This is a genomic window from Salinibacter altiplanensis, from assembly GCF_002894645.1.
In the GTDB taxonomy this organism is placed as follows: domain Bacteria; phylum Bacteroidota; class Rhodothermia; order Rhodothermales; family Salinibacteraceae; genus Salinibacter; species Salinibacter altiplanensis.
In genome coordinates this window covers 1-57,671 of the sequence record NZ_NCQY01000002.1, presented here as the reverse complement: position 1 = coordinate 57,671, position 57,671 = coordinate 1, and the positions used below count along the sequence as shown (strand labels likewise).

At 65.4% G+C, this 57,671-nt stretch carries 38 protein-coding genes, 1 tRNA gene, 1 pseudogene and 1 riboswitch (1 of these 41 running past the window's edge); of the genes and pseudogenes, 25 read left to right on the top strand and 15 right to left on the bottom strand.

The window, feature by feature from the left end; all coding sequences use genetic code 11:
• From B7R93_RS00375 to B7R93_RS00325, 11 genes are all read left to right on the top strand, one after another.
• Nucleotides 1–476, top strand: the 3' portion of a protein-coding gene (locus B7R93_RS00375; protein WP_103018877.1) for a helix-turn-helix transcriptional regulator. 484 nt of this gene lie to the left of the window's left edge; the window shows 476 of its 960 coding nt (coding positions 485–960); its start codon lies beyond the left edge, outside the window; the stop codon is at nt 474–476.
• Between the two features lie 148 nt (nt 477–624).
• Nucleotides 625–1,014, top strand: a complete 390-nt coding sequence (locus B7R93_RS00370; protein WP_103018876.1) for a hypothetical protein — start codon at nt 625–627, stop codon at nt 1,012–1,014.
• 98 nt (nt 1,015–1,112) lie between these two features.
• A riboswitch (cobalamin riboswitch) is annotated at nt 1,113–1,460 on the top strand.
• A gap of 218 nt (nt 1,461–1,678) precedes the next feature.
• Entirely contained in the window at nt 1,679–3,655 is a 1,977-nt protein-coding gene (locus B7R93_RS00365) for a TonB-dependent receptor plug domain-containing protein (protein ID WP_103018875.1), read from the top strand.
• Nucleotides 3,656–3,736: 81 nt separating this feature from the next.
• Nucleotides 3,737–4,840, top strand: coding sequence for a YncE family protein (locus B7R93_RS00360; protein WP_232797858.1), 1,104 nt, complete (start codon nt 3,737–3,739; stop codon nt 4,838–4,840).
• Between the two features lie 46 nt (nt 4,841–4,886).
• Nucleotides 4,887–5,429 carry a DUF6580 family putative transport protein gene (locus tag B7R93_RS00355; RefSeq protein ID WP_103018874.1) on the top strand — a complete coding sequence of 181 codons (543 nt, stop codon included), beginning with the start codon at nt 4,887–4,889 and terminating at the stop codon, nt 5,427–5,429.
• 21 nt (nt 5,430–5,450) lie between these two features.
• On the top strand, nt 5,451–6,395 hold the full coding sequence (locus B7R93_RS00350; protein ID WP_103018873.1) for a cobalamin-binding protein: 945 nt from the start codon (nt 5,451–5,453) through the stop codon (nt 6,393–6,395).
• A 26-nt stretch (nt 6,396–6,421) separates the two neighbouring features.
• A complete protein-coding gene (locus B7R93_RS00345) occupies nt 6,422–6,652 on the top strand; it encodes a (2Fe-2S)-binding protein (RefSeq protein ID WP_103018872.1) in 231 nt (76 codons plus the stop codon).
• A gap of 323 nt (nt 6,653–6,975) precedes the next feature.
• Nucleotides 6,976–7,725, top strand: coding sequence for a PIG-L deacetylase family protein (locus B7R93_RS00340; protein WP_103018871.1), 750 nt, complete (start codon nt 6,976–6,978; stop codon nt 7,723–7,725).
• A gap of 127 nt (nt 7,726–7,852) precedes the next feature.
• Nucleotides 7,853–8,911 carry a sensor histidine kinase gene (locus tag B7R93_RS00335; protein WP_103018870.1) on the top strand — a complete coding sequence of 353 codons (1,059 nt, stop codon included), beginning with the start codon at nt 7,853–7,855 and terminating at the stop codon, nt 8,909–8,911.
• Nucleotides 8,912–9,007: 96 nt separating this feature from the next.
• Entirely contained in the window at nt 9,008–9,754 is a 747-nt protein-coding gene (pgl, locus tag B7R93_RS00330) for a 6-phosphogluconolactonase (RefSeq protein WP_103018869.1), read from the top strand.
• A 459-nt stretch (nt 9,755–10,213) separates the two neighbouring features.
• Complete coding sequence (locus B7R93_RS00325) at nt 10,214–10,630, top strand: co-chaperone GroES (RefSeq protein WP_103018868.1); 417 nt, start codon at nt 10,214–10,216, stop codon at nt 10,628–10,630.
• Between the two features lie 33 nt (nt 10,631–10,663).
• Here the strand turns inward: B7R93_RS00325 and B7R93_RS00320 are convergent, their stop codons facing one another.
• The 5 genes from B7R93_RS00320 to B7R93_RS00300 all read right to left on the bottom strand — a co-directional run bounded on the left by B7R93_RS00320 (nt 10,664) and on the right by B7R93_RS00300 (nt 16,397).
• On the bottom strand, nt 10,664–12,493 hold the full coding sequence (locus B7R93_RS00320) for a protein kinase family protein (RefSeq protein ID WP_103018867.1): 1,830 nt from the start codon (nt 12,491–12,493) through the stop codon (nt 10,664–10,666).
• Nucleotides 12,494–12,510: 17 nt separating this feature from the next.
• Complete coding sequence (locus tag B7R93_RS00315) at nt 12,511–13,224, bottom strand: protein phosphatase 2C domain-containing protein (protein ID WP_232797857.1); 714 nt, start codon at nt 13,222–13,224, stop codon at nt 12,511–12,513.
• Nucleotides 13,225–13,359: 135 nt separating this feature from the next.
• Complete coding sequence (locus B7R93_RS00310) at nt 13,360–14,226, bottom strand: vWA domain-containing protein (RefSeq protein WP_103018865.1); 867 nt, start codon at nt 14,224–14,226, stop codon at nt 13,360–13,362.
• Nucleotides 14,227–14,328: 102 nt separating this feature from the next.
• Nucleotides 14,329–15,147: a tetratricopeptide repeat protein gene (locus tag B7R93_RS00305; protein ID WP_232797856.1), complete on the bottom strand. Its 819-nt coding sequence runs from the start codon at nt 15,145–15,147 to the stop codon at nt 14,329–14,331.
• Nucleotides 15,148–15,209: 62 nt separating this feature from the next.
• Nucleotides 15,210–16,397 carry a DNA polymerase III subunit gene (locus tag B7R93_RS00300; RefSeq protein WP_103018864.1) on the bottom strand — a complete coding sequence of 396 codons (1,188 nt, stop codon included), beginning with the start codon at nt 16,395–16,397 and terminating at the stop codon, nt 15,210–15,212.
• A 182-nt stretch (nt 16,398–16,579) separates the two neighbouring features.
• Here B7R93_RS00300 and B7R93_RS00295 point away from each other — a divergent pair, with 182 nt between their 5' ends.
• The 3 genes from B7R93_RS00295 (at nt 16,580) to B7R93_RS00285 (ending at nt 17,993) form a co-directional block, all read left to right on the top strand.
• Nucleotides 16,580–16,798, top strand: coding sequence for a hypothetical protein (locus B7R93_RS00295; RefSeq protein WP_157942137.1), 219 nt, complete (start codon nt 16,580–16,582; stop codon nt 16,796–16,798).
• Nucleotides 16,799–16,886: 88 nt separating this feature from the next.
• Nucleotides 16,887–16,960, top strand: a tRNA-Met gene (locus tag B7R93_RS00290).
• Nucleotides 16,961–17,609: 649 nt separating this feature from the next.
• A complete protein-coding gene (locus tag B7R93_RS00285) occupies nt 17,610–17,993 on the top strand; it encodes a response regulator (RefSeq protein ID WP_103018862.1) in 384 nt (127 codons plus the stop codon).
• A gap of 389 nt (nt 17,994–18,382) precedes the next feature.
• Here the strand turns inward: B7R93_RS00285 and B7R93_RS00280 are convergent, their stop codons facing one another.
• The 3 genes from B7R93_RS00280 to glgX form a co-directional block, all read right to left on the bottom strand.
• Nucleotides 18,383–21,040, bottom strand: coding sequence for a M14 family zinc carboxypeptidase (locus tag B7R93_RS00280; protein WP_232797855.1), 2,658 nt, complete (start codon nt 21,038–21,040; stop codon nt 18,383–18,385).
• A 152-nt stretch (nt 21,041–21,192) separates the two neighbouring features.
• The gene (locus tag B7R93_RS00275) at nt 21,193–22,998 is read right to left on the bottom strand and encodes a transthyretin-like family protein (RefSeq protein ID WP_232797854.1); all 1,806 of its coding nucleotides are present in this window, start codon (nt 22,996–22,998) and stop codon (nt 21,193–21,195) included.
• 883 nt (nt 22,999–23,881) lie between these two features.
• Nucleotides 23,882–26,068, bottom strand: coding sequence for a glycogen debranching protein GlgX (gene glgX / locus B7R93_RS00270; protein WP_232797853.1), 2,187 nt, complete (start codon nt 26,066–26,068; stop codon nt 23,882–23,884).
• A gap of 228 nt (nt 26,069–26,296) precedes the next feature.
• On the opposite strand from glgX, the gene B7R93_RS00265 reads away from it, so the two are divergent.
• The 8 genes from B7R93_RS00265 (at nt 26,297) to B7R93_RS00230 (ending at nt 41,276) form a co-directional block, all read left to right on the top strand.
• Nucleotides 26,297–28,333: an alpha-1,4-glucan--maltose-1-phosphate maltosyltransferase gene (locus B7R93_RS00265; protein WP_232797852.1), complete on the top strand. Its 2,037-nt coding sequence runs from the start codon at nt 26,297–26,299 to the stop codon at nt 28,331–28,333.
• Between the two features lie 108 nt (nt 28,334–28,441).
• Nucleotides 28,442–31,822 (top strand): maltose alpha-D-glucosyltransferase, encoded by a 3,381-nt coding sequence (gene treS, locus B7R93_RS00260; protein WP_103018860.1) that lies wholly within the window; start codon nt 28,442–28,444, stop codon nt 31,820–31,822.
• A 47-nt stretch (nt 31,823–31,869) separates the two neighbouring features.
• A complete protein-coding gene (gene glgB / locus B7R93_RS00255; protein ID WP_103018859.1) occupies nt 31,870–33,738 on the top strand; it encodes a 1,4-alpha-glucan branching protein GlgB in 1,869 nt (622 codons plus the stop codon).
• A gap of 162 nt (nt 33,739–33,900) precedes the next feature.
• Nucleotides 33,901–34,146, top strand: coding sequence for a hypothetical protein (locus B7R93_RS00250; RefSeq protein WP_103018858.1), 246 nt, complete (start codon nt 33,901–33,903; stop codon nt 34,144–34,146).
• A gap of 318 nt (nt 34,147–34,464) precedes the next feature.
• Nucleotides 34,465–36,903: a TonB-dependent receptor domain-containing protein gene (locus B7R93_RS00245; protein ID WP_232797851.1), complete on the top strand. Its 2,439-nt coding sequence runs from the start codon at nt 34,465–34,467 to the stop codon at nt 36,901–36,903.
• Between the two features lie 95 nt (nt 36,904–36,998).
• On the top strand, nt 36,999–38,288 hold the full coding sequence (locus tag B7R93_RS00240; RefSeq protein WP_103018856.1) for a hypothetical protein: 1,290 nt from the start codon (nt 36,999–37,001) through the stop codon (nt 38,286–38,288).
• 188 nt (nt 38,289–38,476) lie between these two features.
• Nucleotides 38,477–39,931: a hypothetical protein gene (locus tag B7R93_RS00235; protein WP_232797850.1), complete on the top strand. Its 1,455-nt coding sequence runs from the start codon at nt 38,477–38,479 to the stop codon at nt 39,929–39,931.
• Nucleotides 39,921–41,276 (top strand): protoporphyrinogen/coproporphyrinogen oxidase, encoded by a 1,356-nt coding sequence (locus B7R93_RS00230; protein ID WP_232797849.1) that lies wholly within the window; start codon nt 39,921–39,923, stop codon nt 41,274–41,276. The genes B7R93_RS00235 and B7R93_RS00230 overlap by 11 nt, the downstream gene beginning before the upstream one ends.
• Nucleotides 41,277–41,294: 18 nt before the next feature.
• Here B7R93_RS00230 and B7R93_RS00225 read toward each other — a convergent pair whose 3' ends face one another.
• From B7R93_RS00225 to B7R93_RS00205, 5 genes are all read right to left on the bottom strand, one after another.
• Nucleotides 41,295–42,236, bottom strand: coding sequence for an NAD-dependent epimerase/dehydratase family protein (locus B7R93_RS00225; protein ID WP_103018854.1), 942 nt, complete (start codon nt 42,234–42,236; stop codon nt 41,295–41,297).
• Between the two features lie 52 nt (nt 42,237–42,288).
• Nucleotides 42,289–42,717, bottom strand: a complete 429-nt coding sequence (locus B7R93_RS00220) for a secondary thiamine-phosphate synthase enzyme YjbQ (protein WP_103018853.1) — start codon at nt 42,715–42,717, stop codon at nt 42,289–42,291.
• A gap of 43 nt (nt 42,718–42,760) precedes the next feature.
• Nucleotides 42,761–43,996: an endonuclease/exonuclease/phosphatase family protein gene (locus tag B7R93_RS00215; protein ID WP_232797848.1), complete on the bottom strand. Its 1,236-nt coding sequence runs from the start codon at nt 43,994–43,996 to the stop codon at nt 42,761–42,763.
• Nucleotides 43,997–44,052: 56 nt separating this feature from the next.
• Nucleotides 44,053–45,360, bottom strand: a complete 1,308-nt coding sequence (gene hisS, locus B7R93_RS00210; RefSeq protein ID WP_232797846.1) for a histidine--tRNA ligase — start codon at nt 45,358–45,360, stop codon at nt 44,053–44,055.
• A gap of 63 nt (nt 45,361–45,423) precedes the next feature.
• Nucleotides 45,424–45,909 carry a PTS sugar transporter subunit IIA gene (locus B7R93_RS00205; protein ID WP_103018851.1) on the bottom strand — a complete coding sequence of 162 codons (486 nt, stop codon included), beginning with the start codon at nt 45,907–45,909 and terminating at the stop codon, nt 45,424–45,426.
• 272 nt (nt 45,910–46,181) lie between these two features.
• Between B7R93_RS00205 and B7R93_RS00200 the strand changes: the two genes are divergently transcribed.
• On the top strand, nt 46,182–48,467 hold the full coding sequence (locus B7R93_RS00200; protein WP_232797845.1) for an APC family permease: 2,286 nt from the start codon (nt 46,182–46,184) through the stop codon (nt 48,465–48,467).
• A gap of 91 nt (nt 48,468–48,558) precedes the next feature.
• The gene (locus tag B7R93_RS00195) at nt 48,559–51,036 is read left to right on the top strand and encodes a pyridoxal phosphate-dependent decarboxylase family protein (protein WP_103018850.1); all 2,478 of its coding nucleotides are present in this window, start codon (nt 48,559–48,561) and stop codon (nt 51,034–51,036) included.
• 52 nt (nt 51,037–51,088) lie between these two features.
• Here the strand turns inward: B7R93_RS00195 and B7R93_RS00190 are convergent, their stop codons facing one another.
• Complete coding sequence (locus B7R93_RS00190; protein WP_103018849.1) at nt 51,089–53,173, bottom strand: HDOD domain-containing protein; 2,085 nt, start codon at nt 53,171–53,173, stop codon at nt 51,089–51,091.
• Nucleotides 53,174–53,429: 256 nt separating this feature from the next.
• Complete coding sequence (locus B7R93_RS00185; protein ID WP_103018848.1) at nt 53,430–56,207, bottom strand: PAS domain-containing sensor histidine kinase; 2,778 nt, start codon at nt 56,205–56,207, stop codon at nt 53,430–53,432.
• 517 nt (nt 56,208–56,724) lie between these two features.
• Here B7R93_RS00185 and B7R93_RS00180 point away from each other — a divergent pair.
• A pseudogene (locus B7R93_RS00180) lies at nt 56,725–57,671 on the top strand (methyl-accepting chemotaxis protein); the annotation flags it as partial.

Genomic DNA, 57,671 nt, shown 5'->3' with positions numbered 1-57,671 from the left:
CCGGCAACGGCACCATCACGCGGCAGATCGACCCGTACGGCCTGGTGCGGCAGGGCGGCGCGTGGCACCTCGTGGGGTACGGGCACGACCGCGACCGCGTGGTCCACCTCCGGCTCCAGCGGATCCGCGAGCTCGAGATGACGAACGCCGCCTTCAAGCGCCCGGCCAGCTACGGGGCGCGTTCTCAGGGCCCCGCCGCCCCGCCCCAGCGACGCGTCCGGGCGGTCTTCGCGGAGCCGGTGGCCGCGGACGTGCAGGTGCCTCCCTCCGTCGAGGTGGAGGCGCGGGAGTCCCTCTCCGACGACCGGCTACTGGTCACGCTGAACGTCGACCACATGCTCGAAGTGATGCCGTGGCTTTTGAGCTGGGGACGCCACGCACGCGTGCTGGAGCCACGGGCCCTTCAGGAGCGGCTGGCCGCGGAGGCCCACGCCGTGGCCGACCAGTACGAGTCGGTGCCCACACTGCTCGACTAGCCCCACCGGTTCTCTCCTTTTCTACAACCCTGGACTTCAAAAGCCTCCCTTGGTCCACCACCAATCTCGTCCACCGCTTTGTGCAACAGGAGTGAAGTCGTCGACATACAATTCGACGTATTGATGCCTTACCCCCGGACCGACGCCCATGTCCCTCGTCCCCCTGGTTGCAGTCGTCATGGTCTTTGCGATTCCCATCCTGGGCATTGCCCTGGCCGGGTACAAGGAATGGCTCACGTTCAAGACCAAGCACCGGGAACTGGGCAGCTCCACGCGGGTGGTCGAGGACCGGATCGACGGGCTGGAGGATCGCCTCGCCCGCCTGGAGGAGGAACGGGAGGCTCTTCAGGAGCGCGTGCAGAATCTGGAGACGATTGTCACCAGCGAGGCCTGGATCGCCGAGCACGACGAGTCCACCGACCTTTCGCCCCTGAGCGACGCGGCGGACGGCCGTCTTGAGCCCCCCAACGGGGACGGCACGATGCCGAGCGACGCGGAGCACACCGCCGAACTGGCCCGGCGCCTCCGTGGACGATGAGGCCGTCGGCCCCTCAGACGAGACCACGAAAGATCTCGTGAAGGGATTGTGCTTGACCACGCCGAGCGTCTACATTAAAACTGTACTTGAAGCCTGTTCTTTTACACACGTCACAGGTTCTCGCCCAGTGCTTGCCGGGCGAGATGAAAAGGGAACCCCAGTGCCGCCACGGTACACCCTGAGGGACTGACATCGTTTTGCCGCTCCACTCAGTCATCCGCCGGGGCCAGTCTGGGGCTGTACCCGCAACTGTGACTCGAACAATGGACGTGCGCTGGAGGCGATTCGCCACTGCCCGACCGAGTGCTCCCGGCAACGGCCGTCGGGACAGCTCGTCGTGGCGGGAAGGAGGATCGCCACGCATGTGCGTCGACCACGCGATGCCGCGTTCTCTGCGGCCCGTGGGTTCGAGGAGCCAGGAGACCTGCCTGTGTGCGTGACGGGAATCCCGACCGCCATCGTGGATTCTCTCACCGCCAACAACCTCCGGGATCTGAGGCTTGTGGCGTGCCTGCCCTGATGATGGCCCTCGTCGCTCGACGCGTCTCCCCCGTGGCGGACGCCGACACAGCCCCGTCTATCCCTTCTGTAGTGGACACCGGGGTGCATTTCGTGGGTCCCGTGCAGCCGCCCGAGCCTCTCTGCGGAGGTAAGGGCTTTTTCTATGGTTGCACGCGTCGTACTTCTCGCTTCGGTCCTCCTTCTGCCCCTCTCTGCGTGGGGCCAGGGGTCCGCCCCCGCCGACACGACGTGGCGCCCGCCGGTCGTTTCGGGGACGCCGGACTCGTCCATCGCGATGTCCGTAACCCTTCCCGAAGTGACTGTAGAGGGCATTCTGGATCGCGCCTCCTCCATCCCCGCGGCCGCCCACGTCACGACCCTCGACGCGGACGCCGTGGCCGAGAGCGGCGCGCAGTCGGTGGCCGACCTGCTATCGATGCGCTCCGGGGCCTTTGTAAAGCAGTACGGAAGCACGGGTCTCGCCAGCCTCTCGATGCGGGGCATGGGCGGCACGCAGACGCAGGTGCTGCTCGACGGCCTTCGCGTTGCCAACCCGCAAACGGGCCAGGTAGACCTGTCGCTGCTCCCCACCCTCCTCATCGAGTCGGTCGAGGTGCAGCACGGGGCCGGATCGGCCCGGCACGGCTCCGGGAGTCTGGGCGGCACCGTGCACCTCCGCACGCTGCGCCCACAGACCGATCCGCTCCTCCGCGTGGCGGGGGGCGGGGGCGCGTACGACGAACGGCACGTGTCGGCCCTCGCAACGGGCGGGCGGGGCTCCTGGTCCGGGCTGGTCGCGGGGCGCTACTACCGCACGGACGGCGACTTTCAGTACCAAAACTCGTTCCTGGTCCCCTCACAGACGCTGCGACGGGACGGGGCCGGGGCGCGCACGCTGAGCCTCTTCGGGCGGGGCATGTGGCGGGGCGAGGACCGGCAGTGGCGCCTGTCCGGGTGGTGGACAAAGGCGCGGCGCGGCCTTCCGGGTCCGGCCAGCGCACGCAGCGGCGGGGCCCGTCAGTGGGACGAGCTGGGGCGGATCTGGACCGAAGGCACCTTGCCATTGGGCAGGGGCACCCTCGACCTCTCGGCACGGGGCCAGCGCTCCCGCCTCCGCTACCACAATCCCCCGACCCAAACCGACCGCACGACCGTCACGACGGCCACGGAGGCGAACGCCGAGTTGCGCTATCCCCTTTCGTCCCTCGGGTCAATCACGGCGGGCACCACGGTCGGCTACGACCAGGCCTCCCTGAACGAGGGCGTCGACCGCCTGTCGGGGGCCACGTTCGTGGATGCCACGCTCTCATTCGCACCGTTTGAGCTCCAGCCGGCGGTGCGGCTCGACGCCATTGGCGCGAACGGGGAGCCGACCGTCGTGCCGAGCCCCCGCCTCGGCGTTCGTTGGCGGCCGCTCGACGGAGACCGTCTCACCCTCCGCGGCCTCGTGGGGCGCGCCTTTCGCTATCCCACCTTCAACGAGCGCTACTACGAGCCGGGGGGCACCCCTGGCCTCCAGCCCGAGGATGGGTGGACCACAGAGGGCGGCGTGTCTTTCCGCCTCACCCGCGCCGACGCCCTGCTCACCGCGGAGGCCACGGCGTTTGCCACGCGCCTCACCGACAAGATTGTGTGGCGGCCCAGCTACGAGATCAACGGCGTGCAGGTGTGGAGCCCGTCCAATGTGTCCCGCGTCTACAGCCGGGGCCTGGAGCTGAGCGTGCGGGCCCGGCGCCAGTTCCGGCCCAACCTTACGGTGTCCGGCGGCAGCCACTTCACACACACCCGGGCCGAAAACCGGGCGAATCCCAACTCGCCGGCCTACGGCGCTCAACTGCCCTACGTCCCCCAGCAGACGTGGAAGCTCTGGTCCCGCATGGAATGGCGAGGACTATCGGTCTCCGCCACGGGTCGGCTCGTGGGGACCCGCTTTTATTCAAGCGACGAGTCCAAGTCTCTCGCGCCGTACCAGACGGTCGACGTCCGGGCCGCCTACGAGTGGTCGTTCAATACAGGGCGGCTCGCCCTGGAGGCGCAGGTCAAAAACGTGCTCGACCGCCGCTACGAGATTATACGGCTCTATCCCATGCCCCCCCGCCACGCAACCCTCCGACTTCGGTTTTCTCTTCCTTCTTCTTGAACTCAATCGATGATGCGCTTCTCTTCCTCCTCCGCTCCTACATCTCGTCTGAACGTGCGGTGGCGCCGGCCAGCTGTGTGGATGGCCCTCCTGGCCGTCGCTACGCTGTCGCTGACGGGCTGCGACCTCTTCGGCTCGAATGATGACACACGCCAGATAACCACGGACGTGGTAATTGCCAACTCGGGCAACTTCAGTGCCCAGGACGGCTCCCTCACGCTCTACAGCCCATCAGACTCCACGGCCACACTTAATGACATCAACGTGGCGTTCATCAATAGCCTCGCCCTGCACAACGACCGCCTCTTCGTGGTCGACAACACGCAGGCCGACAATGCCGGCCGAATCACAACCTTCGACACCGATCAGTTCGGGCCAATTGGGCAAATCTCGAACCCGCGCCCCCCACGGTATATCGCGTTTCCGTCGGCGGACAAGGGATACGTCTCCAACCTCAGCCGTTTCGACGAAAACTTCAATCCCAAGCCGAGCACTGTGTCGGTGGTCGACCTGAACAACAACTCGGTCACGGAACGAATCGACGTGGGACGGTCGCCACAGGGCATCGGCGTTGCCGCCGGAAAGGCGTTCGTGGCAAATGCCGCGGACGGGACCCTCTCGGTGCTCGATGCGGACGCCGACACCGTAAATACGACCTTGTCTTTCTCCGGCTGTGCCGGTCCGAAGAGCGTATTTGTGGATGCCGAAAACGACGTGGCCGTGGTGTGCCAGGGTGGGGCCGAACAGTCGTCTACGGTGCTGTTCTTGAACCCGATCGAGGAGACGATCAGGGACCGCGTGGCGCTCGGCGCCCCCATTGGCTCGGCGAACGGGTCGCAGTCAGCGTACTATTCGCAGGGAGCCGAGGAGCTGTACGCCATCAGCGGCAGCGGGGCATTTGGCAGCGGAACCGGCGAGATCTTCCGGGTCAATACCGACGCGAACGCGCTGGACGGTAGCTTCACAGTTCCACAGGACGACGGGCTGATTGGCATTACGGCGGTCGGCTACGACGACGTAACGCAAGACCTGTACGTGACACGCCTTCCCATTGGCGACGCTGGCGGACCGCTCTTTTCGGCAGACGGGACCGCGCTCGTCCTCGACCGAAGTGGAAACGAAGTCACACGCTTCGAAACGGGGAATAGCCCGGGCCACATTTCCTTCTTGCGCGATGAGCAGTAGGCCCTCTGCGCCTCCGTTTCCACCCGCACACGTCCCCAACGCTTCCATGATGTCTCGCGATCGTCTTGTCCGCTTCGCCGTTCTCACCGGCATCGTCCTGCTCGCCGCGGCCGCCCGCCTAGTGCCCCACCCGCCCAACGTCACGCCCATCGCCGCCCTGGCGCTGTTCGGCGGGGCGCACTTTGCGAACCGATGGGTGGGCCTCGGCGTGGCCCTCGTGGCCCTGCTGCTGGGCGACCTCGTGATCGGCTTCCACGCGCTCGTGCCGTTCGTCTACGGCGGCTTTGCGGCCATTGGATTGCTCGGCTTCGGGCTGCGGTCGACCCGGAGCGTGGGGCGCGTCGCCGGGGCCACCGTGGCCGGGTCGCTGCTCTTCTTCCTGATCACCAATTTCGGAATGTGGTGGCTGTTCCACACCTACCCGCCGACGGCCGCCGGCCTCTGGGCCTGCTACGTCGCCGGCCTGCCGTACCTCGCCAACAGCCTCGCGGGGAACGCCGTATACGTGACCGTGCTGTTCGGCGGGGTCGCCCTGCTGAAGCGGGCGGTGCCCGCTCTTCGATCGGCCCCGGCGTCCGCCTCGGCGTAATGCGCATCGCGTTCCTCTCCCATGCCCCGCATTGTGTCCCTCATCCCCAGCGCCACCGAGATCGTGGTCGCCCTCGGCCACGGGGACGACCTGGTGGGCCGCTCGCACGAATGCGACCACCCGCCCGGCGTAGAGGCGCTGCCTGCCCTCACCGCCCCGAAGGTGCCGCTCGAGGGATCAAGCCGCGAGATTGACGACCGGGTGCGGACCCTACTCGACGAGGCGATGTCGGTCTACGACGTGGACGTGGAGCGGCTGAGTGACCTGCGGCCCGACCTCATCCTCACCCAATCGCAGTGCGAGGTGTGCGCCGTGTCCCTGTCAACGGTGGAGCAGGCGGTGGCCGACCGCATCGAGGGCAATCCGGCGGTCATGGCCCTGGAGCCACGGTCCCTCGCGGACGTGCGCAGTGACATTCGGCGCGTGGCCGTGGCCCTCGGCTGCCCCGACCGCGGCGACCGGTGTGTCCAGCAGATGCGAACCCACATGCGGGCGGTGTCGCGCGTAGTGGCCCCCGCCCACTCGTCCGACCGCCCCACCGTTGCGGCCCTGGAGTGGATCGATCCGCTGATGGGGGCCGGGGGCTGGGTCCCAACGCTCCTGGAGGCGGCGGGCGGAACGCCGGTCTTCACCCGACGGCGCGCCGACCTCGACGCCCTGCACGACGCCGACCCGGACCGCATCGTCGTCATGGCGTGTGGGTTTGGCCTGTCGCGGACGGACGCAGAGATGGACGGTCTCCGGACCGACCCACGGTGGACCGCCCTGCGGGCCGTGCAGACCGGCCACGTGTACCGGACCGACGGGAATCACTTCTTTAACCGGCCCGGGCCCCGGCTGGCAACCTCCCTCGACATTCTGGCCGAGATTCTCCACCCGGACCGCTTCCACGCCGCGTTCGATCGCTCTCATCGAAAAACGGCCTGGCGGCGCGACCCGGCCCCGGCTCCCGCCTCGACTCGGTAATCGCTCTTCATCCCGAGCCTTCAACAATGACCATCGATCGCTGCTACTGCTACGCGCAGACCTTCACGGCCCTGAAGACAGTGGCGGGAGACACGGGAGCGGACTCGATTGAGGAGCTCCAGGCCCACGTCACCTTCGGCGAAAACTGTGAGCTCTGCCATCCCTACGTGGACCGGATGCTAGAAACGGGGCAGACCGTCTTCCACGAGGTGATCGAGGCGGACGAGGAGTCCGATGCAGGGCCTGCCTCATCCTAAGTAGCCCCGAAGACATACGGTTGCGCAAGAGTCGTTCTGAGCGACCGCCGAACAGTGAGAGGAGGGCGTTGAAAAATCTCTTTGAATCAAGCGGAAGCTGCTCATAGGGGTCGCTCCCCCTTCTTCCGAGAGATTCACTCCAGGAGCACCCGGTCACTGCGCCCCCAGCGCCTCGACTCCGCTTCGCTCTGCTCGGAATGACGGGTTTCAAAGTTGTTTTGCCGACCTACGTAGTGCCCCTTGCATCACCGTCGCGGCGACCAAGCGGGCGACTCGTGCATAAGAGAACGCGCGTCGTCTTTCAAAACGTGTCTCTTGCCCCGATGGCATCCCTATTGTATATCTTTCCCCATCCCGACGACGAGTGCTTCGGGCCAGTGCCCGCCCTCGCCCGGCAGCGCCGCGCGGGCCACGAGGTGCACCTGCTGACCCTCACCCGAGGGGAGGCAACGTCGCAGCGGGAGCGCCTCGGGTACTCGAAGGACGAAATGGCGGCGGCGCGCTACCAGGAGATGCAGGACGTGGCGGACACCCTGGACCTCAACTCCCTGACGGTGTTGGAGTACCCGGACGGGGGGCTTGCCGAGCTTAACCCACTGGTCCTGGAGGACGAGATCGTGTCGTACATTCACACCTACGAGCCGGACGTGGTCGTCACGTATCCCGTCCACGGCATCAGCGGGCACCCCGACCACCTCGTCGCCCACGCCGTCGTGAAGCGTGCGGTGTGTGCCCTCCGCAGGGACGGAGCGGCCGCGCCGCGTCGCCTTGCGTTTTATGCGCTTTCTCCCGCTCCCGACGACGCAGACCGGCCGGCCCACCTTTCGCACTCGCCCCCAGCGCTCATCGACTGCCAGCTCCCAATTCGGGACGAGGACCTGGAGACGGGGCGCGAGGCCCTCCACTGCTACGAGACGTACCGCCCGGTCATCGAGGAGCACCGTCCCCTCGACACCATCGGCGACCACGTGTCGTTTGAGGTATTCGCCGAAAGGCACGACCCCCCCCTGTCGTCACTCCTCGACCGCCTGCCCACCCTCGACGACAAGAAGGGCCTCCCGGGGGCCCCATAAGGGGACTCCCGAGACGGATTTCAGTTTGTTAATGCCGCTCGTCCCCAGATCGAGGAACGCAGGACTGGGCCAAGGAAGTATGAATTGACCCCCCTCGCCACACACTTCCGACAGCCGTGCACAGCCTGTGTCACTTGTTCCTCGGCTTCCCCCATTCGTAAGTCGCCTGGGCCTCAAAATTGGGGGCACCGCGGGTGCCGTCGCTGGGCTCGGCGTGGGGCTGGTGTCGAGCGTCTCGGTCGGCGTCGCCGTTCTCTTCGGGCTGGGGACCGCAGCTCTCACCTACGCCGCGAGCCACGTCTGGCTCCACCGTCGCCTCCGCCACCTTCAGTCCGTACTGCACGAGATCCGCACCCACCAGTTCGACGCCCAGACGCCCCCCTCCGGCCCCCACGACGACGAGCTGAGCACGCTCCTCTGGGAGGTCTACCGCACGGGCCAGAGCCTAGAGACCGAGATCCGGAAGCTGAAGGAGATGGAAAGCTACCGGCGCGAGTTTATCGGGAACGTGTCCCACGAGCTTAAGACCCCGATCTTCTCCGTCCAGGGCTTCGCCGAGACCCTGCTCGACGGCGCCCTCACCGACGACTCGGTGAACCGCACATTCCTCAAGAAAATTCTCCACCACGCCAACCGCCTCGACAACCTGGCCCGGGACCTCTCCACTATTACAAAAATCGAAACGGAGGAACTGGACATGTCGAGCGAGGCGTTCGACGTCACGGAGCTGTTCGACACCGCCGTCGAGTCGGTCGAATTTCGGGCCGAGGAGACGGGAATCATGCCCCGACAGAAGGTCGCGCCGGACCTTCCCCAGGTTTACGGCGACTTCGACCGTCTCCGCCGAGTGCTCGTAAACCTGGTGGACAACGCCATCAAGTACAACGCGGAGGGCGGCACTGTGCAACTGGAGGCCGAACCCGAAAACGACGAGGTCGTGATCCGCGTGATGGACGATGGCATTGGCATTTCGCCGGACCACTTTCCCCGCCTTACCGAGCGCTTCTACCGGGTCGACAAGAGCCGGTCCCGCAACCAGGGCGGAACCGGGCTGGGCCTCGCCATCGTGAAGCACATTCTGGGGGCCCACGACCGCGAACTCCACGTTGAAAGCGCGCCCGGCGAGGGCTCTACCTTCTCTTTCACCCTGCCAACTTCGCCCCAGTCCAGCCTGAAGCCGGCTTGAACCGTTCATAACGCCCTGCTCATCCGGGACGATGCAGGGCGTTCCCGACTGGCGGACGGTCCCGGACACTTCGCTTCCCAACCCCACACATCCAACATGGGCTCCTCCTCTTCCATCCTCAACCGATTTCCGGACCTGGAGGCCCTGAGCCGGGCGGCGGCCCAAGACTTGACCACCGACATCCACGAGGCCCTCCGCACTCAGGACCGCTACACTCTTGCCCTGGCCGGGGGCAGCACGCCACGCCGTCTCTACGAACTCCTTGCGGCGGAGGCCGAGGGCACACTGCCCTGGTCCCGCATCCACTTGTTTTGGGGCGACGAACGGTTCGTTCCCTTCGACCATCCGAACAGCAACGCCCGCATGGCAACCGATGCCCTCGTCGATGCGGTTCCCATTCCGCCCGATCAGGTGCACCCCATCCCCACCCACCTGACATCCCCCGACGCGGCCGCCAGGGCCTACGCGGAGACCCTCCAACGCTATTTTCCCGACCGCTCCGCAACGTTCGACACCGTTCTTCTCGGGCTCGGGGGCGACGGCCATACCGCCTCCCTCTTTCCTGAAACCGGCACGGCCGAACAGCGTCGCACCGACGAGGCGTGGGCCCGAGCCGTGACCGCTCCTCCTCGTCACGAGGTTTCTACTCGCCTGACGTGCACCCTGCCGGTGCTCAACGGCGCCCGGCGTGCCCTTTTCCTCGTGGCCGGTGAGGGGAAGCAGGACGCCCTCGCCCGCGTGCTCGACCAGACTGATTCTTCTCTTCCGGCCGCGCAGGTGCACCCCCGCGGCACACTGCTCTGGTACGTGGACGCGGCGGCCCGCCCCCGCTCGTCGGAATAAACAAGGGCACGTGAGCCGCTCTTTTGGCCCCCGTGGACTCGCCCACGTGCCCCCACAAACCCGTCGACACTGGGGCGGGGCTCGGGGCAAGTTCAACAAAAAATTGTTAACCCCGAGTGCACCCAGTTTGAACAAACCGTACGTTCTCGTACACTTGAAGCCAAGAGATTCACCTTTTTTCTGACTTCTGGTCCCTCCACTCCCCCACCATGGAGAACTCGGTTGACCGCACGATCCGGCTGATGACCATCGCTGCGGGCATTGTGGGCCTTCTCGTCTACGTCATTTTCCAGTTTGTCTAACTCAGGACATCTCGGTCCGTCCAGGCTCGGCACCGAGGAGACGTATGGTTTTTGTGCAAACCTTGGGGGAGCATGAACCTGCGCCCAACGGCCTCGTTAGGACTGTCGCCTTTTTTGTTCTGCTCCCCGTTCTCTCTAGGAGTCCACGCTTCCGTTTATGGCGGACCTGATTGTCGTTGGCGATCGCGTTCTCATTGAGCCACAGACTGGCGAAGACAAGACGGACACCGGCCTCGTGCTTCCCGCGTCGGTGTCGCAGCAAGGCGAGGTTCTGAGCGGTCGGGTCGTAAAAACCGGCCCGGGGTACCTGACCCAAAACCCCGAGTACAGCGAGAGCGAAACCTGGAAGGAGTCCGAAACGCCCGTCCGGTACCTGCCGCTCCAGGCCAACTCGGGCGACTACGCCTTCTTCATGGGCAACGAGGCAATCGACCTGCGCTACGAGGAGACAAACTACATGATCGTTCAGCACAACGCCATTCTGGCCCTCGTGCGCGGCGACGATACGCCCGAGGAAGAGCCGTCGGATACGACGATCGACGACCTGGAGGACCTTTGGGACGAAGACGAGTAGTGTGAGGCAGCCGTCAAGTGAGGGGACACTTGTCTACCCTTGTGTCCACCACGAACGGTCGTCCTCAACCGGCTCGGGCACCGGTGCACGGTCATCAGACGTCCCCACTTCGTGTGGGCGCGACGGTTCGGGAGGCGCTCCCGTCCGGTCCGGGAGCGCGGCGAGCCGGAGCAGGAAACACACGTAGTGCCCAACGCTCAGGTTCGGCATCTCATCGAGCCGTTCCTCGATGCGCTCGAGCTCCGTCCGCTGCGTCTGGATCTTTTCGCGGGTGCGGCCGATCTGATCACCGAGGTCGTCAATCCGGTGCTCGATGTAGCGCTGAAGACGTCGCTCCTGGGCCGGCGATAACGCATCCGGAATCTCGTCGGCGTACCGTTCCTCCAGGGCCGCCCGCCACATCTTGAGCCGGGCACGGGCCCGATCGCTGATGCGCCGCACAGCGTCGACGGCCGCCGGCGTAAGCTCCGAGGCAGTGCGTAGATTGGCGGCCTTCAGCCGCACGACGTGTTTGTGGGTGAGTCCCTCGACGTCCCGCACCTCCTCGACAAAGTGGTGCTTGAGACGATCGTGTAGCACCTGCTCTTGAATCTCCCGCAGCCGCTCCTGCCGCCGCTCGGCCATGGACGTGCGCAGCTCGTCGCGCTTCTCTTGCAGGCTGGCCACTTCGCGTTCGAGCTCTTGGATCGTGGACCGGAAGCGGTCGGCCTCCTGCTCCAATCGGCGTCGGCGTCGGACGAGGGAGAGGCGGCGGTACCGCGTCGCGACGACTCCCGCCCCCACGCTCGCTCCTGCCAAAAGCACCCCGGCGGCGACGAGTCCCCTTCCCACCCCAGCCAGCCCAAGCGCCATCCCCACCCCCCCAATTGTTACGGGAAGGAAGACGCGGGCAGCCGTGCTTCGCTCCCCCGTGTCGCGCCCCCGCTGGGCGTTGGACCGAGACACCGAAACCTGACTCGGCTCCAGGCGGCCGTCCCGCACGGCCGGCAGGGGCGGCACGTCGGCGGGCTCCACGTAACAGGCCGTCCGCAGCGCGTCCGACAGCGCGCGAAGGGGCTCGATCTCCCCTAGGGCACCGAAGAGAGGCGACTCCTCCGGGGCGTAGAAGTCAGCATCCCGAAAGAGCAGGTTTTCCCCGGTGTCGTACTCGTCCCACAGCTCCGGCCGCACGGCGCAGGCTCGCAGGGCGGTGTAGATGACGAGCCCGGAAAAGCAGTCGAGGGCGGGCCCGAAGTCAGCGTCGGTGCGGTCGGGATGCTGGTAGTTGCGGTGCCCCACCTCTGCGCTCGCCCGTCCCTTCAGCGCCGGCACGTACATCGTGTCGTAGTCCACGAGCCGAAGCCGCAGCGCCTCGCCCGCCGTCTCCACCAATACATTTCCGTGCTGAAGGTCACCGTGGGCCAGGTCCATGGACTCCAGGTCCGCCATGAGGCCGGCCCAGGCCTCCGCCAGGCGGTCCAGCACGCCGGGCCGGTCGAGGTGCTTCTCGGCAAACCGGTTCAAGGGAATGCCTTCCGCCCACTTCATCTTGAGCAGTGGATATGCCTCGCCCCGCACCGAAATGCCCTCCGGCTGGTAGGCAAACTCGACAAACGCATCGTGGTCGATCCCCTCCAGCACTTCAGCGACGGCCTCGTACCGGGCCTGCTGGTCGGGCATTTCCGCCAGGAAGCACTTGACGGCGTAGCGCCTCCCCGCGTCCGTCGTCATCGGAAAGACCGCGGCAAACGATCCGGTGACGGGCTGCGGCAGGCCGAGCGCGTTCGTCCGGGGCGTGCCGTTTTGGAGCTCGGAATCCGCGAACGCCACGGCGGGGGCCTGGAGGGCCTCTTGGTACTCACTCGGGGGGGGATAGCTCGGCATAACGGCGCGTCTCGTCGCTACGATCGGTTCGGCGGGGCCGGCGAGGCCTCCGACCCTGCGTCCGGCGTCTCGGCAATACGCATGATGAGAAGCGTGGCGTCGTCGTTGCGGAGCATCTCCTCGGTGCGCCCCTGCTCTACGGCTCGTCGAAACTGTGTCTCGTCCCACGCTGCCGCGGCCGCCGGTCCGACAGACGACTCCGGGGCCAGAAGCCAAGCGGCAACGGCGTCGGTGGCGAGCACAAAGACGTCGCCCGCGCTCCATGATCCGGAGGTCGCCTCGGGCGTGGGCAGCGTCTGGCCCGGGCGACTGGGCACGAGGGCGGGCCGGTTCGTAAACGCATCGGCCGCTCCGAACGGCCAGCTCTGCACAGGGGCTCCGTCTCGTACCCGAAAGAGGCAACCGTCGCCGACCGACACGGCGCGCCACCGCCCGTCGGCCCGCAGTGATAGCCCCAGCAGCGTGGCAAAGGCGCCCTCCGCCGCCTTCGCCCCCACGTACCAGGGGCCCTCTTCAGCACGCGCACGGACCGCCGCCCGCCACTGCGCCTGCCAGTCCGGCACCGCCCGGCGCAGGGACTCGGGGGTGGAGGCGCCCTGCTCCACCACGCCGCGCGTCAGGCGCTCCGCCCACTCCTTGGCGAAAGCCGACTCCGTTGCCCCGTCGGCCACGGCGAGCCGAGCCGGCCACGCCTCGGCCCGAACGGACGCCGCGTCTTCGTAGGCGTCCATGCGTCCGCCCCCTTTCGGCACGGCCAACACACAGGCCTCCCCCGTCGCAGGGGCTCCGTGGGAAGAGTCGGGCCGTGGGGGCGCACTCATTGACGCTTTCGGCCAGTTCACATGCCGGACGAGATCACCATCTCCCTACCGCAGATTGCTCGGCCGCGTGCCAATCTCCAGGAACGTGACGAGCGAGACCGGGTCGGCGTTGAAAATAAACCCCCGCGTGTCGAGCGTGACGCTGTAGCCTTCCTGCTCCGCGGCCGATCGCATGGAGAACGGCAGCCGGCTCGACATCTGGAAGAGCACCTCGGCGTACTCGTCGTCGTTCGGCACCCCGTCGGTGGCGGACGGCAGTTCCACGGGCGGTTCTTCCGACGCGGACAGGTGGATGTTGAAGAGCAACACCTCTCCGTCGTCGGTCGCGAACGAGCGCAGCTCTTGGGCGTAGCGGAGCGGGTCCCCGTCCGTGGCCTCGCCGTCGGTCACGTTCAGGACGATGGGGGGAAAGCTGTGCGGGTGCTGGTCGATCCAGTCGCGCACGGACTGGGCCGCCAGGTCGAGCGCCTGACACATGGGCGTTCCGTTCTTGGCCTGCGGATCGAACCAGATCGGTGTTTTGACCCGCGTCTCCGTCGTGCCGCCCTCCCCATCGTCCACCTCCGTCACCCGCTGCTCCATGCGCTGGGGCCGGTCGGCAAGGTGACTGATGGGGACGAGACCGGTGCCAGGGGCGTACTCCTCCGTCGGCTGAACGAGGCGCTGCACACGCTGCCCGTAGCCAACGACGCCGACGTGGAAGTAGTCGCGCACGCCCTCCTCTTTGGCGCACCGTAGCACCAGGTTCTGCAGAAGGTCGTTCACCGTGTCCGCCAGCACACGGGCGCGGCTCGGGGCCGCGTCGCCCGTCTTCTCGGCCCCGCCGAAGGGCTCTTGCATCGACGCCGACTGGTCGAGCAGGAACAGGATTGCAGTGGGCTGCTGACGACTAATTGCGGCGGAATACGGCATGCAAGCAAGGAATTGCGGGACGCAAACGACGGCTCAGAAATGGCATCGACCGCCCCGGTCGACGTTCCAGACACGCTGTTAAAAACGATCGATGCCTTCTCCTCAAAGGTCCTCAAGCAGCCGGCGCGCTTCGTCCTTGTAGTCCGGATCGAACGGCTCTTCGACCGGCCGGTCGAGGACCGCCTGCAGTTCGCGCCGCGCCGCGTCCGGCCGATCCATTTGCAGATACGTCTTGCCCAGCTCAAGGTGATGAAGAATCCGGTCGTGCAGCTCAAGGGCCCGCTGAAAGTCCCGAACGGCCTGGTCGATCGAGGACTCGGGGAGCCCGCCGTAGACGGTCTTCACGAGGGCCCGCTGAAAGAAGCCGATGTTTTCCACCTCGCGGTGCCAGCGTCCCCGCGTGTGGTAGGCCCCATCGAGCGTCGAGTCGATCGCGAGGGCCCGGTCCGCGTGGCGCTTCACCGCACGGGACCGCTCGATGCGTTCCCGGGTGCCGGCGTCCAGGGCCGCCCGCCCCTGCGCCACCGCCATCGCTAGGTGGGCCCGAGCACTGGTCGAGTCCGTCGCAAGGCCAGCCTCCGCCACGGCAAGCGCATTCTCGTAGTACTGCGTCCGTACGTCTTCGTCCTCGGTGGACTGTCCGATGTCGGCGTATGTGTAGGCGAGGCGCCACAGCACCGCAACCCGGTCGGGGGCGTGCTGGCGCAGGGCTTGAAGGCGCTTCTGCGCGGCCTGGAAGGCCCCTGCCCGACGCAGACTGTCGACCGCCACAAGAGTGTTCTCGGGAGCTGAGTCGGCCGCACCGGTGGACTGCGCCAGTGCCGATGACGTCCCCCCATGCCCCCCCACCAGACTCACCAGGAGGAGCCCGACCACCGGCCCCAGGCGCCCAAACGAAGACACGCAAAACAGACGACTCACGGCGCAAGAGGGCGTGCTACGACTGGGTCAATGAGATCCGCCCGGGACGTCGGAGGGAGTCCTTAGGCGGGCGTTGGTCGTTCTGCCTCGGAGAGGGGAACGTAGAGGGTCTCGACCGCCTGCCCGCGCATCGCCCGGGCCAGGCCGTGAGCGAGGGCGGTGAGGACCAGCGCAACACGCACGTTGCGTTCCGCCAGCTCCATCGCCTCTTCTACGAGGGTCACCATCCCCTCCAGGTCGGCGTCTGGAAGGTTGTTGCAGAAGCGAGCCACGGCCTCCTTCTGATCCACATTTACCAGGGGAGCCTCCTCCCCCATCGTACGGTACAGGAGCAGGTCGCGCATCCAGCGCAGCATGAGCCGGAGCACGCTTTTCACCCGCTCACGGCCCTGGCTTTTGAGTTCTTGGATGCACGAGTCGAGCGACTCCACCTGTTGCGTGTAGGCCGCCCGGAAGTAGTCGAGCACCAGCTCACGGCTGGTCATCAGGGCATCGTTCTCTGCCAGTTCGAGGGCCCGGCTGTAGGAGCCGTCCGCCATTCGTGACAGCATCGAGGCCGCGTCCGGCTCCATGCCGTCGCGATCCACGAGGGCCTGTTCGATCGTTTCTGGCAGAAGCGGGTCGAACCGCAATTGCTGGCACCGCGACAGAATGGTGGGCAGCAGCTGCTCGGGCCGATTCGTGGTGAGCAAAAAGACCGTCTGCGGGGGCGGCTCCTCCAGCAGTTTTAGGAACGTGTTGGCCGCCTCCTCCCGCATCTTTTCCGCGTCAATTAGGATGTTGACCTTGTATTGCCCCTCCCCTCGCGCCAGGCTCATGGGCTGGATGATGTCCTGCCGCACCTGGCCAATGCGGTAGTACACCTGCTGGTTCGACGTCTCGGAGGGATCGGAGAGAGAGGGGCGACGCACGTAGTCGATGGCCGCGTACGGATTGTCGCCAAGCCGCCGGATCCGTTTTCCCATGTCCTCCTCGTCACGGTCCTTCTCCTGGCTCCACGGATGAGGGAGGTTGACGTGCACGTCCGGGTGCACCATACGCCGGGTCTTGCGGCAGGTGGGACACGCGTCACAGGCCTCGTCGGCACACTCGGGGCACTGCAGGGCGCGGGCCATCTCGTAGGCCACGGTCCGCTTGCCAACCCCATCGGGGCCGTGCAACAGATACGCGTGGGCCACCCGCTCTTGGGCAAGGGCCCGACGCAGCGTGTGGACCACCCGATCCTGATCGAGAACGGAACTCCAGGCCATCGGACGTGCGTGTGGGGTCATGCAGAAATTAAGGGAGGAGGGCAACGTACGACTCAAAGCCTACGAGGACAACCCTACACCGAAGCAAGACCTGTGTGATGGGCCCCGAACACCGCCGCCCAGGCCGCGTGAGACAGGACGACATCCTCGCATCTCCAACGGCGCACTTTCCCCTCTGTCCTGTGGACTCCCACCGCGGTTTCCAGTTTCGTGCGTACCGCCCCGACGCTCCCCACACCGAAAAGCGGGCCCTCCAAGCCACCCGGGGACGCATCACCCTTTTCGTGGAGGTCTCGGACGGCGAGCTGCCCAGTGGCTGGCACCTACGCGATGTGCTGCGCCACGAGATCAACCGCCTGATGGACCCGGCGACGCTCCGGCACGTTGATCATCTCAACTAGTGAGGCTTTGGCCGTCCACCACTTCTTCACCACGTCCAGGAAACACCAGGCGTGCGTGTGATCATACAAACGTCTGTCATTCGACCACGGCGCGGTAGCTCAGCTGGTGAGAGCGTCGGATTCATAACCCGGAGGTCGAGGGTTCAAATCCCTCCCGCGCTACCCTTCCCCCTGCTTGGCACACGCCGAGTGGGGGTTTCGATTATACATCACCGGTGGTTCTGCAGACGTTCCCATCCGACTCTTGTTGCGAACGGGCGTTGTCTGAGGTGACCGCCCGGCCTGGGGCTGCTGATCGGCATCGGAAGCCTTCTCACCGAAGTCGCTCTTGGGCGTCCGTCAAGCCTGCCCCAACTGGATGCGGTTGGGAGACTTGCCATCGGGGAACCTACCGTTGGCAACACATCCGGAAAAGTGTAGGGGTCTATCGGTCTCGTCTGTTGACCCTGTCTCTCCCTGCGTGGGGACGGTGCCTCCCCCCGAGTCTCTATCCCCACGTACCTGACAACAGCCGCCCATCGGGGTCTCCTCGGACACATCGGGCGGCCTCTGCTCACGAACCACGCGGCGAGCCTCCAGACTGCCCAACAGGAGTCTCCCCAACAGGAACTCAGAACCTGTTTCATTTCGCGCCTCGGGGCGCCGACCGCAGCATGAGGCATCGTCCTGCTGGCTTTGGTGTTGTTTCTGACATTGTTTGCCAAAAGCGCGTTTTGAGACAGTAAGTTTGCAAGGAATGGAACGATCCCCGCAAATCATATATTTCGCCCTGTAGATTTCATGTCTTCTGTGGCTAAACCGTAGCCCCTTTATGGGTGCATCCGACCCCCCTCGGATTCTGTCGGTCGAGGACAACCCGGACACACGCCTGCTCCTGGAGCACACGCTGCAGGGCGACTATGACATCACCCTTGCCTCCAGCGTGGAGGAGGCCCTAGACCACATGGCGGCGGAGTCATTCGACCTTCTCCTGCTGGACATCAACCTCAGCGAAAAGGATGGGGGCGTGGAACTCCTCCGCACAATTCGTGATCGGGAGTCCCTCGACGACACTCCGGCCGTCGCGGTTACGGCCTTTGCCATGCCCGGCGACCGGGATGACTTTCTTCAGAAGGGGTTCGATGAGTACCTTGGCAAGCCGTTCACCCGCGACAGGCTGGTGGACACCATCGAAGACGCCCTGTCGGCCACGTAAGCAGTCTTGAGTTTCGACCGGACGATCTGGCCCGGTTCAGAAGCTGTTTGGTGGATTGATGTTCAGCCGACACGAGCGTAGCGACTGACGAGGCCCAGCCGAGTACACACAGTGGGCGAAGCTGCAAAATGGTGCCCAAATGAGTCTCTGTAATGAGTCTCTGTAGCGGGGGCCGAGCAGGAGTGAGGTCATGCCCGTGGTGAGCTACCGGGCGAATGCAGAAGCCATCTTGCGCTGGGAGCATAGCGACCAAGTACTCTCCGGGGTGCGCCAGGAACGCAGTGACCAAGTAGTTCCCAGGCTGCACGAGATCCACAAAGTCGCAGCGCTGGGAGCGCAGCGACCAAGTACTCGTCGGGGTGGCCACAGAGCGTCCGCCAAACAGCTTCTCAATCCATCAGTCCGGGCACAAGCATCGCGGCGTTCTGCATCATGCGGCTGGGGCCGCGCCAGAACATGCGGTACTGCGTGTTGTCGACGAGGAATACGACCTGCCCCTCGCCCATCTCGACGGTCCCGGCGAAGGACGTGCCGGCCATCTGACCAAGGTTTTCCTGCGAGGCGTAGCCGCTCACGAGCAGGTCGTCAACGTCCTTGGCGTAGTAGCCGGCCGTCTGGAGCTCTGCGCTCGGCTCCAGGCCGGACACGCCGTACTTCAGCGAATACACCTCGCGCCCGATTCCGTACGTCAGTGGGTGAGTGGTGTCGAGGCGACCGGTGAGCGCAGCCCCGGGCACGTAGTCGAGCCCGCTCGAGTCGTCGCGGGCCGCGTACGACGTGTACGGCCCGATGGGACTGTCGGTGGTGTCCTGCATCGCCTCCACGTCCGTGAGGCCGGACCCGTCCGCCGTCAGGAAGCGGGCACTCTCCTCGGTGCCCACGAGCGTGCCGCCGTCGCGCACCCACTCGCGGAGGGTTTCCAAGCGGGCCGAGTCGAAGACGGCATCGATGCCATACCCACCGGGCAGGATGAGCACGTCGAGCGCGTCGAGCGACGCCTTGCCGTACCGGGCGTAGCGGCCGTCTCCAGTGGCCGACTCTTCTAGATTGGACGCGCGAATCCGGGTAATGGGAAGCTCGGTCTCCTGGTCGAACAGGTACCAAATCTGTCCGCTCGTGTACGTGGAGAAGGGCTGGTCGACAAGCATGCTCACCTCGGGCGCTTGCACCGGGGCGTTGTCGGCCGAGCCGAGATCCGGCCCGTCCGCCACACGACCGGTGTCGAAACCGACGATCTCGACCCCGGCCTCCGACGCGATGCGCTGCATGTCGGCCGCCGGGGCGTCGTGGGCGGGATTGCGCCCGAGCAGCACGATGAGGGAGCCCGCCCCGAACGACCGCGATCCGGTGTCGAACGACTCGTGGGCCGCCCGCACCCGGTAGCCCGCGTCCCAGAGTGCCGACAGGGCGCGGGGCGCGTGGCGCTGATCCCACTCTACGACGAACGCGTACTGCGCGCCGGAATTCGTGACACCGGCCGCGGGCGTTGGGGCCGTCTCCACAGACGCCGTTCCCGCCCCGACCGACTCGCGGGTGCTGTACGCCTCCAGGTTGTACGCCAGCGGCGCCGACCACGTGGACATGTCGTACATCACCGAGTCCTCGAACGCCACCTGGCGCCGCAGGAGCGTATTGACGAAGAGGTGACGTGGCTGGTCGGTGGGCACGACGTACGCTCCGGCCCCCACACGACGATCGGTTCGCTCGCCGGTGCGGTAGTCGAGCGCGTTGTCGAGCCGTGCGGTCTCCGTCGTCCGCTCCACCTCCACGCCGTGGTGGCGAAGCATGTCGAGCAGGTCGTACAGGTATCCGGTGCCCTGATCGTCGGGAAAGACGTAGGCGGCCGTCTCGATCGTGTTGCTCGCCTGCGAGTGGGCGTCGAGGTCGTATTCCAGAAGGGCCCGCCGGTTCTCGACAGACGCCTCGATCGTCGCCAGCGAGGTGGCGTAGTGGTCGTGGACGCGCTGGCGGAAGGTGAGCGTATAGCCGTCGTTGTTCTCGACGGCCCGGCCCGCCCCAATGCCCGCCTGCTCGGTCAGCATGCCGATGCCGCCCATCACGCTGGGGTAGGACGATCCGTAGCTGGGGTAGAAGAAGTCGAACGCTTCACGAGTAAAGTAGGCAACCTGGTTCTGGTCGAATGCCTCGATGTTGGCCCGCCCGAAGGTATCGGCCCAGGCCACGTAGCGGTCCGGCAGAATCGGGTTGCGCGGGGTGGTCCCCGGCATGGTGAAGTAGTGGTCGTTGTACCCCTGCTCGTGGTAGTCGGCGTGCACCTGCGGCATGAACTCCTGATAGACACCGGTCAGGCCTTCCATCTCGGGGTGCACGTTCCACACCCAGTCCCGGTTGAGGTCGAACCAGTAGTGGTTGGTCCGTCCCTGCGGCCATGGCTCATCGTGGACGATGTCGGCCGGCTCGGTGGCCACCTGTGCGCGCTGCATCGAGCGGGCCCAATAGGCGTAGCGGTCGCGGCCGTCGGGATTCACTGTGGGGTACATGACCACGACCGCCTCTTGCAAGAGGGCCCCGGTGCGGTCGTTCTGCGCCGCGGCGAGGCGGTAGGCCACCTGCAGGGCCGCCTCCGTCGACGCCGGCTCGTTGCCGTGGATGTTGTAGCTGTAGGAGACGAACACCGGCTGGTTCTGGAGGAGCCGATCCCGAGCGCCGTCCGACAGGCTGGCCGGATCGGAGAGACGCCGGCTGTTTTGCTTGAGTTGGTCGAGGCGCCCTTGATTCTGGGCGCTCGTGACGACGAGGTAGGGCAGCGTGCGCCCCTCGTAGGTCTCGCCGTACGTGCCCATCGTCACCCAGTCGGACGCGTCGGCCAGCGTGCGCAGGTAGTCCACCGCGTCGGCGTGGAGGGTAAACTGGGTGCCCATCGCGTAGCCGAGCGCCTCCTCGGGGGACGGGATGCTGCTGTCGTAGGCCAGGTCCGGCTCAAACGAGAAGCGCTCCGGCGTCAGGTCAGTGGGCTGGGCCCCGGCGGGACCCACCACAAACAAGACAGCCAAGACAATCGGGAGGAGACGGGATGGGGACAGCATGGTGGGGGGCACTCATCAGGAACGGGAACGACCGCACACAAAGTGAGAAGGAGCGCCCCCAGTCGCAAGGCGCCGAGGCCGACAGGCCGTCCGGCCCCCCTCCCGCTCGTGTCGTCCTTTGAGTGGTCGTCGCCTCCTCCGCCGCACCGCGCCTACCCTTTGCAGAAGGCGATCTGGTCGTGACGGGTGCTCGGCACAGTGTCGCCATTCGTGAGCAACACCTCAGCAGAGAGGGTCACGGTGTAGGCACAGTTTTTCAACTCTTCGGCCTTTGTGCCCCCGGAGATCTTTTGGAAGTCGATGGACCCGTACAAGTTCTCATCTCCATTCCCGTTCACATTTGGATCGGCGGGGGTGGGGGTCGTCCGGTACGGACCGCCCGGTCCGTCCACCTTGATACGAACAGTTCCCAGGTTCGGGTGGCTCGCAGTAAAGCGCACGTTCAGGGTGTCCTGAATGCCCTCACACCCGCTGCTTCCCAGCTCTTCGAGATTGACCATCGCCACGGCAAGCCCGTCGTTGACCTGTTCGCTCATCCAGTTGGGGTGGCGGAGGTAGTCGTAGAGCCGATTGTTGACCGCAATCTTCTCAAGGTGACCCACCTCCGTAGACGCGCTGGGAGTCGAGTTGAGGGGATGCTCTCGCACGAGCATCCGGATCTCGAACTGTCTATTCTGAACAAGCGACACTCCGGAGGGCGCCTCGGCACTGTCTCCCGCGTCGATGCCGGTCAGGTCGACCGCGGGCGCAAACGTTGCCAGCGTTCGGGAGTCCAGCTGAATCTGGTCGTGATTCGGCACGAACGATCCATCCCCACTGAAGACCCCCGACTTTTGGGGCATCGGGATCCAGTTTCCATTGGGGGTGACGGCCACTTCATCGGAATCAGGCGTGCCCCCCACGACGTAATCTTTGGTGCTGATGCGCGGGGGCGAGACAGAAGTGTCCACCTTTTCGAGCGTCCCGATCTTCGTCTTGCGGATTTGAGAAGGAGTCACGTCCGTCCAGGAGGACGCCCCCCGTTCTCGATACTGGAATTTGTACTCCAGGGGATTTCCGTTCAACGTCTTCGACATGATCCCATTCAGCCGAAGTGCGTGGTAGAAGGCCCTCCCGCGGCGTACCGTCTCCCCCGTGCCCGCCGGGCCACTGTCGATGTCGGTCTGAAAGTCATACCCCCCTACGCTAGTGAAGGCCGGGTAGACCTCGGGATCCGGGTCGTCCGGCTCTTCGTCGATGCAGAGGTGCACGCAAAAGCAGGGCCCCGCGTTCTCTCGGCTTCTCGTTCGCCCCTCTGAGGAATCTTCGGCGAGGAGCGGTTGGCCGCCCGGGGTTTCCACCCGAAAGTACAGGTCGGGGCCGCCCACGAGCTCAACGTCGATGACAGTGCCGGGCTCGAAGTCCTGCCGCAGATAGTCGATGCGAAACCGGCCGTTTCCGTCGGTGGTCGCAACCCCCAGTTCATCGTCTTGGATCCAGTCCCGGTCGAAGGCAACCACCGTCACCCCCTCGACCGGTTCGTCGGTGGCACAGAGGGTCACATCGCCACAGATTGTCCAGGCCCTAAACTGCCCACGCACCTGGCACCAGAAGCGCTCGGGGATGCAGTGCTCCCACCCAAATCGAGCCCCCTCCTCTCCCTTGCGCCACTGCGGCTGAAGGGTGGTGATGCTTACCTGTAGAGGATCCGCTTCTACGTCCTCGGGCATTCCGGGCACCGACTCGAAGTACACGTCGACCTCGATGGCCTCCCCATCGTAGTCGATTTCCTCACCGAGCACGACCTCGAAGCGCCCCTCGGAATCGAGCTCCGTCTCGGCCAGGAGACGATCCGCTCTGGCCTCCGCCTCCCCCCGGTCGAGAATTTGGTGCGTGCGCTTGGTCTCCGCAGCCGCGCGGGCCACAATTTGGGAATTCTCGCCCTCGGGTCGGTACAGCCGAAGGGTTGCGTTTGCCAAGTCTTCTTGGTAATCAGAACAGAGTTGTCCGCATAGATGTCCGAAAAGCGTGTATCGCATGGCGACTAGACGACCGTTGACGTGGATGTTAGAGGAGAAGTGCGACCCAACCAATCATGAGTCGTTTGTGTGTTAGGCACGAGAACGTGGGCAGTCATAACCTACCCGCCTTCAGTTAAATAAATATTCATATTTTGGGGCAAAGGGATCGGAGCTCGGACGTGCACGACGCGGCGCGACCCTCCATGGGCAGGCCTCGGCCGTTCAGCACAGGACGGGGCCTCCCGGCATGGGACGCTGGCTGTGTGGGGACACTGGCTGTGTGACCGCACTGGGGGGAGGGGGGACGGCACGACCAGAAGGCCGAAGCGCCCGTACCGGACAGACGTGCGGCTCTCTTGGTGCAGTTTCAGGCAATCCCTTTTGCAATGGAGTCATCTTGAGCGGAGCGAAGCGGAGTCGAAAGATCTCTCCGAATGCGGCGAAAACGCCGGAGTCGACGAGATTCTTCAGTCGCTTGGCAGCCCCCTCAGAGTGACGAGTCCCTCGCGTCCCGAGAAGCCCCCCTTGAACCTGCCCTAGGGAGTAGACCAACGCCGGTCCATCCGGAGTTCCCCGAAGAGCTGTTTGGGGGATGAATAGGCCGAAACCAAGAGGACGACGCTCCAGAAGGGCGCTCACATGATCCCTTGGAGCGGCACTACTGGGGGCGTACAGAAGCCATTTTGCGTGAGCTCCCCGAGGTCACAGCGCTGGGAGCAGAGCGACCGAGTGCTTTCAGAGTGCGCTGGGAGCACAGTGCCGGGAGCGCAGCGACCGAATGCAGAGTGCAACGCGCACTCGCCGGGGGCACAGACCGTCCGCCGGACAGCTTCTCAGGCCTCTACTCTGGCTCTGCCTGGAGGGCCAGCAGTCGGTGGGGCCGCAGGGTCAGCACGCCCCCCGGCTCGATGGCGCCCGGATCATCCAGAAAATCCGCCAGCTCCGGCACCACGTGCCAGGCCTTGCAGTGCAGGTCAATGAGTTCGTTGGTCTCCGCCGGCATCGCAAATTCGACCGGCGCCCCGCCCTGGTTCATGAGCACCAGAAACGAGTCGTCGGTTCGGGGATGGCCCTTGGAGTCGGGCGCCAGGTTGTGACCGCGGAGCAGGTATCCGAAGGCGTGCAGGCCCTCGTCGTGCCAGTCCCCCTCCGTAATCTCACGTCCCTCCGGGTGCCACCAGAGCACGTCGCCGGAGCCATCCGACTCGTCGGCCGGGTCCAGAAAGTGCCGCCGTCGAAAGCTTGGATGGTCCTTCCGAAAAGCCGCGAGCCGCTGCACGAACTCGAGGAACCTCTGCTCACGCTCGTCGAGGTCCCAGTTGTACCAGCTGATCTCGTTGTCTTGGCAGTAGGGGTTGTTGTTGCCCCGGCGCGTATGGGACAGCTCGTCTCCGCCCAAAATCATGGGCACGCCCTGCGACAACAGGAGCGTGGCCATGATGCTGCGCTTGCGCCGCTCACGACGCTCGATCACCTCCGGATCGTTGGTGGGGCCTTCCACCCCACAGTTTGTCGAGTGGTTGTCGTCGTGGCCGTCCTCGTTGCCCTCTTTGTTTTCCTCGTTGTGCTTCTCGTCGTAGCTGACGAGGTCCTGCAGCGTAAAGCCGTCGTGGGCGGTCACGAAGTTGATGGACGCAAACGGGCGGCGGCCCGACCGCTCGTAGAGGTCGCTGGAGCCGGTCACCCGGGTCGCCACGTCCCCCGTCATCCCGCGGTCGCCCCGCCAGAAGCGACGGATGGTGTCGCGGTAGCGGCCGTTCCACTCGGCCCACTGCCACGGGAACGACCCAACCTGGTAGCCGCCGGGCCCCACGTCCCAGGGCTCCGCGATGAGCTTGACCTGGCTCAGCACCGGGTCCTGCTGCACCACCTTGAAGAAGGAGCCGAGCATATCGACGTCGTACAGCTCGCGCGCCAGGGCCGACGCAAGGTCGAATCGGAAGCCGTCCACGTGCATCTCCGTCACCCAGTAGCGCAGGCTGTCCATAATCATCTGCAGGACGTACGCGTCGCCGGGGTCGAGCGTGTTGCCCGTCCCAGTGTAGTCCATGTAGTGCCGCTCGTCATCGGGGTTGAGCTTGTAGTAGGTCCGGTTGTCGACCCCCCGCCACGAGAGCGTGGGGCCCAGCTGATTGCCCTCACAGGTGTGGTTGTAGACGACATCGATGATCACTTCGAGCCCGGCGTCGTGAAGGGCGCGAACCATCATCTTGAAGTCGCGCACCGCGCTGGTCGGCCCGTTGGCGGCGTACTCGGGCTCCGGCGCGAAGTAGGAAAGCGTGTTGTAGCCCCAGTACTCCCGCAGCCCCTTGCGGAGCAGCTCGCGGCGATGCAGCTTGGCGTGCACCGGCAGAAGCTGTACCGTGGTGACGCCGAGGGTCTTGAGGTGATCAAGAACCGGTTTGCAGGCCATGCCCAGATACGTCCCCCGCAGGCGTTCGGGCACGTCCGGGTGCTTCTGAGTCATCCCCTTTACGTGCGTCTCGTAGATGAGGGTGTCCTGCCACGGGATTTCGGGCGACTGGTCGTCGCCCCAGGCAAACGTCTCTTCGACCACCGCCGCGAGGGGCGCATGGGGGGCGCTGTCCTGGGAGTTGAACGAGCGGTCCGCCGCGTCCGCGTCCACGTCGTAGCCAAAGAGGCTGTCGTTCCAGCGGAGGGGGCGCCCGATGGCCTTCGCGTAGGGGTCGAGCAGGACCTTGTTGGGGTTAAACCGGTGCCCATTCGCGGGGTCGTAGGGGCCGTAGACGCGGTATCCGTAGAGCTGTCCGGGCCGTACGTTCGTGACGTAGCCGTGCCAGATGGGGCCGGTGTGCTCCGGCAGCTCGAACGTGACCGCCGGCTCCCGGTCGTCGGCGTCCTCAAACAGCAGCAGCTCAACCCGGTCGGCGTGGGCACTGTGCAGGGCAAAGTTAACGCCGATGCCGTCCCACGTCGCTCCTCGTGGGTAGGGCCTGCCGGGTTGGATATGACGATCATTCCGGTCTTGCGTATTCGAATCGATCGATGAGGGAAAAGACGCGTCCATACAACAGGAGAACAACTCAAAAGCACGGAGCGACCTGCGGCGTCCAACTTGAGCCACAAAAATTGGACCGCAGACTGCACCCTCCAATGAGCCCGCCCCTTCACAGTTGCATTCCGACTTTCACGCTGGGATTTCTGTTTCCCAATGCGTAGCGTGTATGCCCGTTGTCGTCCGGTGCTCCTGCCCACCGGAGCCCCCGTCGCATTTTGCGTTTGCCCCTCCCCCAGCATGTCTTCCCCTGCCCCACCGCCGCCCGCGTCTCCCGACTCGACCCTGCCTACGTCCTGGTCGCGGATTGTCATTTCGTCGGTGGCCCCCGCCATTAACGAGGGACAATGGCCGATCAAACGGGCCGTGGGGGAACAGGTGGAGGTGACCGCCGGGGTCCTCGTAGACAGCCACGAAGCCCTGGCCGTGGAGCTCGTGGTCCGCCACGCGAGTGAGGAGACGGAGCACATCATCCGCATGCCCCACGTCGAGAACGACGAGTACACCGGCGCCTTCGAGGTATCGTCTCCGGGCCACTACCTCTACCGCGTGCGGGCCTGGATCGACCGCTTCGCCACGTGGCAGGACCAGTTTCGGCGCCGGGTGGAGGGCGGCGAGCCACCCGCCGAGATCGAGAGCGAACTGACCGCCGGGGTATCGCTGCTCAACGCGGCCGCCGCGGACGCCCCAGACGACGACCGGGAGAGGCTCGAGGCTCACATCGACGCCTTCGAAAACCGCAACGTGGAGGTGGCCCTCGGGGGCGAGGTTGCCGAACTCGTGCGTCGCAACGCCCCCCACGACCAGCAAACGACCAGCGCCACCTACGAGGTGCTCGTGGACCCCGAGCGGGCCCGGACCGGCGCCTGGTACGAGTTCTTTCCCCGGTCGGCCCGGGAGGACGACCAGCACGCCACGCTCGACGACGCCGCCGAGCGGCTGCCGCGCATCAAGGAGATGGGCTTCGACGTCGTGTACCTCCCGCCCATCCACCCCATCGGGGAGACGAACCGAAAGGGCCCGGGCGACGCCCCCGAGGCCGCCCCCGAAGACCCCGGCAGCCCGTGGGCCATCGGCGGCTTTCTCGACGACGGAGCGAGGGGGGGGCACAAGAGCGTCCACCCCGAGCTGGGCGGCATCGAGGCGTTCGACCGCTTCGTGGAGCGGGCCCAGGACCTGGGCCTGGAGGTCGCCCTCGACATTGCGTTTCAGTGCTCGCCCGATCACCCCTACGTCGAGGACCACCCCGAGTGGTTCTACCACCGCCCCGACGGCTCCCTGCGCTACGCCGAAAACCCGCCGAAGAAATACAAGGATGTCCACCCCATCAATTTCGAAACGGAGGCGTGGCCCGCGCTCTGGACGGAGCTGAAGAGCATCTTTGAACACTGGATCGACCACGGCGTCACCACCTTCCGCGTCGACAATCCTCACACCAAGCCGTTCGCCTTCTGGCAGTGGTGCCTGCGCGAGTTGCGCGAGGAGACGCCCGGGCTCGTCGTGTTGTCGGAGGCCTTCACCCGGCCCAAGACGATGTACCACCTCGCCAAGCTCGGCTTCAACACCTCCTACACCTACTTCACCTGGCGCAACACGCCGGAGGCCCTCGAGGAGTACGGCAAGGAGCTCTTCCAGACCGAGGTGGCCGAATACTTCCGCCCCAACTTCTGGCCCAACACGCCCGACATTCTGCACGACGAGCTGGTCGACGGCGGGCGTCCCGCCCACAAGAGCCGGTTCGTGCTCGCGGCCACGATGTCCAGCACCTATGGCGTCTACGGCCCGCCCTTCGAGCACGTCGACAATCAGCAGCGCGCCCACAAGGAGGAGTATGCTCGCAACGAAAAGTATGAGATCCGGACCTGGGACTGGAACGATCCCACGTCGCTCCAGCCCTTCATGGCACGGGTGAACCGCCTCCGAAACGAGAACCCGGCCCTGCAGCAGATGCGGTCCATCCGGTTTCTGGAGACGCAACACCCGGACCTGATCGCCTACAGCAAGACCGCCGGGGACAACCGGATCGTCGTGGTCGTCAGCCTCAATCCCCACAACGAGTGCGAGGGGCAGCTCGTGCTTCCAGTCCACGACCTCGGCCTGCCGGCCGACGAGGCCTTCTCGGCCCACGACCTCCTCCACGACGCCCACTACACCTGGCGGGGCACCCATCACTACCTCCATCTCTCCCCCGACCGCCCCGCACACATTTTCCGGCTCGAACCCGCCGGCACGAGTGAGCACACGCACGCCGCCTACGACCGCCTCGTGCACGCATGACTCGGCGTTCGGGTGCTGCTGTGCTCAGGGACTCGAAACGCCCCCCAACCCTCGAACCCCCCAACCCTGGAACACCTCAACACCCAAATACCAAACACCTCCTGCTGCATGCCCGACGACTTCCTCGACGATCCCCGCTGGTACAAAGACGCCGTCATCTACGAGCTGCACGTCCGCAGCTTCTACGACGCAAACAACGACGGCTTCGGGGATTTTCAGGGACTCCGCGAAAAGCTGCCCTACCTCGAATCGCTGGGCGTGAATACCCTCTGGCTGCTTCCCTTCCTGGAGAGCCCGCTCAAGGACGACGGCTACGACACCGCCGACTACTTTAAGGTCCTGCCGATTCACGGCAGCCTCGACGACTTCCAGGCATTTCTTGATGACGCCCACGCCCGTGGCATGCGGGTCATCACGGAGCTGGTGCTGAACCACACCTCCGACCAACACCCGTGGTTTCAGGAGGCCCGTGACCCCACTTCCGACAAGCACAACTGGTACGTCTGGAGCGAAACGGACGAGAAGTACGAGGATGTGCGGGTGATCTTCACCGATACGGAGGACTCGAACTGGGAATGGGACCCGAAGGCGGAGAAGTACTACTGGCACCGCTTCTTCTCTCATCAGCCCGACCTCAACTTCGACAACCCCGAGGTGCGGGAGAAGATGAAGGAGGTCATGTTCTTTTGGCTCGACATGGGGGTGGACGGCCTCCGGCTCGACGCGGTGCCCTATCTCTTTGAGAGGGAACGCACTGGCAGCGAAAACCTGCCCGAGACGATCGCCTACGTGAAGGAGCTTCGCGCCGCCGTAGAGGAGCGCTACGGCCCCGGCAAGGTGCTCCTGGCCGAGGCCAACCAGTGGCCCGAGGACACGCTTCCCTACTTCGGCGAGGATGCGGACGGGAACAGCACGGGCGTGCAGATGGCGTTCAACTTCCCCGTCATGCCGCGGCTCTACATGGCCCTGCGGCGCGAAAACCGACGGCCGATCGTGGAGATGCTCACCCTCACGAGTGGCATCCCCGACGACGCACAATGGGCCCTCTTCCTCCGCAACCACGACGAACTGACCCTCGAAATGGTGACCGACGAGGAGCGGGACTACATGTACCACGAGTACGGGGCCGACGATCGCTTCCGCATCAACGTGGGCATCCGGCGCCGCCTGACGCCACTGCTCGGGGGCGAGCGCCGCCGCGTGGAGCTCATGAACGCGCTGCTGTTGAGCCTCAAGGGAAGCCCCATCGTCTACTACGGCGACGAGATTGGGATGGGCGACGATCCGTTTCTCGGCGACCGCAACGGGGTGCGCACCCCCATGCAGTGGAGCCCCGACAAGAACGGCGGCTTCTCGCGGGCGCCCCACCACAAGCTGTTCATGCCCCCCATCAATCGGGGCAAGTACAGCTACGAGTTTGTAAACGTGGAGGACGCGGAAGCGGACCCCCACTCGCTGCTCCATTTCATGCGCCGCCTCATTGCTCTCCGTCAGCAGCACAAAGCCATCTTTGGCCGCGGGAGCCTCGAGCTCCTGCCCGTAGAGAACCAGTCCATTCTTGCCTTTCTCCGTGAGCATGAGGGCGAGCGCATTCTGGTGGTGAACAATCTGTCCCGGTTCACGCAGTCGGTCCACCTCCCCGCCCGGGACGACCTGCAGGGCCTCACCCCGGTCGAGCTGTCCGGCCAGTCCGCATTTCCCGCCATCGGCCGCGACGACTATCACCTGACCGTAGGTCCCCACCACTTTTACTGGTTCAAGCTGGTGCCCGAAGAGGACGTGCAGCGCGACGACACACGCCGCAGCGGCCTCCAGCCCCACGAGGGGAAAAACGGCCGCACCCGCCCCGTCCTGCCGGTGGCCGAGGGCCTACAGAATGTGCTCGTGCCTACGATGGCGCAGCGCCGCGGCCCCGAACAGATCGAAGCGCTCCTCCCCGCGTTTATCAACGAGCAGCGCTGGTTTGGGGCCAAGGGAGAAGTCATCACGGACGTGGAGGTCGAGGACGCAGTTCGCCTCCAGAGCGACCCCGTGGTGTACCTGTCCGTGCTCCGGGTCGACCTTGAGGAGGACACGTCGTTCTACACCCTGCCCCTGATGGCGGCCTCGGGGCCAGAGGCCTCTGAGCTTCTCGACGAGCATCCCAACGCCACCCTGGCGTGGCTGGAGGTGGACGAGACCGGAGAACGGCGACTCGTCTACGACGCCACGGTCAATCCTCAGTTCTGGGCCACCCTCTTCCGGTGGTGGCAGCAAGGGGGCACCGGGCGCTCGCTAAAGGGCCTCTACACGGCCGAGCCGTCCGAGGCGATGGGCACCGAGCCCCCCGACGACGTGCGCCTCTTCACCGGCGAGCAGAGCAACACCTCCGCCATCGTCGACGACGACTACTTTCTCAAGCTCTACCGTCGCCTGGAAGAGGGCCCCAACCCCGAAAAAGAGCTCCTGGAGCACCTGACGGACGTCGACTTTACGTTTTCGCCCCGGCTCCACGGCACGCTCAATTTTCGACGCCGCCATCGGCAGTACACCCTCGGCGTGCTTCAGGAAGCCCTCGCGGTGGACACCGACACATGGAGCTACGCCCTCTCCTGCACGACCACGTTTCTCGACCGCGTCCACAATTCGCCGTTCCCGCACGAGCAGGCCAAAAACACCCCCCCGTCGACGGACGGCCCCAGCTGGACGGCGGACCGCTTCCTGAACGCGACGGTGCCGGTCTGGCTCGAAGAGCTGGCCCCGGAATTGATCTCGTTTGCCCGGACGCTCGGGGTGCGCACCGCCGAGATGCATCATGCGCTGGCCCAAGCGACGGGCAAGGACATGCGCCCGACCGAGGCCCCGGCGGACGCAGGAACGGAACTGGCCGATCGCATCCGGGACGAGATGGAAGACACCCGCACTCTTCTCAGCCGACAGTCGGACCTGCGCCCGGAAGACACGCCCCCCGCCACGGCGTGGCGCACAGCCCAAACACGTCTTGCTCCCCTCGACGACGTGCCGGCACATCACGACCGCATCCGGATTCACGGCGACTACCATCTCGGCCAGCTCCTCTGGGCCGAGGGCGACGTGTACGTTCTCGACTTTGAGGGCGAGCCGACCCGCCCCCTCGACGAACGCCGCAAGCGCGAAAACGCACTCCGAGACGTGGCCGGCATGCTTCGTTCCCTGGAGTACGCCGTCCTCGCCTCCTGGCACGACCACCCGGATGCAAACTCGGACGACGAGCCGTGGATCGATGCGCTGCTCTACTGGACGGAGACCACCTTCCTCGACGCCTACGCCGACACAACCGGGGCGGCCTCCTTCCTCCCGGCCGCCCCGGCCCGCTACTCGTTCCTCTGGGCCTTTCTCCTCGACAAAGCCCTCTATGAGGTCCGCTACGAGCTCAACCATCGTCCCGATTGGGCCTGGCTCCCACTGCACGGCCTCCGCCGCCTGCTCGCCCCCCGGGACACAACCGCTTCCGACCCCCTCGACGCCTGACTCCCCTCTCCGCGCCTCCGTCCCTTCTCACCTGTTGCCTCTCCCCCATGCCCCACCTCACCGACGACGACATCTACTACTGGCGGCAAGGCACCCATGCCCACAGCTACGAACGGATGGGGGCGCATCCCAACCAACGGGGCACCTGGTTCAGCGTCTGGGCCCCCAACGCCGACCGGGTGGAGGTGACGGGCGACTTTAACGACTGGCGCTTCGGCGCCGATGTGCTGGACCGGCGCGAGGGCGGGCTCTGGGAAGGATACGTTCGCGGCGCCCAGCCGGGCGACAAGTACAAGTATCACCTCCGGGCCGATGACGAGTGGCTGGACCGGACCGATCCTTACGCCTTCCGGATGGAGCCCCCTGCCCAAAACACGTACGAGGGCCTCTCGGCCATCGTCACTGACCTCGACACCTACACGTGGGGCGACACCACCTGGATGAACGAGCGGGAGGGCCCCAGCGGACTGGACGGGCCCCTCTCCATCTACGAGGTGCACCTCGGCTCCTGGCGGCACAAAGAGCACGGCGCGTCGCTCAGCTACCGCGAAGCAGCCGAGCCGCTGGCCGATCACGTGCAGAACCTGGGCTTCACGCACGTCGAGTTTTTGCCGCTGGCCGAGCACCCGTACTACGGCTCGTGGGGCTACCAACTCCTCGGCTACTACGCCCCCACCTTCCGCTACGGCGACCCCGAGGGCCTCATGCACCTCATCGACACCCTGCACCAGCGCGGCATCGGGGTCATCATGGACTGGGTGCCCGGCCACTTTGCCACCGACCCGCAGGGCCTCACGTACTTCGACGGCTCCCACCTCTTCGAGTACGAAGACCCGCGCATGCGAGAGCATCCGGACTGGGGCACACGGGTCTTCGATTTCGGCAAGAATGGCGTGCGTAACTTTCTCCTCTCCAACGCCCTCTTCTGGATGGACAAATACCATGTGGATGGCCTGCGCGTCGATGCGGTCGCCTCCATGCTCTACCGCGACTACTCCCGCGAGGACGACTGGGCCCCCAACGTGCACGGCGGCCGCGAAAACCTGGGCGCCATCAGCCTCCTCCAGGACACCAACGAGCGCGTCTACGACGAATACCCCGAGGCAATCATGCTCGCGGAAGAATCGACGGCCTGGCCCGGCGTCACCACCCCCACCGAGCACGGCGGCCTCGGCTTCCTCTACAAGTGGAACATGGGCTGGATGCACGACACGCTCGAGTACGCCAGCAAGGAGCCGGTCCACCGCACGCACCACCACGGCGACCTCACCTGGACGCTCAGCTGGGCGTTCTCCGAAAACTACACGCTCCCCCTCTCCCACGACGAAGTGGTGCACGGCAAGAGCTCCCTCTGGAGCAAAATGCCGGGCGACGACTGGCAGAAGGCGGCCCACCTGCGGCTCCTCTACGCCCACATGTTCGGCCACCCCGGCAAGAAGTTGCTCTTCATGGGCGGTGAGTTCGGGCAGCACCAGGAGTGGAACCACGATCGGGAACTGGAGTGGGCCCTCGCCGACGAGCCGCTGCACGAGGGCCTCACGGAGTGGCTCGGCGACCTGAATCACCTCTATCAGAATGCCCCCGCCCTCTGGAACGACCGGGAAAACGGCTTCGAGTGGATCTCGTACGACGACCGCGAGAACAGCGTCCTCTCCTACCGCCGCCTGAACGGCGACCAATCACTCGTCTTCGTGCTCAACTTCACGCCGGTCGTCCGCGAGCACTACCGCATCGGCACCGCAGGGGAAGGGGTATGGCGTGAGCGCCTCAACAGCGACGGCCACATGTACGGTGGGAGCAACGTGGGCAATCAGGGCACCGTTCATAGCGATCCCATTGGACAGCATGGGCACTCCCACTCTTTAGAGCTAACCCTGCCCCCGCTCGGAGCATTGGTCCTCGCACAAGATGAGTGACCGAGATCGACACGGGCCGGGCCGCTTGGCGTCTCCTCCCTGCTCACAGCAGAGACCTCGTGTCCAGTTTAACACCTTCTGAATGTTTTCTCGTTGACGAGAACCCGCAGCTTGCTTATCTATAAGCAGTTTAGATAAGCAGACTACAGGCCTGTCCTTGGTATGAATGATTCCCTTGCTCGGCGCTCAGTGGGGGGCGTCCTCGGAGCGCTGTTGCTGTCGCTGATGCTGCTTCCAGCCTGCTCGGATGATCCCATCCTGGGCCCGAACGAAGGAGAGCCCTCCGACGATGGCGGAAGCTACAGTAGCATCCAGCGCTTGTCTCCTCCGTCCCCGACCGCCGACTCGACTGCCTCGCCCTCGGCGTTGACGTTTGATCTTGCGGACGCCAATCCCGAACGGTTTTAGCCTCCCCCCACCTTGTTGCGGCGTTGAGCGTGCGTACGGGGGTACGTGTCCCCCGGAAGCTCGCTTCTGGAACACCACCTTGAACAAAGGCGGACGGTCTTTTCGGAGAGCCTGCCTTCGCCGGCAGGGCCCTTCGCAGGTGCTCGGCGCCGCAGAGTTTCAGTCCTGACAGGCCACTAGAGCACAGACCTTCTTCTTTGCAGTCCTCCCTCGCAGCACATGTCTTCCCCCCCTCGGCTACTTCTCGCCTGTTTTCTTGTAATTGGTCTAAATTGTGGAGGCGCGGTCGCGCAGGACAGAGGGCGCGTGGAGGGGCGCGTGCTCAGCGCGAGCACGGAGGTCCCTGTGACGGCGGCAACCGTCGAGGTCATCGGGGAGGGCCGCTCCGGGGGCACGACCACCGACGATGACGGGCGCTTCGTGCTCGGGCCCCTTCCGGCGGGGCCGACCCAGCTCAAGATCCGCCACGTCGGGCATGTCCCAGCCGTCCGGACGGTCCAGGTGCAAGGGGGAGAGACCACCCGCGTGACCGTTGCACTTGAGCGCGACGTCGTTGAGCTGTCTGGACTGGAGATCACCAGCCGCAGTGAGGCCGCCCAAGCATCATTCCCCGGCGCGACGTTTACGGTCGACGCGGCAGAGCTGGAACAGGGCAACCCCATTGGCCTGCAGGAGACACTCCTCTCCGTGCCCGGCGTGTTTGGCCGGGCCGACGACGGCATGGGACAGACGCGGATGTCGATCAGTATTCGGGGCCTGCAGTCGCGCCGCACCCAGCGCGTCCTGGTGATGGAGGACGGCGTCCCCATCCAGCCCGCCCCCTACATCTTCTCCCCGCTCTACTACAACCCGCCCGTCGAACGCATCGAGAAGACGGAGATCATCAAGGGCAGCTCCTCCATTCGCCACGGCCCGCAGACGATGGCGGGGGTGATCAACTTCGTCACCGGACGCCCGCAACGGCGGACGCCCGGCGGAGAGCTCAAGGTCACGGGCGGCTCCCACCGGTATGGAAGTGTTTTCGCTGAAGTCGGCGGCTTCGGCACCGCCGACCTGCGTCCGCAAATGCAGCTGCTCGTAAAGCGCGGCGACGGCTTTCGCGACAACAACGACTTCTTCCAGCTCAATGGCACCGCCAAGCTGCAGTACGACCTCGATGACGACCAGTCCCTGTACCTAAAGGCCAACGTCGACTACGAGGACATGAATGCGACGTACCACGGCCTCACTCCACATAGCTTCGAGACCAATCCGGACTTCAATCCGAAGGACGACGATTCCTATCGCATCTTGCGGGGGGCGTTCGACGCGATTTACAACCACGACTACGGCGGCGGCCTCCGAAGCACCACCAAGTTTTACGGCAACGTGTTCGACCGGCCCTGGTGGCGGGAAGAGAACGTGTTCGTGCGCGCCGACGACTACGAGCAAAACGGCGCGGCGGCCGAGCCTGTGCCGCCCACCACGCCCGGCGATCTCGTCCGCGTGGCCGCCACCGACGTGACGGATCGGGACCGGGCCGTCGCCTTCGGGAACGAGCGCACGTTCTACGTCACCGGGCTCGAACACTCCTTCGACATCGACCACAGCCTCTTCGGGCGCTCGGCCAGCCTGGAAACGGGGGCCCGTCTGCACTACGAGCGGTTCGAGGACAACAACAAAGTCAGTGATGATCCGGAGGCCCGGGACGGCGTGTTTTTTCGGGGCGACCGGTCCAACCCACCCGTGACGATTGTCGGGCGGAGCCGCATCTACGAGACGCAGGCCCTTGCGCTCTACGGCCTGGAGGAGATCCAGGTGGGCCTGCTGACCCTGTCGCCGGGCGTGCGGCTGGAGCTCTTCAGCCAGTCGAGCACAGATCGCCTCGACGGCAACCGGGAGGTTGAGGAAACCAACGTGGTGCCGCTTCCGAGCCTTGGGGCCAACCTGGACCTGGGGCGGTACGACCTGGGCGGTCCCCTCGGCGACGGCCAGTTCAACCTCTTCGGCGGCGTGCACCGCGGCTACACCTCCCCCTCCAGCGCCACGTTTCTCACGCTCGGCGTGAACGACCCCAACCGGGAGGCGGCCTTTGACCTGCAGGCGGAGAAGAGCTGGAACTCGGAGTTGGGCCTCCGGGGCCGCACCCGCCTCGGCGAGTTTCAGTTTACCGGCTTCTACACCTACGTCGAAGACCTGGTCGGCGGCAAGACGCGCTTCACGCAAAACCTGGGCGTGGTGCAGAGCTACGGCCTGGAGAGCAGTGCCACGCTGAAGGGCGACGCCGTCGCGGGCATCCTTCCTACCCTCGACGCGTCCTACACCTTCATGCAAACGGAGGTCGTGGAGGGCATCGTCCCGAGCGCCGTGGACGGCACGCCGACCGACATCAGTGGCAACGAGCTCATCGCGGCTCCCAACCACACTGCCACGGTGGGCCTCACGAAGACCTTTTCGGACCTCGGCCTCACCCTGCGCAGCACCCTGCGGTACCGGGGAGAGTTTTACACCGACCTCGAAAACCTCGAACGGACCAGCAACCGAGGCGAGGTAGGGCCGGTGCCCTCCCACACGGTCCTGGACGCCGGGGCCACCTACGAATATTCCGACGACGTGCGGCTCAACCTCACCGTCAAGAACGTGACGGACAACGTGTACATCGGCTCGCGCCTGCACTCCAACCCGCGGGACAAGGGGGCGAGCAGCAATGGCGGAAGCACCGGCATCCTTCCGGGGCCTCGCCGCCAGGTCAATCTTTCCGTCCAGTACGACTTCTAGAACAGACTCACGACGAAAAGGCGCCTCGCTTCTCCCCATTCCGGAGGGCAGAGCGCTCTTTCGGTTTCACTACACTCGACAACACAGACACTCTTATGCAGCGTTTCCTACGGCAATACACAAAAATCCTGTTCCTTCCCCTCCTGGCCATGGGACTGGTCCTGGCCGGCTGCGACAGCAACGGAGGCAACGACCTGGGCGACGACACCGGGGATGACCCGGGGGAGACCACCACGAACGCCTATCCTGAAAGCGGCAGCTACGACGCAGAGATTGTCAGCAACCTGCTCACGGGCGACCTCCGCGGCAAAATCGATGGCGCCCCGGACACCCCGGTCGACAAGGCCACGCTGACAGCCCTCTACACGGGCGACATCGACGACAAAACAATTGCGGTCGCATCTGGCCTCACGACCGAGGGCCAGAGCACATACGACGACATCGCCGGCGGAGTCGACCTCTCCACCAAGCTTTCTTCAGACGTGACCACGCTTCTCGTGGGAAGTGCCGCGCTGGCAAGCGACGACTCTCCGGATCCCGGAAATCAAGTGACCACCGACGACCTGGTTCGCTTCTACTTCGGAGATGTCGCAAGCAACGACCGGTTCACGACGCCCAACGGCGTTCACATGGGCCAGCTGTCCGAGAAGCTGCTGGCCAGCGCCCTCTACGGAGAGGCGGCCCGAATCCTGACGGACTTCGCCGATGATCCCTCCTCCGTGAACAATCCAGCGGAGAAGTGGGACGAGGCCTTCGGCTACTACGGCGCGCCCCGCGACTTTGAGGAGTCGTTTCTCGATCTCGATAACCCCGAGGGCCTGGTGGACGGAAGCGGAAGTCGGGACGTAGACGAAAGTGGAGGCGTCGACCTCACCACCGAATTCGTGTACACCTGGGCCGGGTACACCGCAGAACGTGCAGCCGCAGCCGAGGCCAATAGTCCCAATAACTTCGCTGGGCGAGCGTTCGAGGGCTTCCGGGAGGGCCGTAAGGCAATCGAAGACGGCAATCTCGACGAACTTTCCGGCTCGAACGGGTTTGCTGCACAGGCCCGCGATGCCTGGGAGGCCACGGTGGCCGTCAACGTGATCCACTACATGAACGGCCTGGAAGGCGATCTTGCGGAACTCGGTGATACTCAGACGGTGGAGGACGGAGACCTCGATGAAAATGCCTGGGGCGAAGCCAAGGCCTTCGCCTGGGGACTCCAGTTCTACAGTGACAAACTGAGCACCTCGCAGCTACAGACCATCCACGAGAAAATTGGGAACGCTCCGCCCTACGGAGAGAAGACAGCATCCGAATACGATGGTGATCTCACGGAGGCAACGGAGATAATCGAAACCGCCTACGGGTTTAATTCCACGAATGTGGAAGAGTGGTAGCATTTGCAATTCCGTGAGAACGATACTGTGACTCTCTCGGAGAAGCCACAGCCGACCGCCCCTCTTCCACTTCTGTGGGAGAGGGGCGTCGGTGTCTCTTTGCCTTTTCGCATAACTCGCTGAACTCTGTGTCCTCCCCTCCGCCCTCTAGAACGACGATGTCCGGGCCCCGAACGGGCCTGGAGTGGATGTGGCGTCGGCTTTGCTCGGCCCCGGGCGTGGCGTGGGCGGCAGTGCTCCTGGCGTGCGTAGCCACTCGGCTCGCCACGGCGATCTCGTACATCGAGGACCCCGACAGCCTGCGCTTTGCCCTCAGCGTGGCCGACGAATTCGACGTGGCAGCGCTTCAGCCGCACTTTCCAGGCTATCCCATCTTCTGGGCAGCGGCAGAGGTGTTTGCCATCCCTACCGGAAGTTTCAGTGCGGCGTTCGCGCTGGTGGGAGGGCTGGCGACCGGGGGGCTCATCTGGGCGCTCCTGCGCCTGTGGGGCCGGCGGCTGCGGTCGGCGGAGGGGGCCACCCTGGCTGGGGTCGTCATGTTCAACCCGCTGCTGTGGCTGATGGGGAACCGCTACATGCCCGACCTGATGGGCACGGCGGGGGCGTTCGCTGTTCTGGCGGCGCTGGTTGCAGCGCTGCGCGCATCGGAGTCCTCGCGAGCCCGAAGGTGGGCCCTCGCCGGAATGGTTGGGGCGGGCCTTCTGGCGGGCCTGCGGCTGTCGTACATGCCTCTGGTTTTCGTGCCGGTCCTCGCGGTCCTGTGGCATGTGAACCGGCGCGGCCTGCAGGTTCTCGCAGGAACGGTCGGCGTCCTCGTGTGGCTGGTGCCGATGACGCTCGACACCGGGCTGTGGCCCCTGGTGGACGTGGCGTGGGGCCAGACGACCGGCCACTTCACCGACTTCGGCGGCACGGTGCAGACGGAATCGGACCTCGGGCGCCGCCTCACTGGAACCCTGCAGGGCCTCTGGGCCGACGGCCTCGGCGGCTGGTGGGCGGGCCGACACTGGAGCACGGCCGTCGTCGGGGCGGGCGTACTGGGCACAGGGGCAACGGGCGTCTGGCAACTGTGGCGGAGGAGTGCCCTGTACACCCGGCGCACTTGGCTCGTGGTGGCCTGCGCGCTCGTCTATGGCGTCTGGATGTTCTTCTTCCAGAATGTGGTCCACAAGAGCCGGCACGTGCTGCCCCTCCTGGCCCTTCTGCTTCCCGTGCTGGCGATGGGTGCGGTCGCCCTGTGGCGAACCCGGTCGTGGCCCGTCCGCGCGGCAACACTGGTCGCCGCCGGGGCCTACGCCACGGTTACGCTCGTGCTCGTTGCCCAGCATCGCACCCCGACCGCCGTCGCTCAGGCCAAGCGCTTTGTGGAGACGCAAACGAGCCAGCCCGGCCCCACGCGGGTCGCCTCGGTACCGCTGGTCAACACCTACCTCCGGACCCAGCAGGTGGACGCCCGGTTTTTCTCGGTCGAGGACTCCACGGACGTTCGCCGCCTGGGCGAGATGGAGGCGGGCCAAACCCTCGTGGTGGGCACCTACGCGTCGCTGCTCAACCAAGCCCCAACCCGCACTCGCACGTTCTACCACAACCCGCATGTCAACCGCATGTGGCCCAACGTAACCGTTTATGTCTATGACCACTGACACACACGAAGCGCCGCTGACCGTGCTGGGCGGCGGACCAGCGGGGCTCGCAACCGGCTTCTACGCCCATCGGCACGGACTCGACGTGCGCCTCTTCGAAGCCGCGGACGCCATCGGCGGCAATGCCCGCACACTGGAGCTGGGCCCGTTTCGCTACGACACCGGCGCGCACCGCTTCCACGACAAGAACGACGCGGTCACCGCCGACGTGAAGGCGCTCCTGGGCGACGACCTGCGCCGCATCGACGCCCCCAGCCAGATCAGCTGGCGGGGACGCCGCATCGACTTTCCGCTGGCTCCCTACGACCTGCTGCGGAAGCTCCCCCTCTCCCTCCTCGCGCAGATTGCATGGGAGCAGCTGTCCATCCCCCGGGTCTCGGAGAACGCTGAGCACTTCGAGGAAATGGCCCTTCAGAGCTACGGGCCCACGCTCGCCAACCTCTTTCTCTTGAATTACACTGAGAAGTTGTGGGGCGCCAACGCCGACACGCTTTCTCCCCGTGTGGCCGGCGACCGCCTGGAGGGGCTCGACCTCAAAACCTTTTTCCTAGAGGCCCTTGGCGGCGCGAAGGAGAAGGCGCGCCACCTTGACGGGTCGTTTTACTATCCGAAACACGGCTACGGCCAGATCGCCGAGGCCACCGCCGACGCCCTCGGCCGTGAGCACATCCACACCGGCGCCCGCGTCACACGCTTGGCTCACGACGGCGCCCAGATCCAGCGCGTCACGATCAACGACAAAGCCCCCGTGGGCGTGGAGACGGTGGTAAGCACACTGCCCCTCACTCTCGTGCTTCGCCTTCTGGATCCCCCACCGCCCGACGACATCCAGGCGATCGCCGAATCCATGCGCTTCCGGCACCTTCGCCTGGTGGTGCTGGGCCTGGACCGGCCCCGCCTCACGCCAAACGCCTCGCTGTACTTCCCTGACCGCTCTGTTCCCTTCACGCGCCTGTACGAACCAAAGAACCGCAGCCCGGACATGGCCCCCGACGGGCAGACGGTCGTCGTCCTCGAACGCCCGTGCCATCCGGACACCGCCGCCTGGACACGGCCGGACGACGCCCTACGGGCCGATGCGGTCTCCCTCTTGACCGACCACGGCCTCCTCCACGGCGACGAGGTGGTGACGTCCGCCCACCACGAAGTGCCGTTCGCGTATCCGATCCTAGAGGTTGGAGCCGAGGAAAAAGCGGAGTGCCTCAAGCAGTACCTGGATCGCTTCGACAACCTCCACCGGCTGGGCCGGAGCGCGGACTTTGTCTACACGCACACCCACAACCTCTATTCCCGCGCCAAGTCTCTTGCTCAGTCGCTGACTACAGACGCGGCCCCGGCGGCGTAGCACAGCCCACGGCACTGCTCATCCGATCCGCGTCCGCCCCACCCAGTCCGCCTCCCTCACAATGCCGTCCCGGAGCGACGTGGTCGGGGCAAACCCAAGAAGCCGTCGGGCCTTTTCGATGCAGGCGCGGGTGCACTGCTGGTCGCCCGGCCGGGCCGGCCTGCGCTCGATGCAGAGCGGCCGGCCCACCACCTCGGCCACCCTCTCCAGCACGCGGAGTGTGGAGGTGGAGGACGGGGCACCAAGGTTGACAACCTCCCCCGCACACCGCGGAAAGCGGTCGAGTGCAGTGACCAGGCCCTCCACAACATCCCCGACGTACGTGAAGCTCCGCCGATGGTGCTCGCTTCCTTCGAACAGGGGAAAAGCCTGCCCTCTCCGAGCACAACGGAGGGCCTTCGGAATCAGCTTGTCGGGCCGCTCGCGGGGGCCGTACACGGAAAAAAGCCGGAGCACACAGCTGTCCCATCGCTCCGGCTCGGCGCGAGCCCGCACGATCGCCTCCGCCCGGCGCTTCGTGCGGCCGTAGACGGACACAGGGGCGAGCGCTGCGTCTTCGGGGGCAGTCGCCTCCCGCCCGTACACGGACGAGGACGAGGCAAAGAGAAACGCCCGAAGCTGGGGATGTCCCGCAAGGGCGTCCAGCAGTCGCTCGGTCGCACGGACATTGTTTCGGACGAAGGCCCGGCGGTCGGTCTCAGGGGAAAGGCCGGGCTGGGCAGCCAAGTGGTACACCCCCTCAATGCCGTCCAGGACAGGGCCAAGCGGGTCCGCCGCGAGGTCGAGTCGTGCCGTCTCGATGCCCCGGGCCGCCAGCCGGTCAACGTTGTTTCGTTTCAGCGAGCGGTCGTAGTATCCAGTGAGCGCGTCGAGGCCCGTCACGTCGTGTCCCGCGTTGGCCAGTGCCTCGGCCAGATGAGAGCCGATGAAGCCTGCCGCACCCGTGACGAGAACTCGCATGGAGCAATGAGATTTTCTGGGAGAGTGCGTCTCACGGTCTCCAGACACAGACCTACACCGTCTCGCCGCGAATTGTCACCACCACCGAGCGGGCGCCGCCATGGTTGCGGTGCTCGTTCAGGTAGATGCCCTGCCACGTGCCGAAGGCCGGCTGCCCATTTTGAATAGGAATTGAGAGGCTCGTGTCGAGCATAGACGCCTTGATGTGGGCGGGCATGTCGTCGGGCCCCTCCACCGTGTGCTCGTAGTAGGGCTGGTCCTCGGGCACCATCTCGTCAAAGTGGCGCTCCATGTCTCCGCGTACCGCCGGGGCAGCGTTCTCGTTGATCGTGAGCGAGGCGGAGGTGTGCTGGAGGAAGACATGCAGGAGGCCCACCCGGAGGTCATCGAGCCGGGGCCCCGGCTCCAGAATCTGGTCGGTGACAAGGTGAAACCCGCGGGGCTTCGGGGCCAGGCGAACGGTGGTCTGTCTCCACTCCATGTCGAAAGAGGGATTGGAAGGGGGCGTAGCGGCGGGGGGGAGCCTACGGGCCGACGCGCACATCCACCCAGACGGGAAAGTGGTCGCTCACGGGCACGTCGGGGATGGCGGCCGGACGGGGCCGCCACACCCCAGCGTCCCGCACCGACAGATTGGACGAGGGCAGGACGTAGTCAATGCGCGCCGCCCAGCGGGCGGTGTCGTCGGGATCGAGGTCCGGATGGTCGGCCTGCCGGGCGGGCGTGGCCTTGGGAACCGTGCCTCCGTCGACGCGCTCGTGGGCGACAAGGCGCCGGATGGCGTCCCGAAAGACAGAGGCATCGTCCGGGTCGGCATTCAGGTCGCCCATAACGAGGAACCGGGCATCGTCGTGGAGCCCTCCCGCCCGACCCGAGTCGTCCTCCACGTAGGAGGCCTGATTCAGGTAGTCGCTCCAGAACTGCACCTCATCGTGGTTCCGGTGGTTGTTGCGGCGGGCCGCCCCGTCGAAGCCGGGCGGGGTGGGGTGGCTGGCCAGGAGATGGAGGACCTTCCCGTTGGGCAGCTGCACCGGCACATCCCAGTGACTCTTGGACGAGAGGCGCACGTCGGCCCAGGCGTCGGGACTGTACCAGGGCTCGAACGACGTGGTGTCGAGGGGCACCGAGGCATTCGGCTTTTCGTGCCACGGCAGGCGCCGGAACGTGCGAATCGAGTCGCGGAGCACCGTCCAGTCGTCGCGGACGAAGAGGGCCATGCCGTACTGTCCCGGAAAGACGCCAAAGCCCCACGCGTCGTTGCCGTAGGCACGCCCGGCGTCGCTCTGTGGGGGCACGCTGCCATCGTCGGGCGGACCGGGAACCTCCGGCACGGCCGAGACAACCCGCCCGTCGTTGTTGAGGTCAAGCCCACTGTGGAGTCCGGTGTTGACCGGCAGCATGACGGGCTGGTACGAGATCCCCTCCAGCGAGTCCGCCTGCGGGGGGGACAGGTAGTGGTGCGCGAAGCGCTGCGCGTTGTGGCCGTCCGGATCGCCCGCACGGTAGCCCGGGGCCCCCGGCTGGTCGTACGTCATCTCGTTGACGAGAAGGACGTCGGGCGCGAGGTGCTGGATGCGCGCCGCCGCCCGCCGGAGCCGGGGATGATCGGACCGGCGCAGGTCGGCGGTGCGCACGTCCTCGATGTTGTAGGTCATCGCCCGCACGGGGGTCGCCTGCCCGGTCCTGGCCTGCTCACGGGGGCGACACCCCACCACCAGTCCCGTGACCACGAGAAGAAGCACCCAGAGTTTTTTCGGCATGGAGACGACAGGCAATTGACAATGCTTCGCACATCCCCCTCACGCCCAGGGCCCTGCTAGGCGGTCTCGGCGGTGCGGGTGAGATACTCGATCAGGCCGTCGAAGGGGACCTCTTCTTGCGCCCCACTCTCCATCTCCTTGACGGTCGCGGCCTCGGCCTCCAGTTCGTTGCCCCCAATGATCATCGTGTACGGGGCGTTCTGTCGGTTCGCCTCCTTCATCTGCGCCTTCAGCGAGCGGCCCATCAGGTCGTGCGCCACGTGCAGACCCTCGGCGCGGAGCGCCTGCGCCGTGCGGAAGCCCCACCGCTCCGCCTCCTCCCCCAGCGCCGCGATGAACACATCCGGCGTGGGCGTGTCGGCCAGCTCGACGTCCGCGGCGTCGAGCGCGAGGAAGAGGCGCTCCATCCCCGCCGCAAAGCCGACGGCCGGCACCGGCGCGTCGCTGCCCAGCACCTCGGCCAGTCGGTCGTAGCGCCCGCCCCCGGCGAGCGCGCTCTGCGCCCCGAGGCCCGGGTGTTCGAGCTCAAAGGTGGTTTCGGTGTAGTAGTCCAGCCCCCGCACGAGGTGCGGATCCTCCACGTATTCAACGCCCAGGTCGTCGAGCAGCCCCTTCACCGTGTCGTAGTGCGTCCGGCTCTTCTCGTTGACAAAATCGATGAGCGTGGGGGCGTCCCGCAGGATTTCTTGCTCGTGCGCCTTCTTCGTGTCGAGGATGCGGAGGGGATTGCGCTCCAGGCGGCGTCGGCTCGTCTCCGACAACTCGTCGGCGTAGGGCTCGAGGAAATCCTGGAGCGCCCCTACGTATTCCTCGCGACACTCCGGCGTCCCGAGCGTATTCAGTCGCAGGCGAAGGTCGGAGAGGCCGAGCGCGTCGCACACCGCCATGAGCACGGCAATGGTTTCCGCATCGGCCCGCGGCTGGTCCGCCCCCAAAACTTCGATGCCAAACTGGTGGAACTGCCGGTAGCGCCCCTTCTGCGGCTGCTCGGCGCGGAAGCACGGCCCGATGTAGAACAGCTTCTGCACCCCACCGCGCTGGTCAAGATGGTGCTGGAGGAACGAGCGCACGACCGGCGCCGTGATCTCGGGCCGGAGGACGTACTGCGTATCGCTTCGCTCGAAGGCAAACATCTCCTTCTGTACGATGTCGGTCGACGCCCCCACCCCACGTGCCACGAGCTCCGTCGGCTCCAGCACAGGCGTGCGGATCTCCTCAAAGTTGTGGCGGCGCATCACATCCCGGACCGTGGCCTCCACATGGCGCCACTCGGCGCTGGCGGCGGTCCGCGTGCCCCCGTCGTCGGTGTGGGGGTCCGGGAGGATGTCGAAGGTACCCTTGATGTTCTGGAAGGAAGTGCTCACAGGCAAAACCGATTGCTCAGGAAGATCAAAGAAATGAGGCCCTCTCCGTCGTCCCCGCCGGGGTTAGCTGCGAAGTGCGTCCTCCCCGTCGCGAAGGGCTTCGATGGCCGTCTCTGGCGTCTTAGCGCCCAGGAGACGGTCCCGCAGCGACGCCCGACTCACGAGCCGCGAGATGCGCCCCAGGATTTTGACGTGCTGTGACTTGTGCTCCTCCGGCCCCACGAGCAGCAGGAGGATTCGCACCGGCACGTCGTCGACCGCCCCGAAGTCGACCGGCTCTTCGGTCGTGGCGAAGGCCGCAACCGTGTCGGAGGCCGCTGCGGCCTTGGCGTGCGGGAGGCCAAGCCCTTTCCCCACGCCGGTTGACATTTTCTCCTCGCGCGCAAAGACCGCCGTCCGAACGTCGTCGAGGCTGCTGATGGCCTCGTGGCCGGCAAGCACATCGACGAGCGCATCGATCACCGCTGTCTTCGAGGACTCGTCCAGCCCAATACGGACGCGCGTCGGATCCAGCAACTGGTTGATCTTGGTGGTTTGGGTCGTCGGCATGCGCACAGCCGGATCGGTGAGGCAGACAAGACATGGGCCGACTACGCAACCGGCCCGTCATAGGATAGGACAGGACACTGCCGATTTCATGTATTCGCCCGAATGCGCCCCGGGGTTCCGCTCAGCAAACGGGCACTGTCCCCGTCAGCAAAGAAGATTTCACGATCTCGTCGGACTGGGCCGGAGGGCGCTCGGCGGATCGCGCCCCCATTCGCACATCGTCGCTCACGGTCCTTACCTTCCAGAAGACACCTCTTCAACTTTCCACTGCCATGCTCGATTCGTTGCGTTCCGGGAATTCGTCATCTGATTCGTCCGACTCGGGGCCTCCCTCAGGGGCCGAGATCGACGAACGCATGCACCCGGGGGACGCTCCCATTTCGGGGCGCAAACAATTCGGCACCTTTGGCGGGGTCTTCACCCCCACTGTGCTTACAATTCTTGGGGTGATCATGTATCTCCGAGAGGGCTGGATCATCGGGAATGCGGGCCTGCTGGGCGGGCTGCTCATCATCACAGTGGGATTTGCGATTACGTTGTGCACGGCCCTGGCGATGTCGTCGATCACCACCAACATCCGAATCGGGGCGGGCGGGGCGTACGCCGTGATTGCCCAGTCGCTGGGGCTGGAGGTGGGCGGCAGCGTCGGCATCCCGCGCTATCTCTCGCAGGCCCTGGCCGTCACGATGTACATTTTCGGGTTCCGGGAGGGATGGCTGTACCTGTTTCCCGGCCACCACGCCCTGCTGGTGGACTTTGCCACCTTCGCGGTGTTGTACGGCATCGCGTACGTGAGTGCAGACTTTGCCATCCGCGTGCAGTACCTCATCATGGCCGTCATCGGCGCGTCGCTGGTCTCCATCGCCGCGGCGGCCGCCACCGGGTCGATGCAGTACGGCCTTGGGGAGATTCAGCTGTGGGGCGACTTCATGGGCAGTTCCCAAAGCCCCGCGGAGGGCCCCTCGTTCTGGGTGGTGTTCGCCGTCTTCTTTCCCGCCACGACCGGCATCATGGCCGGGGCCAACATGAGCGGCGACCTCGAGGACCCGAAGCGGAGCATTCCCCTCGGCACCCTCGCGGCCATCGGCGTCTCGTTTGTGATTTACGTCCTCCTGGCCGTCTGGCTGGCCCGCTCGGCAACGCCGGCCGAGATGACGGACAGCTACTACGTCATGATGGACAAGGCGTACTGGCCCGGCGCCGTGCTGGCCGGCCTGCTGGGGGCCACGTTCTCCTCCGCCCTGGCCTCCATGGTGGGGGCCGGGCGCATCCTGCAGGCCATGGGCGCCCATCAGGTGGTGCCGAAGGCGGACTGGCTCTCGTACCTCGCGCCGGATGGGGAGCCGCGCCACGCCATGATGGTAACGGGCGGCCTCATCCTCGCCTCCCTCCTGGTGCGCGACCTGAACGCCATCGCGCCGCTCATCACAATGTTCTTCCTGGTGACCTACACGATGATCTGTGCGGCGGTCTTGATCGAGCAGAGCCTGGACCTCGTAAGCTTTCGCCCTCGCCTCCGCATCCCACTCTGGGTCTCGTTCCTCGGCCTCGCCGGGTCCCTCGTGGCCATGTTTATCATTAGCCCTACAATCAGCCTCGTGGCGCTGGTCGTCACGCTCGGGTTCTACGTCGTGCTGGCCCGCCGCCAGCTGGACGCCCCCTTCGAGGACGTGCGCAGCGGCCTGTTCGTGGCGCTCGCCGAGTGGGCAGCCAAGACGGTGACGGAGCTGCCCACCATGCAGGAGCGGGCCTGGAAGCCGAACCTGCTGGTGCCGGTCGAGCGCAACAGCGACCTCCGCGGCTCGTTCCTCACGCTGCAGGACCTGACGACCCCGCAGGGCTCCGTCAAAATTGTGGGCCTGAGCCCGAACGGCACGCCGGAGGGGCTGAACCAGGACCTCGATACCCTGACGGCCGCCTTTCGGGAGCGCAATATTTTCGCCTCGTCCACGGTCATCGACGCGGGCGGCTTCACCGAAGGCCTACGGGCCGGAATGCAGGCCCTCCGGGGGGCCTTCTTTCGCCCCAACATCGTGTTTCTCCGGATGCCTGCCTCCCCAGAGCGCGAGGCCGACTACCGCCGCGTCATTGCGGAGGCGGATCGGGAGCAGATGGGCACGCTCCTGTATGCCCCGCACCCCCGGGCGTCGCTCGGGCAGCGCCAGACGATCAACGTCTGGATCCGCGACCGCAGCCCCGACTGGCGCATCTCAATGGAGATCGGCAACCTCGACCTCGCCCTGCTCACCGGCTACAAGCTGTCGCAAAACTGGGACGCACAGATGCGACTCGTGACAACCGTTCCGGCCCCCGACCAACAGGACAAAGCCCAGGATTTCCTGGAGAAGCTGATCGACCTCGGCCGGTTTCCGGACAGCACGGCCGTCACCGGCACCGAGCCGTTCGACACGTACATCGAGAGCGCCCCGCGGGCCGACCTCAACATCTTCGGCCTCCAGCCCGAGCCAGACTTCGATACGGTCCACCGCCTCGTCGGTCAGACGGACTCAACCTGCATGTTCGTTCGCGATTCGGGTCGGGAATCGGCCCTTGCGTAGGGCCGCTCGGTGAAAATTCTCCGTACCGAAAAGGTTTGCGTCCACAGCCCGTACGGAACGCACTGATCCCTCTCGCACATCCTTCTCTTCCATGTCCGACACGCCCTCTTCCGACACCCTCCACAAGGCCGCTTTTCTGGGACCGAAGGGCGAGAACGCCGACGAGCTGGAGCGCCTGCTCCTCGAAGTGCTCCGCGACCACGTCTTTTGGCGCCGCAACTTTCACCCCCGCGACCCGCGCCTGATCGACGAGCGCGACAAGCGCACCGAGGCGTTCGACGACATGTCCGCCCGGCTGCGGGACGAGCTCTCCAAAATTCTGGCGGAGCTGAAGCGGGCGGCGCCCCTCTACTCGCCGCGGCAGGTGGCCCACATCGTGAGCGACCCCTCGCTCCCCGCCTTCGTGGGCTATTTTGCCGGCCTCCTCTACAACCAGAACAACGTGGTGGCGGAGGTGTCCCCCGAAACGGTGCGGGAGGAGCGGGCCTACTTCAAAGCCCTCGCCGAGATGGTGGGCTACCCCACGTTCCTGCCCAAGACGCTGCCCCAGGACGCCCACACGCGGCGCTCGACCTACAGCTGGGGCCATCTCTGTAGCGGCGGGACGGTGGCCAACTTGGAGGCGCTCTGGATCGCCCGAAACATCCGGCTCTACCCACTGGCCGTCCGCCTCGTGGCCCGCCAGACCGACGCGTTCGCGTCGCTTGCCGACCTGGAGGTAACGACCGCCACCGGCGAGCGCGCGGCCCTCAGGGCGCTGTCCACGTGGCGCCTTTCGAACCTTCCGATCGATGCCATTACCGACCTGCACCTGCGCATCAAGGCGACCCTGGGAGAGGGGCCGCCGGAACGGGCGCAGGCGTTTCAGGAGGCGCTGCCCAGCGTGCGACGGGCCGGGCTTGCCTCGTTTCTGCTCCAGTACAACCGCGCGTTTCCCGACGACCCGGCGCGCCTGCCAAAGGTATTCATCTCGCAGGCGACCCACTACTGCTGGCAGAAAAACATGGACGTGGTGGGCCTCGGGGCCGACGCGCTGGAGACGGTCCCCGTGGACGACCGCATCCGCCTCAACACCGACGCGCTGCGGGAGCGGCTACGGACGTGCATCGAGAACCGGCAGCCGGTGCTCGGGGTAGTCTCCATCGTGGGCACCACGGAGGAGGGCGCCATCGACCCGCTGCACGAGATTGAGGCCGTGCGCAGCGAGATGGGCGACGCCGGCCTCACGTTCTGGCACCACTGCGACGCCGCCTTCGGGGGCTTCTTCGCCTCCCTTCTCCCAAAGACGGACGACGGGGACTTCGTCCCGCCCGCTCAGCTCGACGACGACCTCGTGGGCCCCGACGGCCTCTTGCCCACCGACGACGTGGAGGCCCTTGCGATGCTCCCCGCGACGGACTCGATGACGATTGATCCTCACAAGTTTGGCTACGTGCCCTATCCCGCGGGCGCTGTTCTCTTCCGCGACCATCACGTCCGTGACGCCATCGCGTACAAGGCCCCGTACCTCGCCGACGAGGACCAGTCCGGCTTTGGCGGCTTCCTCGGGCAGTGGACGCTGGAGGGCTCCCGGCCCGGCGCGGTGGCCGTGAGCTGCTACCTGTCGCAGGCGATGGTGCCCCTCACCCCCGAGGGCCACGGGCGCTTCATGAAAAACTGCATCCAGGCCAACCAGCAGCTGTTCGAGGCCCTGACGGAGCGCTTCGCCGCCCCTGAGGGCGAGCTGGACCTGCGCCCGTTCCACCATCCGGAGACGGTGGCGTTCTGCTTTGTGGTGGCGCCGGGAGAGGGCGTCGAGAGCGTCGCCGCCCTCAACGACTACACGAACCGCATCTGGCAACAGATGACCGTCGACGGGCGGGAGGACATCAACCAGTACGCCTTCCTGCTCTCCCAGACGGAGGTCGGGGTGGCCGACTATGCGCACATCTTGGAGGACCTCCTCCCCACCGACGTGGTCCAAGAGGCCGCCGAAAACGACGCGTCGCTGACCCTCCTCCGCACCTGCCTCATGAACCCGTTCCAGTCCGACTGGAATACCGACGAGGGCTCTTTTCCGGAGCAGGTGGCCGACTTTCTCTACGACGTGGCGCTGGAGGAGCAGGTGGCCCATACGTTCCCGCCGGTGCCGCGCCCCGATGCCGATCGTCATCCCATCCTGGTCGTCGAACAGGCCCCCCGGGCGCAAGAGGGCCTCGCGCGCTACCTGGAGCACGACGAGAAGGTGATCGCCCACTTCGACGTTCGCTCCTGCAGCGCCGCCCCCCTAAAGGATCTTCGGGACCGCCTCGATGACGTGCGCGACCTCGTCCTCCACGTCGACCCGTCCGCCCCATCGCAGGCCGTCCGCATCGCGCGCTGGCTCGTGGACGAGGCCCGGATCGCCCCCGAACACGTGCTCGCCGTGACGACACAGGCCTCCAACGGCACTGAGGTGACGACACGCCTCGGAGAACTGGGCCTCCCTGCCCACAACGTCATTCTCGAGCCCGACCTCCTCACCAGCACGCGACGGCTCGTGCTGCGGCTCAACGCCCGGCGCGACATCCCGGCCCCCTCATCATCGTGATGGGCTTTGGGCATTGTCTCCTCGCGGCAGGGCCCGGGCCGTCGGGCGGGGGCTACGCCGCGTCCAACACCTCGCCCACAAACTCCTGGGCGTCGTTGACGATGCCCGTGACCGATGAGATCAGCTCGCCCTCGGAGAGCGGCTCCCCGTCGACCACGTGGCGGATGACCTGAAAGTCCCGAAGATCACTGGTGAGGGCCTCCGGTCCGCCCCACGGATCGTCGTCTTCGAGGCCGCCTGCGTGGTGGGCCACCTCAAACGCCAGCGCGACGATTGGGACCAGCGGCCGGTACTGCTCGCGGGCACGTCCGGGGCGGTGGTGGCCACGGAGGACGGCCTGCAACCGGTCGGAAACGCCGCACGCCTTGCCGACCGCCGCCCCGTTCTGCACATAGTCCTCTTCGAAGTGCAGAATCTCTTGTCCCTGCGGGGGCGGCCCCTGGAAATCGCCCGACCGATCCGGCCCTTCAAACCAGAGATCGATGTAGGTCTCCTCTTCTTCGAGAAGGGCCAGGCGGCCAATTTGGGCAAAAATTCCGCCGGCATACGCCACCCCGGGGGCCTCAAAGCCGACCTCTTTGGACACCTCTCGGGCAATGTAGGCCGTCAGCACGCTCGTTCTCATAATGTACTGTTGCACCCGCTCTCCGCCCGGCTCGTCGGCGGAGGAGAAGCTCTCCCCAATCACCTTCGTCAGGATGAGATTGCACACCGGCTGAAAGCCCAGGTACCGCACGGCCCGCTCCACGGTATCGATGGACTCCCGCATGCTGTAGTACGCCGAGTTGATGTGGCGAACAAGCCACTGCGACACCACCGCATCTTTCTGAAGTGCCTCCGTAAGCGCCTCCACGTCCGGAGTCTCGGGGCTGGACGCGAGGCTTGCGACCTCTGTGAGCGTGGTCGGAATTGGGGGCAGCTCGATCCCCGACAACACGATCTCGGGGGCCTCGGTCTCCGGCAAGGCAGAGCCGTTCAGCCACCGGTCGACGACCTCGAGGATCTCCCGCTTGGTGACCGGCTTGGCCACGACATCGTTGAACCCAGCCCGGAGAAAATGCTCGCGGTGGTCGTCCAGGGCGTACGCCGTGCAGGCCACCGCAGGGGTGGACGCGTACCCCTCCATCTTGCGCACCGACTGAAGCACTTCGACCCCCGTGCGGCGGTCCTTCAAATTTACGTCCAGGATGAAGACATCGTAGGCCCTCTCTTCGGCCTGCTGGATCGCCTGTCCCGCCTCCTCGGCTATGTCGACGTGGTAGGTGTCTTCGAGCATCCGGCACAGAAGTCGGCGTGTGACGTCGTTGTCTTCTACAATCAACAGACGGACCGCATCTTGCCCGACGGCCTCACCGGATTCGGGACGGGCCGCGCTCGTCACGTCCCGGGGCACGCACAACGTGAAGACGCGTCCCTCGCCAGGATTGCTCTCGGCGTCGAGGGTCCCCTTTACCTGGTGAGAGAGGGCCCGGGCGAGCGGGAGGCCGAGCCCGAGCCCTTCCGAAGAGGCGTCCTGCTTGGGCTTCCGGTGCGTGAAGGGCTCAAAGAGGGCCGAGAGGTCCTCCGTCGAAACATCGGCGCCCATGTCTTCGACGTGAAAGGCGATTGCGTCGTCTTCTTCATCGACGCGGAGGGTCCCCTCTTCTTCCGGCGCGACCGCGATCGCAGTCGCGAGAAGGTGTCCCAAGGCCTGACGCAATGCCTCTTGATTCGTGATCATCTCGACCGGCGACGAGGGAGCCTTGAGGGTAAGATCGAGTCCATCCTCGCGGGCGGCCAGGGGGCCGTCCTCGAGAAGCTCTTCGGCCAGGGCGACAGCGTCGACCTCCGTAGGATCCGGGCCGCCCTGATCGCCGGAGAGATGAGCAAGATATGTTATCGACCGGAAGATCCTACGGAGCCCCTCTCCATGTTCCTGTAGCTGTGCCGTCGGTTCTTCGGAGTCGGCGGACGCAGCCCGCAGCTGCTCGACCACGCCAAGCATCTCGTCCAGGACCGACGCCGTTTCACGCCCCAGGCGTTCTACGAAAAACGAGACGTCCCCCTGCCCAGAGAGAAGGTCCCCGAGATCATCTTTCTCAAGACCGTCGGGACGCTCGTTCACTTGATCGTTTTCGGTAGAGTGGTTTGAGCTCATGGGATGGAAACATCGAGCAGAGAGTTGGAAAACTACCGATTATTTGGCACCACAGACTACACCAAGTACTGGTGACAAAAAGTTTAAATTTTAATGAACAAAAAAACGAGACGCTATTAGGATTTGCCAATCCGCTTCTAGCCTGCCCGCCAGCGCCCGAAGCCCCGCGTTGAGTCCGTCTTCACTGGTCCACATGGGGTGGGCACTCTCGCCCCCTGCGTGCTCTCGGGGATGGCGCGCCCCACAGGCGTCCGGTTCAGCGCGGAAACCGCACGGCAAATTGCGTCCCGACCCCCTTCTCACTTTCGACCTCGATGCTCCCGTCCATGTAGGTCGTAAGCCGATCCACAATCGAGAGCCCCAGCCCACTCCCTTCGTACTCCCGGTCCAGTCCTTCGGACTCCTGCTTGAACGCATCGAAGATCTTCGGCTTCGCGTCCTCCGCAATCCCGACCCCGGTGTCCTCAACCTCTAGCAGGACCGTCTCGTCCCCTTCGGAGCGGGTTCGGACCTGCACACGTCCGCCCTCCGGCGTGAATTTGATGGCATTCTCAACGAGGTTGGTCACGATTCGGCGGGTTGCCGTCTCGTCCAGCCGGGCCTCGACCGAGGCACCCGGGCTGTCCACCTCCAGCTGCACATCTTTCTCATAGGCCCTCAGGTTGAGGTCCTGTGCCACCTCTCGGACGATCACGTCCAGCTGAACGGGATCATCGTCGAGCGTGTAGGCGTCGCCCTCCAGCCGAGAGAGCTCAAGCACCGAAGTGAGCGTCTCTTGGAGACGCTGCCCGCTTCGAAAGATCTGCTCGGCCATCTCGGCATCTTCCCCCTCCACGTCTTCGCGCAGCAGGTCGGCCGACCCGATCATTGACATGAGGGGCGTGCGGACCTCGTGGCTCATGTTCGCGAGCATCGCCGACTTGAGCTGGGCGGCCTCCTCCGCCTCTTCCCTCGCTTCGACGAGCGTCTCTTCTCGCTCGAGTCGCTCCAGGGCCAGTGCTGCGTAGCTCGCGAGCACCTCCAACAGGTGTAGGTTGAACGAGCTGAATCGTCCCTGCTCCCTGCCGAGCACCACCGCGCCGTGTCCGGCGATTGGGATCCCTGCGAGGGTCGTCAGCGCGCCGTAGTCGAGTTCACTCTCCAGGTCGTCGGAAGAATCGATCACTACGGCCTCCCCGGCCCGGATGGCGCGGGTCGCCGCAAGATCCGCGTCCATCGGACGAGGTCGTGGCTCGGGCATCCGCGCGAGGTCCTCCGCCACTGTTTTCTTGGGGGTGAAGGCCCCATCTTCCACCAGGCCGATGTGCACGAGTGGAAAGTCAAAGACCTCTTCCAGCACGACGAGAATACGATCCGGAACCGCGTCTCGTCGGTCAATGGAAAAAAGTCCACTGGTCGCCTTGTACAGCGCCTCGATCTTTCGGCGGCGCGTTTCGATCGTCTCTTCGCGTCGCTTGCGCTCGGTAATGTCCCGAAGGGTCCCCACAATTTGCTGCACCTGTCCGTCGACGACCACCGGCGCGAGACGGGCCCTGAAGTACGCCGCCTCCCCTTTTGCGTACAGTTTCTCCTCGTAGTCGAGAGACGCCTTGCGGCGCTTGCACTTCCGACACTTTGCCTCCAAAAACGCACCAGGCTCTTTCCCGAAGACCTCACTCGGGGACCGTCCACAGATGTCATCTTCCGCGTGCCCAAACGTCTTCTCATAGATGGGATTGGCCCGCCGGTACGTGAACGCCCGCTCTGCCCCCTCCCGCTCCACGTCGATGAGAAAGAGGGCATCCTGGGCATTTTGGAACAGCGTCTCGGCCTGTTCGAACCGCCGCTCTCGGGCCTTGCGTTCGGTGATGTCCGTGACAGCGCCGTCGTTGTACGTGCGTTCTCCCCCGGGCGATTGTACCGTTTTCGTGCTCAGGAGACCGGTAAACACCGATCCATCCGTGCGTTGAAATTGCACCTCTACCTTGTCGAGGCCTCCCTGCTCGTCTTCCTCGCGGTAGAGCGCCTCCCGTTCGGCGGGGTCGGCATAGAATTCCGACGGGTCCGCCGACCGCAACGCTTCGAGGCTCTCGTAGCCGAACATCTCTACGAAGGCGGAATTGGCGTAGGCAATTCCCTCCTCCGAGGTGGATCGGTAGATGCCCTCAGAGACGTTTTCGGTAATTGATCGGAGCATCTCTTCTCGCTCTCGGAGCTGTGCATCTCGTTCTCGTCGCTCCGTGACGTCGTCGAAGTAGAAGGCGAGGCCGCCGTCCGGGTTCGGGTAGGCCTGAATGTTAAACCACGCGTCCAGCCCCTCGAAATGCTCCTCAAAACGAACTGGCTTCCGGGTCTGCATCGCGCGGCGGGACTCCTTCTCGATGCGAGTCCCTTGTGCCTGGGCAAACACATTCCAGAATTTTCTTCCGAGTAGCTCTTCTTCGGGCACGTCGAAAAGCGATTCGGCCTGGTCGTTGACGAGCGTGAGGCGCCACTCGGCGTCCACCTCCATGATCGTGTCGGTAACACGCTGGATCACTTGCTCGCGGCGGCGCTCCTCCTCGATTCGCTCTGTAATGTCGAGAAGGAGCCCGCGAAACAGAATCCCTTTCCCGTTCGGCTCGGGCTCTGCAGATCCCAGAAGCCACATTCGGTCTCCGCTGGGGCGGTCAAACGGGACCTCCAGCTGCCAGTGCGACTGGCTTGCGACCGCCTTCTCAACCGACCGCAAGAATTTTTCCCGGTGGCTGTCCGGAATATGCTCCACGAACCGTTCGTAGAACCCGCCTGCCTCGGTGGGGAGCCCCAGGAGCTCCCCTGCGCCCTCGCCGATAAACGCGAGGGACTGTTCGCCGTCCGGGCCGACCCGGAATTCGTACGGCACGCCCGGCATGCTGTCGGAGAGGGCCTCCAGGCGAGCGCTCTGCTCCGCCTGTTCTTCCGCAGCCTCCTCCTCTCGGCGGTACCCTCGTCTCAAACGTTGGCCGATCCGGAAGGCCCCCAGTCCGAAGAGGACGGCCCCCGCGCCGACCGCGAGCACAAGCAAATATGTCATGTGGACGGGACCAGGTGGTGGAAAGGACGGGCGGAGCAGAAAGCAACTCTCAGCGCCGAGTTACCCCCCCATGGGGAGCCTGTGTGCGGCGTTCGAGGGCGAAGTCGGCAAAGAGCCGTCCGCGGAGTGCGAGAGACGGCATGCCCAGGGGTCTGTTCTTATCGGCAAGGATCGTCGGTCGTCTCTCAGAAGAGAGGGCACGCTGTGGCTTCTTTGTGTGAATCAAATTTTATACCACGGCGACGCGTAGTGCGGCCGACGTGGAGAGGCCTTGCAACCCAGCCGGCAGATCGTTCCTCTCCGGCGGATCCTCGTTGAGCGCACCCGTTGACCTTCGCCCGAGTGTTCGCACGTTCAACCCATTTCTTGCTTTCCCAGGTTCACATTCTGTAAATTAGAAGTGAAAAGTAACAGGCCCACCGGCTACGTTTAAATCCGGGAGTCCGACGCGCGATGACCCCAACGCATCAGTCATGTAAATCATGTAACCAATGAATTTTCGCAGCCACCACCTCCCATGAGGCTTTCCAAAATCACGCGCATCGCCGGGATCTCACTCACGGTACTTTTGGTCGTCCTCGGCACGGGATTGTATTTCAACTCCCGCTCTGCCGACGCCCTCCAGTCTTCCTACGAACGGCAGTTCGACTTCCAGAACCTTAGCCAGCAGGTCGCTGACGCCTCCGACTACCTGACGCGTCAGGCCCGCTTGTTTGCAGTCACCGGCAATCAAAAGTACCTCGACAACTACTGGACCGAAGTCCAGCAGGTGCAGCGCCGCAAGATGGCTGTCAGCGAACTGGAATTGAAGGAGGCACCAGACGAGGCGCTTCAGCTCTTGGAGGAGGCCAAGAACGAATCCGACGCACTGGTGGAAACTGAGGCGCAGGCGATGCGCCTAGTCCTGGAGGCCGATGGCGTCCCGGCCTCAGACATGCCCACCCCCATTGCAGAAACGGACCTGGACGAAGCGGCCCGGGCTCTCTCCCCCAATGAAAAGCGGGCAAGAGCGCGTCAACTTATGTTCGGGGACGAGTACCTCGCGGCGAAGAAGCGCATTCTGGGCCCAACCGAGGAGTTTCAGAGGACGATCGAAGAGCAGGCGGCACAAGAGGTGGCCTCAAGCCGAAGTTGGTCGACCACGGTCCGGTGGGCAATGGTCGGCATTTTCGTGCTTCTGGCGGCCGGCGTGGCGGCGATCTTGTACGTCCTCCGCACCCGAGTGGCCCAGCCCCTCCAGTCGTTCGCCCGCCAGATCGGCGGTGAGGGGGAACGGACGTACGTCTCCCTGACCGGGGCCCACGAAATCACCGAGGTGGCCGACACGTTCAATGATCAGCAGCGTCAGGTCACCGACGCGATGGAGGCGCTGGAGGAGGAGAAGGCCTCCGTCGAGCGGCGCGTGGAGGAGGCGGTCCGCGAGTCCGAGCAGCAGCGCGAGCGCCTCGAGGAAAGCGTCGACAC

Excerpts from the sequence above, each read along its gene's own strand:
- B7R93_RS00370 (WP_103018876.1), top strand. The coding sequence starts at position 625 with ATGTCCCTCGTCCCCCTGGTTGCAGTCGTCATGGTCTTTGCGATTCCC.
- B7R93_RS00365 (WP_103018875.1), top strand. The coding sequence starts at position 1,679 with ATGGTTGCACGCGTCGTACTTCTCGCTTCGGTCCTCCTTCTGCCCCTC.
- B7R93_RS00360 (WP_232797858.1), top strand. The coding sequence starts at position 3,737 with ATGGCCCTCCTGGCCGTCGCTACGCTGTCGCTGACGGGCTGCGACCTC.
- B7R93_RS00355 (WP_103018874.1), top strand. The coding sequence starts at position 4,887 with ATGATGTCTCGCGATCGTCTTGTCCGCTTCGCCGTTCTCACCGGCATC.
- B7R93_RS00350 (WP_103018873.1), top strand. The coding sequence starts at position 5,451 with ATGCCCCGCATTGTGTCCCTCATCCCCAGCGCCACCGAGATCGTGGTC.
- B7R93_RS00345 (WP_103018872.1), top strand. The coding sequence starts at position 6,422 with ATGACCATCGATCGCTGCTACTGCTACGCGCAGACCTTCACGGCCCTG.
- B7R93_RS00340 (WP_103018871.1), top strand. The coding sequence starts at position 6,976 with ATGGCATCCCTATTGTATATCTTTCCCCATCCCGACGACGAGTGCTTC.
- pgl (WP_103018869.1), top strand. The coding sequence starts at position 9,008 with ATGGGCTCCTCCTCTTCCATCCTCAACCGATTTCCGGACCTGGAGGCC.
- B7R93_RS00325 (WP_103018868.1), top strand. The coding sequence starts at position 10,214 with ATGGCGGACCTGATTGTCGTTGGCGATCGCGTTCTCATTGAGCCACAG.
- B7R93_RS00320 (WP_103018867.1), bottom strand. The coding sequence starts at position 12,493 with ATGCCGAGCTATCCCCCCCCGAGTGAGTACCAAGAGGCCCTCCAGGCC.
- B7R93_RS00315 (WP_232797857.1), bottom strand. The coding sequence starts at position 13,224 with ATGGACGCCTACGAAGACGCGGCGTCCGTTCGGGCCGAGGCGTGGCCG.
- B7R93_RS00310 (WP_103018865.1), bottom strand. The coding sequence starts at position 14,226 with ATGCCGTATTCCGCCGCAATTAGTCGTCAGCAGCCCACTGCAATCCTG.
- B7R93_RS00300 (WP_103018864.1), bottom strand. The coding sequence starts at position 16,397 with ATGGCCTGGAGTTCCGTTCTCGATCAGGATCGGGTGGTCCACACGCTG.
- B7R93_RS00285 (WP_103018862.1), top strand. The coding sequence starts at position 17,610 with ATGGGTGCATCCGACCCCCCTCGGATTCTGTCGGTCGAGGACAACCCG.
- B7R93_RS00280 (WP_232797855.1), bottom strand. The coding sequence starts at position 21,040 with ATGCTGTCCCCATCCCGTCTCCTCCCGATTGTCTTGGCTGTCTTGTTT.
- glgX (WP_232797853.1), bottom strand. The coding sequence starts at position 26,068 with ATGGACGCGTCTTTTCCCTCATCGATCGATTCGAATACGCAAGACCGG.
- B7R93_RS00265 (WP_232797852.1), top strand. The coding sequence starts at position 26,297 with ATGTCTTCCCCTGCCCCACCGCCGCCCGCGTCTCCCGACTCGACCCTG.
- treS (WP_103018860.1), top strand. The coding sequence starts at position 28,442 with ATGCCCGACGACTTCCTCGACGATCCCCGCTGGTACAAAGACGCCGTC.
- glgB (WP_103018859.1), top strand. The coding sequence starts at position 31,870 with ATGCCCCACCTCACCGACGACGACATCTACTACTGGCGGCAAGGCACC.
- B7R93_RS00250 (WP_103018858.1), top strand. The coding sequence starts at position 33,901 with ATGAATGATTCCCTTGCTCGGCGCTCAGTGGGGGGCGTCCTCGGAGCG.
- B7R93_RS00240 (WP_103018856.1), top strand. The coding sequence starts at position 36,999 with ATGCAGCGTTTCCTACGGCAATACACAAAAATCCTGTTCCTTCCCCTC.
- B7R93_RS00235 (WP_232797850.1), top strand. The coding sequence starts at position 38,477 with ATGTGGCGTCGGCTTTGCTCGGCCCCGGGCGTGGCGTGGGCGGCAGTG.
- B7R93_RS00230 (WP_232797849.1), top strand. The coding sequence starts at position 39,921 with ATGACCACTGACACACACGAAGCGCCGCTGACCGTGCTGGGCGGCGGA.
- B7R93_RS00225 (WP_103018854.1), bottom strand. The coding sequence starts at position 42,236 with ATGCGAGTTCTCGTCACGGGTGCGGCAGGCTTCATCGGCTCTCATCTG.
- B7R93_RS00220 (WP_103018853.1), bottom strand. The coding sequence starts at position 42,717 with ATGGAGTGGAGACAGACCACCGTTCGCCTGGCCCCGAAGCCCCGCGGG.
- B7R93_RS00215 (WP_232797848.1), bottom strand. The coding sequence starts at position 43,996 with ATGCCGAAAAAACTCTGGGTGCTTCTTCTCGTGGTCACGGGACTGGTG.
- B7R93_RS00205 (WP_103018851.1), bottom strand. The coding sequence starts at position 45,909 with ATGCCGACGACCCAAACCACCAAGATCAACCAGTTGCTGGATCCGACG.
- B7R93_RS00200 (WP_232797845.1), top strand. The coding sequence starts at position 46,182 with ATGCTCGATTCGTTGCGTTCCGGGAATTCGTCATCTGATTCGTCCGAC.
- B7R93_RS00195 (WP_103018850.1), top strand. The coding sequence starts at position 48,559 with ATGTCCGACACGCCCTCTTCCGACACCCTCCACAAGGCCGCTTTTCTG.
- B7R93_RS00190 (WP_103018849.1), bottom strand. The coding sequence starts at position 53,173 with ATGAGCTCAAACCACTCTACCGAAAACGATCAAGTGAACGAGCGTCCC.
- B7R93_RS00185 (WP_103018848.1), bottom strand. The coding sequence starts at position 56,207 with ATGACATATTTGCTTGTGCTCGCGGTCGGCGCGGGGGCCGTCCTCTTC.